The sequence below is a fragment of the Actinomycetospora corticicola genome (assembly GCF_013409505.1).
Classification (GTDB): domain Bacteria; phylum Actinomycetota; class Actinomycetes; order Mycobacteriales; family Pseudonocardiaceae; genus Actinomycetospora; species Actinomycetospora corticicola.
Genome location: NZ_JACCBN010000001.1, coordinates 5,547,835 through 5,604,246 on the forward strand (window position 1 = coordinate 5,547,835; position 56,412 = coordinate 5,604,246).

Sequence of the window (56,412 nt, forward strand, 5' to 3'; positions counted from 1 at the left end):
CACCTCACCTTCGAGCACTGCGAACGTGAGGACGGACATGCTGGGCAACGCCCTGATCGGGCTGCGTGAGGGCCTCGAGGCCTCGCTGGTGGTCAGCATCCTCGTGGCCTTCCTGGTGCAGACCGACCGTCGTCGTGAACTGCCCCGCGTGTGGCTCGGCGTCGGGGCCGCGATCGCGGTGAGCATCGGAGTCGTCCTCGTCCTCACGCTGACCGAGCAGGCCCTCACGTTCGAGGCCCAGGAGGCCTTCGGCGGCGGGCTCTCGATCATCGCGGTCGGCTTCGTCACCTGGATGATCTTCTGGATGCGCAAGGCCGCCCGGTCGATCTCGAGCGAGCTGCGGGGCGGCCTGGAGAAGGCCATCGCGATGGGCCCCGTGGCCGTCGTCGTGATGGCGGCCCTGGCGGTCGGCCGCGAGGGTCTCGAGACCGCGATCTTCTTCTTCGCCGCGGTCCAGGCCGCAGGCTCGACGACGGGCCCGCTGATCGGCTTCCTCATCGGGATCGCCGTGTCCGTCGTGATCGCCTACCTGATCTACCGCGGCGCGCTGAGCCTGAACATGGGCCGCTTCTTCTCCGTCACCGGCGTCCTGCTGGTGTTCGTGGCGGCGGGCATCCTCGCCTACGGGGTCCACGACCTGCAGGAGGCCGGCATCCTGCCCGGCCTCTACACGCTCGCGTTCGACGTGAGCGACGCCGTCCCGGCCGACTCCTGGTACGGGACCCTGCTCAAGGGCGTCTTCAACTTCTCCCCGCAGACCACCGTCCTCGAGGCGGTCGTCTGGGTCGCCTACGTGGCGGTCGTCCTCACCCTCTTCCTGCGCCCGGTGCGCCGCGCGGTGCCGCCGCGGTCCGACGCGCCCGCCGCCAGCGCGGTCTGAAACCCCTGCACACCCAGTACGACAGGAGAACCGTGTCCGCACGTCCCGTCCTCGCGGCGCTCGCCGCGAGCCTCGCCGCCGTCGTCGTCGTCGGCGGCTGCACCAGCACCGCGACCCCGCAGGGCGCGCCCGGGCAGCCCGGCCCCATCACGGTCTCCGCGAGCGACACGGCCTGCGACCTGTCCAGCGCGACCGCGCCCGCCGGCACGATCTCGTTCACGATCCGCAACGCCGGGTCGAAGGTGACCGAGTTCTACGTCTACGGCGCGGGCGACCGGATCATCGGCGAGGTCGAGAACATCGGGCCGGGCCTCACCCGCCCGCTCACCGTCGAGGTCCCGCAGGGCGGCACCTACACGACCGCCTGCAAGCCGGGCATGGTCGGCGACGGCATCCGCGCCCCGTTCACCGTCACCGGCAACGCCGCGGCGGCCGTCGAGGGCGACGCGGCGCTCGCGGCCGCGGTGCAGGGCTACCAGCGGTACACGACCTCGCAGACCGAGGCGCTGGTCGCGAAGACCGGCGAGTTCACCGAGGCGATCAAGCGCGGCGACGTCCCGGCCGCGCAGGCGCTCTACCCGGTCAGCCGCACCTACTGGGAGCGCATCGAGCCGGTCGCGGAGTCCTTCGGCGACATCGACCCGAAGATCGACGGCCGCGAGGACGACGAGCGCGACCCGGGCGTCGAGTTCACCGGCTACCACCGCCTGGAGAAGGACCTCTGGGTCACCGGGCTGCAGCCCGATTCGGCCGCCATGGCCGACCGTCTGATGGCCGACGTGCGCGACCTCCAGGGCCGGGTCGGCACCGTGTCGCTCACCCCGCTGCAGCTGGCCAACGGCGCGAAGGAGCTGCTCGACGAGGTGGCCACCGGCAAGGTCACGGGCGAGGAGGACCGGTACTCGCACACCGACCTCTGGGACTTCCGCGCCAACGTCGACGGCTCGCAGGCCGCGGTCGCCGCGCTGCGCCCGGTGATCGACCAGCGTGACCCCGTGCTCGGCCAGACCCTCGACCAGCGGTTCGCGGCGCTCGACGCGCTGCTGGAGAACTACCGCTCCGGCGACGGCTTCAAGCTCTACACCGAGCTCACGCCCGACGACACGAAGAAGATGACCGAGGCCGTGGACGGCGTCAGCGAGCCGGTCAGCCAGGTCGCGGGGATCATCGCGGCATGAGTCTGCGCGGTTTCACCCGGCGCCGGCTGCTCGGGGCGGCCGGCGCCGGGACCGCCCTCGTCGGCGCCGGGGTCGCCGGGGGCTACCTCGCCGGGAGCGCGGCGGAGCCCGACCCGCCGGCCCAGGCGATCGTGCCGTTCCGCGGGGTCCACCAGGCCGGGATCATCACCCCGGCCCAGGACCGGCTGCACTTCGTCGCCCTCGACGTCACCGCCACCGGTCCGATCCTGCGGCAGGCCGTCGTGGCCCTGCTCAAGCGCTGGACCACCGCGGCCGAGCGCATGACGGCGGGCGCCGAGGCCGCGCCCGGCGGCGCGGTCAACCGGAACCCGGCCGCGCCCCCGACCGACACCGGCGAGGCCCTCGACCTCCCGGCCGCGTCGCTCACGCTGACCTTCGGCGTCGGTGGTTCCCTGCTCGACAAGCTCGGCATCCCCCGCCCGGCCGCGCTCGCCGATCTGCCGCCGTTCCAGCGCGACCAGCTCGACCCGGCGCTGTCCGGCGGGGACCTCTGCATCCAGGCGTGCGCCGACGACCCGCAGGTCGCCGTGCACGCCGTGCGCAACCTCGTCCGGATGGGTTTCGGGACGACGGCGGTGCGCTGGTCCCAGCTCGGGTTCGGTCGCACCTCGTCGACCTCGACCACCCAGCAGACCCATCGGAACCTGTTCGGCTTCAAGGACGGCACCAACAACCTCAAGGCCGAGGACACCGCCGCGCTCGACGAGCACGTGTGGGCCGCCCCGACCGACGGTGCGGCCTGGATGGCGGGCGGCACCTACCTCGTCGCGCGCCGCATCCGGATGCACGTCGAGACCTGGGACCGGACCTCGCTCACCGAGCAGGAGTCGCTCACCGGCCGGACCAAGGGGACCGGCGCCCCGATGGGCGCCACCGACGAGTTCGCGCCGGTCGACCTCGGCTCCCCGCTGATCGCGGACGACGCGCACATCCGGCTCGCCTCCGCCTCCTCCCTCGGGGGCGTGCGGATCCTCCGCCGCGGCTACAACTTCGTCGACGGCAGCGACGGCGCGGGCCATCTCGACGCGGGCCTCTTCTTCCTCGCCTTCATGCGCGACCCGCAGCGGCAGTTCGTGCCCATGCAGAGCGCGCTGGCCCGGCACGACCGGATGATGGAGTACATCGAGCACACCGGGTCCGCGGTCTTCGCCTGCCCCGCGGGCCTGGGCGACGGCGCGTACTGGGGTCAGTCCCTGCTGGAGGCGTGACCTCACCCCTGTGGCAGGAAAGCGTCGTTGCTGTCATCCAGGGCCAGGGACGCCACATCGTCGGCCCGCGGACGGGCCGCGGTGACCGGGCCGTAACCTTCCCGTCGATGAGCACGAGCGTCGACTCCCACCGCGGAGCGGGCCCGTCCGACGAGGACGGCGAGCCCGACGACGTCACCGCGCCCCTGCGCCGTCCCTCCCCGGGCCCCCGGTTCGACGTGGACACCGAACGCCTCGCCCTTCCCGACGCCGGGTCGCGCGGCCCGGCGGGGTCGGCGGCGGTCGGGTGGTTCGACGCCGGTCCCGCGGACGCGCCCCTGCCGGCCGCGACCCCGGCGGCCGCGCTCGCCGCGACGGCGCCCGCGGAGGGCCCCGACGGAGTCGCTCCCGCCGGCCCGCCGCCCGGCCCGCCACCGGCGCCCGCGACCGTCGACGGCTCCCCGGCGGAGGCCCTCGCCGCCACCGCCCCGGACCAGGCGACCGACACCCGCCCACGCCGACGGTCCCGGGGGCTCCGGGTCCCGACGGCACCCGCCGCCGCGGCAGCCCCCGCCCGGAGCACCACGACTCCTCCGGACCCGGAGGCGTCACCGTGGCGTCCCGGCGACCAGCCCGACGCGGCCACCACGTCGGTCACCTCGCCGGCCGTCACGCCAGGCACCACGACGGGCCGCCCGCGGCCCACGCCCGGGCCCCGCCCGACCCCCACCCCGCGCCCGACGGGAACGCCCTCCCCGCCGTCGGGAGCCGATCTGCCGCCCCCCGTCGGCGGGCCACCAGCACCGAGCACGCCGAAGGAACCGCCGAAGAAACACACCGCCGCGCTCGGGCGGCTGGCGCTGGTGCTCGTGCTGGTGGCCGCGGTCGTCGGGACGGTGGTGGTGCTCCAGCAGCGCAGCCAGTTCGGCCGCACGGACGCCGCGTCCGAGGAGATCCCGGCGCTCGAGGTGGCGCCGGCGCAGGTCGACCTCAACACCGTCGGGCAGCCGAACGCGATCGCCCCGCCGTCGGCCCTGCTCCCCGGCACCGCGGGCGCAGCGGCGCCCGGACGGGCGCCGACCATCTCGGCCTGGGCGAACGGGCTGGCGCCGCGGACGAACATCCCGCCGATCGCCCTGCAGGCCTACGGCATGGCGGACCTGGCGATGCGCAAGCTCGACCCGGGCTGCCACCTGAGCTGGGTGACCCTCGCGGGGCTCGGCCGCATCGAGTCCAACCACGGTCGCTACCGGGGCGCCACGATCGCGCCGAACGGCTCGGTGTCGCCCCCGATCATCGGTGTCCCGCTCGACGGCACCAGCGGGAACCGGGCGATCGCCGGCAGCGACGGCACCTACGACCGCGCCGAGGGACCGATGCAGTTCATCGAGTCCACCTGGGCGCGGTGGGGCTCGGACGGCAACGGCGACGGCCTGGCCGATGCGAACAACATCTACGACGCCGCCTTCACCGCCGGCCGCTACCTCTGCGCCGGCAACCGTGACCTGGCCACGGGCGAGGGCTGGCGCGACGCGGTGCTCTCGTACAACTTCTCCGACGAGTACGGCCGCCGGGTCTACGCCGCGGCCCAGGCGTACGCCAACAGCACGTCGCCGTAGCCCCGCCGTCCGTCCCGACGATGTGGCGTTCCTGCCACTGGACGACAGCAACGACGCTTTCCTGCCACCGGGGGAGGGGCCACCGGGGGAGGGGCCACCGGGGGAGGGGAGGGCGCTACGCCCCGCGGCGCAGGGCGATGGAGGCGCTCACCTCGCCGAGGGCCTCCTGGTACTCCGGGCGCGGATCCATCGCGGCGGCCATCCGCAGCTGCGCCCGCGCCTCGGGGAGGCGGGACTGGCGCTGCAGGCACCGGCCGAGGGCGAAGCGCGCGTAGTGGTCGGCCGGGTCGAGCTCGAGGACCCGCAGGAACGCGGACTCGGCCCGCCACAGCTGGGCCGACGCGAGGTAGGCCCGCGCGGCGAGGAGCTGGACCGACGCGTTCTCGTCCTCGGTCTCGGGCAGCGTGCCGAGCGCCTTGAGCGCGTCGAGGGGGCGTCGGTCGTCGAGCAGCTGCTCCGCCCGCCGGAAGGCGGTGACACCGGATTGAAGGGAATCTCCCGCCCAGCGCTCCGTCGACATTCCCGCACGGTAGGACCCGAACGCCGTCGACGCGAGGGCTGAACCGGGGCCCCCCGAGGTGTGACGCTGCGTGGCGCACCTCGATCACGGACGAGGTGCGGTTAGAGTCGGCGCCCGGCCACCGATGTCGAACAGATCCTGGAGGCGGAACCCGTGGCGGTCATCGAGCAGGTCGGCGCGCGGGAGATCCTCGACTCCCGGGGAACCCCGACGGTCGAGGTCGAGGTCGCCCTCGACGACGGCACCCTCACGCGGGCGGCCGTGCCGAGCGGCGCGAGCACCGGCGAGCACGAGGCCGTGGAGCTCCGCGACGGCGACAAGGGCCGCTACCTCGGCAAGGGTGTCGAGAAGGCCGTGGCGGGCGTGCTGGACGAGATCGGCCCCGGCATCGTCGGGATGGACGCCACCGAGCAGCGGGTCGTCGACCAGAAGCTGATCGACCTCGACGGCACCCCCGACAAGTCCCGCCTCGGCGCGAACGCGCTGCTGGGCGTGTCCCTCGCGGTCGCCCGCGCGGCCGCGGAGTCCGCCGAGCTCGACCTGTTCCGCTACATCGGCGGGCCGAACGCCCACGTGCTGCCCGTACCGATGATGAACATCCTCAACGGCGGCGCCCACGCCGATTCCGGGGTGGACATCCAGGAGTTCATGGTCGCCCCGATCGGCGCCGAGACCTTCCGCGAGGCCCTGCGCTGGGGCGCCGAGGTCTACCAGGCGCTGAAGTCGGTGCTGAAGAAGAACGGTCTGTCGACCGGGCTCGGCGACGAGGGCGGCTTCGCGCCGGCCCTGTCCACCAACCGCGAGGCGCTCGACCTCATCGCGACCGCCGTCGGCCAGGCCGGCCTGACCCTCGGCCGCGACGTGGTCCTCGCCCTCGACGTCGCCGCGAGCGAGCTCTTCTCCGACGGCACCTACACCTTCGAGGGCCAGAAGCGCTCCGCGGCGCAGATGAGCTCCTACTACGCGGAGCTGATCGCCGCGTACCCGCTGGTGTCGATCGAGGACCCGCTCGACGAGAACGACTGGGAGGGCTGGGCGCGGATGACCGCCGACGTCGGCGACCGCGTCCAGATCGTCGGCGACGACCTCTTCGTCACCAACATCGAGCGCCTCGAGGAGGGCATCGAGCGCCGCGCCGCGAACGCGCTGCTGGTCAAGGTCAACCAGATCGGCACGCTGTCCGAGACGCTCGACGCGATGAGCCTCGCCGGCCAGTACGGCTACCGCTCGATGATGAGCCACCGCTCCGGCGAGACCGAGGACACCACGATCGCCGACCTGGCCGTCGCCACGAACTGCGGCCAGATCAAGACCGGTGCCCCGGCCCGCTCCGAGCGCGTCGCCAAGTACAACCAGCTGCTGCGCATCGAGGAGGCGCTCGGCGACGCGGCCCGCTACGCCGGCGACCTCGCCTTCCCGCGCTTCGACCCGGAGGCCTGAGGCCCCCGATGGCCGCCACCGCGCCCGACCACCCGTCGACGGGATCCGTCCCGACGACGGGGGCGGGTGCCGGTCGGTCGCGCGGGCGCCAGCGCGCCCGCCAGGGTCCGCGCCGGGACCCGCAGCGGGCGGCGCTGCGGCGGCACCCGCTCTCCGGGCGCGGGAAGAACACCCCGGCGGCGGCCCAGGCCGCGGCGCGGGCCGTCCACGCCACCCGCGGTGCCCTCGGCCTGTCGACGGCGCGGCGGGCGGCGCTGCTCGCGGTGGTGGTCTGTGCGCTCGCGCTGACCGTCGCCGTCCCGTTGCGCAACTACGTCTCGCAGCGCCACGAGCTCGCCGCGGTCGCCGCGCAGCAGCAGCGCCTCGACGAGCAGGCCGCGCAGCTGCGGGGCGAGCGGGCGGCGATGGACGACCCGGCCCACGTCGAGGCGCTCGCCCGCGCCCGGCTCGGCTACGCTCGGCCGGGGGAGACGCCCTACCGCGTGGAGCTGCCCGGCGACGCGGGGCGGACCGCCGACAGGGACGCCCCGATCGCACCGTCCGAGGCCGACCTGCCCTGGTACACCCGCGTGGCCCGGGGGACCCTCGGGACCTCCACCACCCAGCCCTGAGCCCGGCGTCGAGAAAGAGCATGGAACCCGTCGCAGAGGGCGACCGCGAGGCGGTCGCCGCCCAGATCGGTCGCGCCCCGCGCGGCCTGCGCGCCATCGCGCACCGCTGCCCGTGCGGGCTGCCCGACACGGTGGTCACCGCCCCCCGGCTCGAGGACGGCACGCCGTTCCCGACCCTCTACTACGCGACCTGCCCGCGCCTGACGTCGCGCATCGGGTCGCTGGAGGCCGAGGGACTGATGCGCGAGCAGCAGGACCGGCTCGCCACCGACCCGGAGTTCGCCGCCGCCTACCGGGCCGCGCACGAGACCTACCTCGCCGAGCGGGACGCGATCGAGCCGCTCGGCACCGACGTCAGCGCCGGCGGGATGCCGGAGCGGGTGAAGTGCCTGCACGTCCACGTCGCGCACACGCTGGCGGCCGGACCCGGGGTGAATCCGGCCGGGGACGAGGCGCTGGCGCTGCTGCCGGCGTGGTGGGCGCCCGGGCCCTGCGTGGCGGTCGACCCGGAGGGGTGACCGGGCGCGTCCACGGGACGGGATCTCCGGACACCTCGGGAGACGCCGGGCGGCACGCAGCGTCGTGCAGGACCAACGACACGGGTGATCCGCCGCCACGGGACGGTGTCGGAACCGGTTCCGGATTGCCGTGGGCGCATCCGACGCGCGACGATGGTGTCGTCGCCGACACGGCGACCCGGTTCTCCGGTGGTGCGGACGGCCCACCGGACCGCGGGGTTCTCCGCCGGACCCCGCGGGTGCCAGGACCGGCTGCCGGGAGGCGACACCCGCCGTCCGCCTCCCGGTAGCCGGTCCGCGCACCACCTCCCCCCGCGCGGGACCGCGGCGCGCCGTACCCTCACGCGCGACCATCCGCCGGAGGGAGCGCCCATGCCGCGCGTCGCGGCCATCGACTGCGGGACCAATTCGATCCGCCTGCTCGTCGCCGACGTGACCATCCGCGAGGACGGTTCACAGTGGCTCGTCGACGTGCACCGCGAGATGCGCGTCAACCGCCTCGGCCAGGGGGTGGACGCCACCCACCGGATCGCGTCCGAGTCGCTCGCCCGGACGAAGGAGGCGCTGCTCGCCTACGGCGAGATGCTGCGCCGCACCTCGACCACCACCGTGCGTCTCTGCGCCACCTCCGCCACGCGCGACGCCGAGAACCGCGACGAGTTCTTCACGATGGTGCGCGAGATCCTCGGGGTCGACGCCGAGGTGATCACCGGCGAGGAGGAGGCGCGGCTGTCGTTCGCCGGCGCCGTCGCCGACCTCGACCCCGACGAGGGCCCGGCCGTCGTCGCGGACGTCGGGGGCGGCTCGACCGAGCTGGTCGCCGGGACGTGGGACGCCGTCGCGGCCGAGGTGGCGGCGGCGTACTCGGCGAACGTCGGGTGCGTGCGGCTCACCGAGAAGGTCCTGCACGACGACCCGCCGTCGGCCGCGCAGGTCGCCGAGGCCGAGGCGTTCACCCGGGAGACCCTCGCCCCGGCGTTCGAGGCGGTCGACCTGGCCGACATCCAGACCTGGGTGGCCGTGGCGGGCACCGCGACGACGATCGCCGCCGTCGCGATGGGCCTGCGCAGCTACGCGCCGGAGAAGATCCACCTGGCGCGGCTCGGGCTCGACGAGGTCCGCGAGACCTGCCTGCGCCTGGAGTCGATGCCGCGCTCGGAGCGCGCCGCGCTCGGACCGATGCACCCGGGGCGGGTGGACGTCATCGGCGGCGGCTCGATCGTGGTGCGGGTGTTGGCCGAGGAACTGGCCGAGCGGGCCGGTGTCACCGAGCTCGTGGTCTCCGAGCACGACATCCTCGACGGCATCGCCCGGGAGTGTGCGCGGGCGAGCCGGGCCCAGTGACCACGCCGCTCGCGGTCCTCGACCGGGAGATCAGCGACTGCCGGGCCTGCCCCCGGCTCGTCGAGTGGCGGGAACGGGTCGCCCGCGAGAAGCGGGCGGCCTTCCGCGACCAGACCTACTGGGGCCGTCCGGTGCCCGGGTTCGGGCCGGCCGACGCCCGCCTCGCGATCGTGGGCCTCGCCCCCGCGGCGCACGGCGCCAACCGCACCGGCCGGATGTTCACCGGTGACCGCTCGGGCGACGTGCTCTACGCCGCACTGCACGCGGTCGGGCTCGCGTCCCAGCCGACCGCGACGTGGCCGGGCGACGGGCTGGAGCTCGACGGGGTCCGGATCGTCGCGCCGGTCCGCTGCGCCCCGCCGGAGAACAAGCCCACCCCGGCCGAGCGGGACACCTGCCGGCCGTTCCTCGAGCGCGAGCTCGCCCTGCTCACCGGGGTCCGCGCCGTCGTCGTCCTCGGCGGCTTCGGGTGGCAGGCCCTCCTGCCCGTGCTCGACGAGGGGTGGGTCGTCCCGCGGCCGCGCCCGCGGTTCGGGCACGCGGTGCGGGTCGAGCTCGCGTCCCGTCGTCCGGACCGCGACCCGCTGCAGCTGTTCGGCTGCTACCACGTGAGCCAGCAGAACACCTTCACGGGACGCCTCACCCCGGCGATGCTGGAGGAGGTCCTGGCCGGTGCCGCCCGGGCCGCGGGCCTGCGAGACTGAGCGCGGCACGGCCCCTGTAGCCCAATCGGCAGAGGCAGGCGACTTAAAATCGCCGCAGTGTGGGTTCGAACCCCACCGGGGGCACCGACACCGTCCGTTCACCGTCACGTGGCCCCGTGTCGGGCGAGTCGTCGTCACCTGATCACCGCGTGGTCGCTCCGGCGAGAGACGGTGGTCGACGGGAACTCACCCGGCTGCGGCATCGTCGTGGCGGCGGGGACCACGGCACACAGCACCGCGTGACCGCTCGCGTCCCGGCCCGGACCGCTCGGCGTTCCGGCCGTGTGTTGCTCCGAACGGGCGAGGTCCATGGGACAGACTTCCGGCGGGGAGGTGAGCAGGGTGGCTGACTTCGCAGAGGCCGACACGGCGTCGGGCACGGGTGTGCCCGGGATGCCGTCGGTCCGCGCGCCGTGGTCCGAGCTCGAGTCGCTCCGTCCGCTGACCCTCCGCTCGTGCCGCCGCATCGTCGTCGTGGCTCCGCACCCGCGCGATGAGATCCGCGCCGCCGGCGGCCTGCTGCGCCGCCTGGCCTCCCGGCACGCGGAGGTCGACGTCCTCAGCCTCACCGAGCGCCCGACCCTGAGCTGCCCGTCCACCCCGTTCGCGGCGGACGCGGTCCGCGAGAGCCGGCCGGTCGACGGGCCCGGCTCGGACCCGCTCACCCTCGACGACCTCGTCGCGGGCGCGCTCGACGACCTGCCCGACGAGCTCACCCTCGACGACGACGACCTGGACCCCGACGAGGCGGCGGCCGAGGCCGCCTACCGCGCCCTCGGGCTCACGGTCGTGCGGCGCCACCGGCTCGGCCTGCCCGATGGCGGGGTCGCCGCGGCCGAGTCCGACGTCGTCGCGGCGATCAGCGAGATCGTCGGGTTCTCCGACGACCCGGGCGGCCTGTGCGTGCTCGCCCCCTGGTCCGGGGACGGCGACGACGACCACGAGGCGGCCGGCCGGGCCGCCGAGGTGGTCACGGCCGCCTACCGGGTCCGTCTCGTGCGCTGGCTCGACCGCGCGTGGACGTGGGCCGGACCGGACTCGGCGGAGGTGCCGTGGCGCCGGGCGCGCCAGGTGCTGCTCACCGACACGCTGATCGCCCGCAAGCACGCCGCGAGCGCGGCCTTCACCGCGGCGCTGGGCGGTCCCGGCCACGACACCCACGACGCCGAGCACGACGCCGAGCTGCCCGACGGGTGGGCGCCGGGGCCGCGCGAGGTCTTCCTCGTCTAGGCCGCTCGGTCCGTGCTTCTTGTATCCCTGTCCGACGCATCACGGCGAGGACCCCGGTCCGGGTCGTTCCGCGCCTCCGTGTCGGGCCGACCCGGCCCCGGGTGGCTAGGCTGCCCGGGGTGACGGGCAGGTCGAACGGGGACGGGCACGCCGACGACGGCGCCGCCGTGACGTCCGGCCGTCACCGCAGGACCCACGACACGGTGGTGACAGGAGGAGTCGGGATCGAGCACGTGGAGACCGCAGACGGCGCGCAGTGGGGTCCGGCCGCGGACGCCCCCGACGACGTGCACCGGGGCGCCGACCCGGGCATGGCGCAGGAGGCCGCACGGGTCCGCGACAGCCTGGCGTCCGACGTCGACGGCGGCGGGGATCTGCCGCAGGTCCTGCACACCGCTCCGGCGGCGGTCGCCCTCATCGACCTCGACGCCGGCACGGTCACCTACGCCAACGGCTCCGCGCAGGACCTGACCGGCGGCAAGGCCCAGCTCCCGCTCGACATCGACGCCTGGAGCGAGGCGGCGGGCCTGACCGACCTGTCCGGTCGGCCGATGCGCGACACGGCGTCCCCGCTCTCCCGCGTGGCCCAGGGCATGCCGGTCTCCGGCGAGCCGGTCGCAGTCGCCGACGCCGCCCGGCGCGGGTCGGAGGCCACCCCCGAGGAGCGCGAGGAGGCCGAGGGCCGTCTGCTCTGGGTGACGGGGTTCCCCCTCTCCGAGGCCGAGGACGACGAACGCCGGCGGCTCGCCCTCGTGGTGTTCCTCCAGCTCTCCGGGGCGGGCGCCCAGCGCCACCTCGAGATGATGCGCGACCGCGCCGTCGTCGCCACTGAGCTCTCCTTCACGATCTCCGACCCGGACCGCCAGCAGAACCCGCTGGTCTGGGTCAACCCGGCGTTCACCCGGCTCACCGGGTACGACCTGGACGAGGTGCTCGGGCGCAACTGCCGCTTCCTGCAGGGCCCCAACACCGACCCGACGTCCATCTCGCGGATCCGCAGCGCCCTCGCCGACGAGCGGCCGATCACCGAGGTGCTCCTGAACTACCGGCGCGACGGCACCGCCTTCTGGAACCAGGTGTCGATCTCCCCGGTGTTCGACGGCGGCGGACGCGTCGTCAACTTCGTGGGGGTGCAGGCCGACGTCACCGAGCGGGTGATGGTCGAGAACGAGCGGCGCGCCGCGCTCGCCGCCGCCGAGGAGACCCGCGAGCAGCTCCGGCTGCTCACCGACTCCACCGCGGCGATGACGGCCTCGCTCGACTCGGGCGGTGCCGCCCGCGCGCTCGCCCGCATCGTCGTGCCCGCCCTCGCCGACTACTGCTGCGTCGACCTGCTCGACGAGGTGGGCGACCCGTCCTCCTCGACGCGGGTGGCGGTCAACCACCGCGACGACTCGAAGACCGCCACGGTCTCCGCGCTGGGCCGCTGGATCACCCCGACCGAGGACGGCGACGACCCGGTCGACCGCGTCCTCGCCGGGGGCGCGCCCTCGCTGCTGCCCGAGCTGCCGGTCCGCCCGGAGGGGCTGCGCGAGGACCCGTCGCTGCTGGCGCACTACGAGCAGCTGCGCCCGCGCTCGGCGATCGTCGTCCCGCTGCGCGCACGGGGCCAGGTCCTCGGGGCGCTGACGCTCGGCACCGAGCTGCCCTACGGCCGGCGCTACTCGCAGCGCGACCTCTACCTCGCGAGCGACCTCGCGGCGCGGGCCGGGCTCGCCGTCGACAACGCGCGTCTCTACGCCCGCGAGCACGGGGCGGCGGAGACCCTGCAGCGCAGCCTGCTGCCCGCGGTGCCGGACGTCCCCGGCCTCACCGTGGCGTCGCGCTACCTCGCGGCCACCGACGGCGCCCAGGTCGGCGGCGACTGGTACGACCTGCTGCCGCTGCCCGACGGGGCGGTCGGCATCGCGGTCGGCGACGTCGTCGGCCACGACCTGCGGGCGGCCGCCGCGATGGGCGAGCTGCGCGGGGTACTCCGCTCGTACGCGTGGGAGGGCCTCGGCCCCGACGCCGTCATCGACCGCTGCAACGACCTCGTGCAGGGCATGCACATGGCCGCGATGGCGACGGCCGTCTTCGGGCGCCTGGAGCGCCCGGAGGACGGCGAGGGCTGGGTCCTCGGCTACTGCAACGCCGGCCACCCGCCGCCGCTGCTGCGCCGGGTCGACGGCACCGTGGAACTCCTGACCGGCAACCTGTCCCCGCTGATCGGCGCCACCCGCGCGGCGGCGCGGGACTGCACCGAGGTGCACCTGCAGCCCGGCGACCTGCTGGTGCTGCACACCGACGGGCTGATCGAGGCCCCGGGCACTGACCCCGACGAGCGGACGGACCTGCTCGCGCGGACCCTCGCCGAGGCGCCCGACGTCGAGGACGTCGGCGCGATCTGCGACCGGGTGCTCGAGGTGCTCGGCGCCGAGGGCCTGCGCGACGACGCCGTGCTCCTCGCCGTCCGGCTCGGCTGACCCCCGTTCACGACGACGGCCGGTGTCCCTCCTGGGCGGAGGGGCACCGGCCGGTGTCGTGCTGCGGTGACCGCTACTGCTGCGGCGGGGGCTGCTCACCCGGGGGCGGAGCCTGACCGCCCTGCGGGCCGTGCAGGTAGTCCTTGGCCTTCTGCGAGGCCGAGTCGAACTGCTGGTCGTGACCGGCGAACTTGCCCTTGAGGGCGTCGCTCCCCTTGTCGACGAAGCCGTCCGCCTTGTCGGGGTTCTTCCCCGCCCATTCCTTGGCCTTGTTCACCATGTCGCCGAGGCCTGCCACGACGAACCTCCTGGTGCTCTCGGGTACACGTACTCCGGACACCCCGAGAGTGACCCGGTCCGCGGGGTTCCATGCCCGGGTGGACCCAGGTTTCCCCCGTACGCTGGACGTGGTCACGCACCGCGCTGTCCGGTCCGTCCGGATCGCCGTGTTCCGAGGCAAAAAATCTTTTACCCAGGCGGGAACCCGAGCCACGGGTCGCGCGTTGGGAGCAGTGAGAGCGGTCGCGGTGACCGTTCGGTGCACGTGGAGGAGGACGAGTGCGCACCAGCAGCAACCCGGCGTTCCGGAACCTGCCGACGTCACCCGGTGGGTACGCGCGGTTCGGTGACGCGCCGGCGGGCCTGGGCGGGGCCTTCGGGGGTGGCCCCGACGGTCCGATGGGCACGGCGGGGGTCGCGGACCGCCCGCTGACCGTCGACGACGTCGTCCAGAAGACCGCGCTCAACGCCGTCATCACGATCGGCGTCGGCGTCGCGGCCGCGATCCTGCTGAGCCCGATCCTCGGGATCCTGGGCTTCATCGTCGGCCTGGTCGTCTCGCTGATCATCATCTTCAAGCAGAGCACCAGCCCCGCGCTGGTCCTCACCTACTCGGTGTCGCAGGGTCTGGCCCTCGGCACGATCACCGGTTTCCTCGAGGCCTCGAGCAACAACTACGCGGGCATCGGCTTCCAGGCCATCGTCGGCGTGGTCGGCGTGTTCATCGGGATGCTGGTCGTCTACAAGACCGGCGCGATCCGGGTGACGCCCCGTCTCACCAAGATGGTCATCGGCGCCGCCATCGGCGTCGTCGTGCTCATGCTGGTCAACCTGGTGGTCTCGTTCTTCACCACCGGCGGCATCGGCCTCCGCGACGGCGGCCCGCTGGCGATCATCTTCTCGCTGGTCTGCATCGCGGTCGGCGCTTTCATGCTGCTGCTCGACTTCGACCAGGCCGACCAGGCGGTCAAGGCCGGCGTCCCGGCGAAGTTCGCCTGGTACCTGGCCTTCGGCTTCATGACGACGCTGGTCTGGCTCTACATCGAGATCCTGCGGCTGCTGAGCTACTTCCGCGGCGACTAGTCGCCACCGCCACGACGACGAAGGCCCGCCCCGGGTTCGCCCGGGGCGGGCCTTCGTCGTGGGCGGGGGGACCCGTCGTCAGGACAGCCGCTCGAGGATCATCGCCATGCCCTGGCCGCCGCCGACGCACATCGTCTCCAGCCCGATCGTCGCGTCCTTCGCGCGCAGGCCGTTGAGCAGCGTGGTGGCGATCCGGGCGCCGGTCATGCCGAACGGGTGGCCGACCGCGATCGAGCCGCCGTGCACGTTGAGCTTCGACTCCATGCCGGAGTCCGACAGCCCGAGGCCGCGGGCGGACGGGATGACCTGGGCGGCGAACGCCTCGTTGATCTCCACGAGGTCGACGTCGTCGATCGACAGGCCGGCGCGGCGCAGCGCCTGCTGCGAGGCCCCGATCGGGCCGAGGCCCATGATCTCCGGCGACAGACCGGTGACGCCGGTCGAGACGATCCGGGCCAGCGGCGTGATCCCGAGGTCGGCGGCGCGGGTCGAGGACATCACCACCACGGCGGCGGCCCCGTCGTTGAGCGGGCACGCGTTGCCCGCCGTGATGCGGCCGTCGGGGCGGAACACCGGCTTGAGGTCGGCGATGCCCTCGTAGGTGGTGCCCGCGCGCGGGGAGTCGTCGGCGCTGATCACCGAGCCGTCGGGGAGCGTCACCGGCGTGATCTCCCGGGCCCAGAAGCCGTCGGCGTGCGACTGCTCGGCGAGGTTCTGCGAGCGCACGGCGAAGCGGTCCATCTCCTCGCGGGAGACGTTCTCGAGCAGCGCGACGTTCTCCGCGGTCTGCCCCATGGCGATGTAGGCGTCGGGGAGGAGCCCGTCGGCGCGCGGGTCGTGCCACTCCGACGCACCGGCGGCGGCGGTCTCGGCGGTGCGCGCCTGCGCCTCGTCGAACAGCGGGTTCTGCGTGCCGGGCAGGCCGTCCGAGGAGCCCTTCTCGAACCGCGACACCGTCTCGACGCCGGCCGCGACGAAGACGTCGCCCTCGCCGGCGCGGATGGCGTGGGCGGCCATGCGGATGGTCTGCAGCGAGGAGGAGCAGTAGCGGGTGATGGTGGTGCCCGGGACGGTGTCCAGGCCGAGCTGGACCGCGACGACGCGGCCCATGTTGTAGCCCTGCTCGCCGCCGGGCAGACCGCAGCCGAGCATGAGGTCCTCGACCTCCTCGGGCGGCAGCGAGGGCACCTGGTCGAGGGCCGCGCGCACCATCTGCGCGGCGAGGTCGTCGGGGCGCATGCCGGCGAGCGTCCCCTTGCGGGCCCGACCGATGGGGGAGCGGGCGGCGGACACGATCACGGCGTCGGGAGTGGCCATGACCTGCACCTTAGGCGCGCGGTCCGGGAGACGGAGCGCAGCGGAGCTCGACCCCTCGATCCGCCCCGGTCGGCGGTGATTCGCCGCACAGCCACGCTCCCGTCGGCTGCGTTCGGCAGGATGGTGTCATGCAGTACGCCGAGCACATCGCCGACCTCGTCGGACACACCCCGCTGGTGAAGCTCAACAAGGTCGTGCCGACGGGGCCGGACGCGCCGTTGGTGCTGGCGAAGGTCGAGTACTTCAACCCCGGCGGCAGCGTGAAGGACCGCATCGCCGAGAAGATGATCGACGCGGCCGAGGCCTCCGGGGAGCTGAAGCCCGGCGGCACCATCGTCGAGCCGACCTCGGGCAACACCGGCATCGGGCTCGCCATCGTCGCCCAGCAGCGCGGTTACCACTGCATCTTCGTCTGCCCGGACAAGGTCTCGCCGGCCAAGCGCGACGCCCTGCGCGCCTACGGCGCCGAGGTGGTCGTGTGCCCGGCCGCCGTCGAGCCGGACCACCCCGAGTCCTACTACTCCGTCTCGGACCGGCTGGCCCGCGAGACCGAGGGCGGCTGGAAGCCGAACCAGTACGAGAACCCCGCCAACCCGGCGTCGCACGTGGAGTCCACCGGCCCCGAGATCTGGGAGCAGACCGAGGGCCGCATCACGCACTTCGTCGCGGGCGTCGGCACCGGCGGCACCATCTCGGGCACCGGGAAGTACCTCAAGGAGGTCTCCGAGGGGCGGGTGCAGATCATCGGCGCCGACCCGCTGGGCTCGGTGTACTCCGGCGGCGACGGCCGGCCCTACCTCGTCGAGGGCGTCGGCGAGGACTTCTGGCCGTCCACCTACGACCGCGGGATCGCCGACCGGATCCTCGCGGTCTCCGACGCCGACTCCTTCCACATGACCCGGCGCCTCGGCCGCGAGGAGGCGCTGCTCGTCGGAGGCTCCTGCGGGATGGCGACGGTCGCCGCCGCGCGGCTGGCCGAGGAGCTCGGGCCCGACGACGTCGTCGTCGTGCTCCTGCCCGACGGCGGGCGCGGGTACCTGAACACGGTCTTCAACGACCAGTGGATGCAGTCCTACGGCTTCCTGTCCGCCGACACCGCCGAGTACACGGTGGGGCACGTCCTGCGCGGCAAGGACGGCTCGATCCCCGACCTCGTGCACGGGCACCCGAACGAGACGGTCTCCGACATCGTCTCGATCATGCGGGAGTTCAGCGTCTCGCAGATGCCGATCGTCCAGGCCGAGCCGCCGGTGATGATGGCCGAGGTGCGTGGCGCCGTGACCGAGCGGGACCTGCTCGACAAGCTGTTCACCGGCAAGGCGCAGCTCACCGACAAGGTCGCCGACCACCTGGCGCCGGCGCTGCCGACGGTCGGGATCGCCGAGCCGCTGTCGGGGGCGATGGAGAAGCTGCAGGGCGGCGACGGTCTCCTCGTCATCTCCGACGGGCGCCCGGCCGGCATCGTCAGCCGCGCCGACGTGCTGGCCTTCCTCGCGGGGCGGTAGCGCAGGGGCCCGGGCGTCAGCGGTGGCACACGGCTGACGTCCGGTGTCAGCGGTGGCACACCGCTGACGACGGACCCGGCCCGACCCGCCGTCGGGAATCCGGGCAGACTGGACCGGGTGAGTCAGGACCACGGTTTCGCCACCCGCGCCATCCACGCCGGCCAGGAGCCGGACCCGACCACCGGTTCGGTCGTCGTCCCCGTCCACGCGACGTCGACGTTCGCCCAGGACGGGGTCGGCGGGCTGCGCTCGGGCTACGAGTACGCCCGCACCGGCAACCCGACGCGCACCGCGCTGGAGACGCAGCTGGCCGCGCTCGAGGGCGGGCGGTTCTGCCGCGCCTTCGCCTCGGGCATGGCCGCGGAGGACACGCTGTTCCGCGCCACGCTGCGCCCGGGGGACCACGTCGTCATCCCGATCGACGCCTACGGCGGGACGTTCCGGCTCGTCTCCACCGTGCTCGTCGACTGGGGCGTGCACTTCTCGGCGGTCGACCTCTCCGACCTCGACGCCGTCCGGGCCGCGATCCTGCCCGAGACGAAGCTGCTGTGGTGCGAGACCCCGACCAACCCGCTGCTCTCGATCGCCGACGTCACGGCGCTCGCGGGGATCGCCGACGCGGCGGGGGTCAAGCTCGTCGTCGACAACACCTTCGCCTCGCCCTACCTGCAGCAGCCGCTCGCGCTCGGCGCGCACGTGGTGCTGCACTCCACGACGAAGTATCTCGGCGGGCACTCCGACGTCGTCGGCGGCGCGGTGATCACGTCCGACGAGGCGCTCGCGGCCGACCTCGCGCGCCTGCAGAACGGCATGGGCGCGGTGCCCGGCCCGTTCGACTGCTTCCTCACCACCCGCGGCATCAAGACCCTCGCCGTGCGGATGGACCGGCACTGCGACAACGCCGAGCGCGTGGTCGAGGCGCTCGTCGCCCACGACGCGGTGTCCGCCGTGCTCTACCCCGGCCTCGACACGCACGCGAACCACGAGGTGGCCGCCAAGCAGATGCACCGGTTCGGCGGGATGGTCTCCATCCGCCTCGCCGGGGGCGAGCAGGCGGCGCGCGCCCTCTGCGCAGCGACGAAGGTCTTCACGTTGGCCGAGTCGCTCGGCGGGGTCGAGTCGCTCATCGAGCACCCGGGCGCCATGACCCACGCGTCCACGGCGGGCTCCCCGCTCGAGGTGCCGTCGGACCTGGTGCGCCTGTCGGTGGGCATCGAGGAGGCCGACGACCTCGTCGACGACCTGCTGACCGCACTCGGGCGGGTCTGAGGCGCTCGCGGGTCTTCGCGACGCCGGGGCGGGTCAGCCCCGGCGCGCGTCCGCCTGGTCCTCGGCGGAGCCGTGCGGCGCGGTGTGGCCCGGCGTCACGAGCGACGGCACGCTGCAGCCGCCCACGAGGACGGGACCGTGCTGCGTGCTCACCAGCGTGCCCGGGTCGTCGCACCCCGCCCGCTCGACGGTGAACACGGCCGCCCCGGTCAGGGCGGCGGCGGCGAGGAGCGGCGCGACCATTCCCACGCGGGCGACACGTCGACGCGTCTCCATCGGGCCCTCCCCTGGAATCTCACGCTCTCACCACAGGCTACCGACCACGTCCGATGCCCACGCCCGTTCGGTTCGGGTGGTCCGGTCGGCGTCCGCACCCACGCGGCGACCGGACCGTGGGACGGCCCGGACACGCCTCGGTTGCCCGTCCGTCGCGGGGTGGAACCGGTCGGCGACGTCACCACGACGCCGGGAACTTCCGCCCGTCCGGCCCTCTCCTCCCCGCGTGAGGGGAACCCTCATGCCACAAGAGCGCTCGATTCCTCCCCTCACGCAGGACGGGGGTTGCGGGGCGGAGGTCGGCGGTGGGGCACCATGCGGTCCGTGCCGACCCTCGTCACCCGCGCCGACGTCGAGGCCGCCCGCGCCGAGCAGCACGGCGTCGTGCGCCGGACCCCGGTCGAGCCGTCCCGGGTGCTGTCCGGGCCCGCCGGGGGCCCGGTGCTCCTCAAGTGCGAGAACCTGCAGCGCACCGGCAGCTTCAAGATCCGGGGCGCGTACCGGCGAATCCAGCGGCTCTCCGACGCCGAGCGGGCGCGGGGCGTGGTGGCGGCGAGCGCCGGAAACCACGCCCAGGGCGTCGCGCTCGCCGCGGGCCTGCTCGGGGCCGAGGCGACCGTGTTCATGCCTGCCGGTGCACCGCTGCCGAAGCTCGCGGCGACGCGGGGCTACGGGGCGCGGGTCGAGCTCGTCGACACCTTCGACGCCACCCTGCTCGAGGCGCAGGCGTTCGCCGACCGGACCGGGGCGGTGCTCATCCACCCCTTCGACCACCCCGACATCATCGCCGGGCAGGGCACCGCCGGGCTCGAGATCGCCGAGCAGGTGCCCGACGCCCGCACCGTGGTGGTCTGCACCGGGGGAGGCGGTCTCGTCGCCGGCATCGCGGCCGCCCTGCACGGGAGCGGGGTGCGGGTCGTCGGCGCCCAGGCCGAGGGGCTCGCCGCGTGGCCGCCGTCGCTGGCCGCCGGCGCCCCGACGTCCGTCGCGGGCGCCACCATCGCCGACGGCATCGCCGTGCCCCGCCCCGGCGACCTCACGTTCGCGCAGGTGGCCGCGCAGGTCGACGAGATGGTGACCGTGTCCGAGGAGGCCCTGAGCCGGGCCGTGCTCCAGTGCCTGGAGCGCAGCAAGCTGCTGGTGGAGCCGGCCGGCGCCGCGGCGGTGGCGGCGATCGCCGAGTACCCGGGCCGCTGGGAGCCGCCCGTCGTCGCGCTGCTCTCGGGCGGGAACGTCGACCCGCTGATGCTCGCGGAGTTCGTGCGGCGCGGCATGGTCGCGGCCGGGCGCTACGCCGGCCTACGGGTCCGCATCCCGGACCGGGCCGGCTACCTCGCCGACCTGCTCGCCCTCGTCGGACGGCTCGGGGGCAACGTGGTCGACGTCGAGCACCGTCGCCTCGGCGCGTCGGCCGACCTCGGCCCGCTGGCCCTGGGGACGGTCGAGGTGGCGCTGACGCTGGAGGCCCGCGGCCCCGAGCACCAGGACGCGATCCTCACGGCCCTCCGCGACGCGGCGTACGTCGTCGCGGAGGGTGCCGTGTGAGCGATCAGGGCGAGTACGGCTCCGCGGAGACCAGCGTGACCTCCATCGACCCGCCGTCGGGAAGGTCGTAGCTCACGGTGTCGCCGGCCTTGGCGCCGATCAGCGCCGAGCCCAGGGGGGAGTTCGGGGAGTAGACCTCGATCGACCCGGCCGAGCCCTCCTCGCGGGAGCCGAGCAGGAAGGTCTCGGTGTCGTCGTCGCCCTCGAAGCGCACGGTGAGCACGGTGCCCGGGACGGCGGTCCCCGACTCGGTGGGCGTCTCGCCGACCTTCGCGGTGTGCAGCAGCTCCTGGAGGTGGCGGATCCGCGCCTCCATGACGCCCTGCTCCTCGCGGGCGGCGTGGTAGCCGCCGTTCTCCTTGAGGTCGCCCTCCTCGCGCGCGGCGTTGATCTTCTGCGCGATCGCGGGACGCTGCCCCACCAGGTCGTCGAGCTCGGCCTTGAGGCGGTCGTGGGCGTCCTGGGTCAGCCAGGTCACCTGGGTCTGCGTCTCGGTCACGGCGATCAACTCCTCGGAGGTCCGGTCCCGCGGGCTGCGGGGCGGCGGCCTGCGCACGTCACGACCCGGGCGGGATGCCCGGACGGAAGGCGTCCACAGACGGAAAAACACGACCCGCGGCATGCGGGCCGTGTCGGTGGACACTAACACGGTCGGGGCCTCGGGGAGCCGGTACGAACTTCGCCGCCGGGAGGTTCCCGGATCTCCGGAGAAAGTCACAGGGCCCTGCTCACCTGCGACGATCCCCCTCGCGCGCCCCCGGGACCCGGTGGGCGCGGCAGACTGTCGGGGGGTCGGGGGATGATGGTGGGCGTGGGAGATCAGCTGCGTCTCATGACGGTGCACGCGCACCCCGACGACGAGTCGAGCAAGGGCGCCGCCACGTGCGCGCGCTACGTCGCCGAGGGTGCCGAGGTCATGGTCGTGACCTGTACCGGCGGGGAGGCCGGGAGCATCCTCAACCCGGCCATGGACCGGCCCGAGGTGCTGGCCGACATGGTGGGGGTGCGCCGCGAGGAGATGCGCCGCGCCGCCGAGATCCTCGGCGTCGAGCACCGGTGGCTCGGCTTCGTGGACTCCGGGCTGCCCGAGGGCGACCCGAAGCCCCCGCTGCCCGAGGGCTGCTTCGCCCTGGAGCCGCTCGAGGTGCCCACCGAGGCCCTCGTGCGGGTGATGCGCGAGTTCCGGCCGCACGTGGTGGTGACCTACGACGAGAACGGCGGCTACCCCCACCCGGACCACATCAGGTGCCACGAGGTGTCGATGGCGGCGTGGGAGGCCTGCGGGGACCCTGACCGGTTCCCGGAGGCGGGCGAGCCGTGGCAGCCGCTGAAGCTCTACTACTCGCACGGCTTCTCGAAGGCGCGCATCATCGCCTTCCACGAGGCGCTGATCGCCGCCGGCCTGGAGTCGCCGTGGGCGGAGTGGCTGGAGAACTGGAAGGACGACCGGCCCGACCCCGGGACCCGCGTCACCACCCGCGTGCGCTGCGCCGAGTACTTCCCGGTGCGCGACCGGGCGCTGCTGGCGCACGCCACCCAGATCGACCCCAACGGCCGCTGGTTCTCGATGCCGATCGAGATGCAGCAGCAGGTGTGGCCCACCGAGGAGTACGAGCTCGCCCGCTCCCTGGTGGGGGAGCAGGACGACACCGAGTCGCTCGTCGACGGCGACCTGTTCTCCGGGGTGCGCGAGCGGGTGCTGACGTCGTGATGCCCGCGAGCCTGGTCGTGCTGCTGGCCCAGGCCCAGCCGCCGGCCCCCGGTGCCGACCGCGGGGAGGAGTTCGGCAAGACCTCGCCGATCGCCCTCGTGGTCATCCTGCTGCTCGGCGTCGCCACCTTCCTGCTGATCCGCTCGATGACCAAGCGGCTGCGCAACGTCCCGGCGTCCTTCGACCCCCCGGGGTCGGACGACGAGGCGGACGCCGGGCCGGACGGCCGCGGGCCCGCGGGCCCGTCGTCGGGGCCGGTGGACTCCCCGTCACCGGGGAACCGGGCCGGCCCGGAGGGCTGACACCGACGGCTGAGGGGCCCGGTGACGCCGTGCGACCATCGTCGGCATGGCCAACCGGCTCGCCGACTCGACCAGCCCCTACCTGCGCCAGCACGCCGACAACCCGATCGACTGGCGGCCGTGGGAACCGGCCGCGTTCGCGGAGGCCCGCGAGCGCGGTGTCCCGGTCCTGCTCTCGGTCGGCTACTCCGCCTGCCACTGGTGCCACGTCATGGCGCACGAGTCGTTCTCCGACCCGCAGGTGGCCGCCTTCGTCAACGAGCGGTTCGTGTCGATCAAGGTGGACCGCGAGGAGCGGCCGGACGTCGACGCGGTCTACATGGAGGCCACCCAGGCGATGACCGGCCAGGGCGGCTGGCCGATGACCTGCTTCCTCACGCCCACCGGCGAGCCGTTCCACTGCGGCACCTACTACCCGGCCGAGCCCCGCGGCGGGATGCCGTCGTTCACCCAGCTCCTCGCCGCCGTGGCGAAGGCGTGGGAGACCGACAACGACACCGTGCGCTCCGCCGCCGCGGGGATCGCCGAACGCCTGGCCGGGGTGGCCCGCTCCCTGCCCGCGGCGCCGGTCGACGCGGAGGTGCTGGCGGGCGCGGCCACGTCCCTGGAGTCGGCGTTCGACGCGACCTCGGCCGGGTTCGGCGGGGCTCCGAAGTTCCCGCCGTCCTCGGTGTGCGAGTTCCTGCTGCGCCACCACGAGCGGACGCGCAGCGCCGCGGCGTGGCGGATGGTCACCGCCACCCACGAGCGGATGGCCCGTGGCGGCCTGCAGGACCAGCTCGCCGGCGGGTTCGCCCGCTACTCGGTCGACGCCCGGTGGGTGGTGCCGCACTTCGAGAAGATGCTCTACGACAACGCGCTCCTGCTGCGCAGCTACGCCCACGAGGCCCGGCTCGGGGGCGTGCTCGCCCGGCACGTGACCGAGCTGACCGCGGCCTTCCTGCTCCGCGACCTGCGCACCGCCGAGGGCGGTTTCGCGGCGGCGCTCGACGCGGACGCGGCGGGGGTGGAGGGCTCGACCTACGTCTGGTCGCCCGCCGAGCTGGTGGACGTCCTGGGCCCCGAGGAGGGCGCCTGGGCGGCGGAGCTGCTCGGCGTGACCGCGGAGGGGACCTTCGAGGAGGGCCGGTCGACGCTGCAGATGCCGGTCGACCCGGACGACCCGGCGCGGTGGCAGGCGGCCCGCCGGGCCCTGCTCGCGGCGCGGTCGCGGCGCCCGCAGCCGGCCCGCGACGACAAGATCGTGGCCGCGTGGAACGGGCTCGCGATCACCGGGCTCGTCGAGGCGGCCGGGGCCCTCGGCCGGTCCGACCTGCTGGCCGCGGCCCGGCGTGCGGGCGCCGTGCTGCTGCGCGTCCACGTGGTGGACGGGCGGCTGCGCCGGACGTCGCGGGACGGCGTGGTGGGCGATGCCCCCGGCGTCCTCGAGGACCACGCGGCGCTGGCGGAGGGGCTGCTCGCGCTGCACCAGGCGACCGGGGAGGCCCGGTGGCTCGACGAGGCGTGCCGGCTGCTCGACCTCGCCCTGACCCACTTCGCCGACGCCGACCCCGGCCTGTTCTGGGACACCGCCGACGACGCCGAGGCACTCGTCAGCCGCCCGCGGGAGATCACCGACGGCGCCACACCGTGCGGCTCGTCGGTGCTGACCGCCGCCCTGCTGACGGCGTCCGTGCTCGTCGGTCCGGAGCGCTCCGCCCGGTACCGCGAGGCCGCCGACGCGGCCCTCACGACGGCGGGCACCCTGCTCGCCCGCCACGCCCGGTTCGCGGGCGGGTGGGCCGCGGCCGCGGAGGCGTCCCTGACGGGCCCGCTGCAGGTCGCGGTGGTCGGTGCGAGCCCGGCGGACCGGGAGACCCTGCTGGTCGCCGCCCGTCGCCACGCCCCGGGCGGGACCGTCGTGATCGGCGGCGAGCCCGACGCCCCGGGCGTCCCGTTGCTGGCCGCCCGCCCCCTCGTCGACGGCGGGCCCGCCGCCTACGTGTGTCGCGGGTTCGTCTGCGAGCGGCCCGTGACCACGCCCGACGAGCTCGCCGGGGCCCTGCACGCGGGCTGACCGCCGCCCCGAGGTGCACACCAGGCAGCCCCGACGGCTCGGGAGCCTGCCTGACGTGGACCTCGCGGCGGGTCGCCCCACCCGAGGGGAGGGGCGTCCGCTCACCGCGAACCGGCTCGACCGCTGCACCCTCGTAATGCTGTAATCAATGCATCGCACGACGGCGACGCACGAAGGAGCCGATGATGATGGTGGGACGAGGACACCGGGGACGCCCGAGCGGCGGGGGACGGGTCGGTCGGGGCGGACGCCCCGCGAACGACCTCCCCGCGGTCGACGACCTCGAGGCCTGGCTGGCCGGGCGGCTACCCGACGGCTGGTTCGTGGGCACCCCCGAGGTGACCGTGGACCGCGAGGAGATCCTGATCGTCGGGCAGCTGGCCGCCCCCGAGGTCGAGGGCGACGCCGCCGCCCGGGCCGCGAGCGCGGTCGGACGGATCAGCCGGTTCCGCGAGGAGTCCCGCGAGGACCGGATGGAGATCGCACGGCAGGCCGAGCACCGCTACGGGCGCAAGGTCGCGTGGGGCGCGCGGATCGCGGACGGCGACGGCGGGGTGGAGGAGCTCTTCACCACGCTGTCGGTGCCGGTGATGACGCGGCTGCGCCAGCCGGAGCGTCGGGTGCTGGACACGCTGGTCGACGCCGGGGTGGCGCGCTCGCGCTCGGAGGCGCTGGCCTGGGCGGTCGCCCTGGTCGGGGAGCACACCGAGCCGTGGCTCGCGGAGCTCCGCGAGGCGATGAGCACGGTGGACGAGCTCCGCACCCGGGGGCCGCGCCTGGACCCCCTATCGGCGTCCTCGGATGCATTGTCGGGAGCTACGGCGGAGGAGATCCCGGAGGAGACGCCCGAGGAACAGGACGGGCCCGGCGGGGATCAGGCGTAGAGGATCAGCCAGATCGCGATGTGGTGACAGATCGCGGCGACGACGGTCGCCGCGTGGAAGAACTCGTGGTAGCCGAAGGTGTTCGGCCAGCCGCGCGGTCGCCGCAGGGCGAAGCCCACGGCGCCGAGGGTGTAGAACGCGCCGCCCACCACGAGCAGCACGAACGCGGCGACGCCGCCGCGGGCGAGCAGGTCGGGGAGCACGAACACCGCGACCCAGCCGAGGGCCAGGTAGATCGGGACGCCGATCCACCGCGACGTGTGCGGGCGCAGCAGCTTGAGGGCCGCGCCCGCGAGGGCGCCGACCCAGACGACGGCGAGGACGATCAGGCCGGTGGTCTCGGGCAGCGCCAGCACCGCGAAGGGCGTGTACGTCCCGGCGATGAACACGAAGATCATCGCGTGGTCGAGGCGCTTCATCGTGGTGCGGGCGCGGACCGAGGTCCACGACCTCCGGTGGTAGAGCGCGCTGACCCCGAAGACGCCGAGCACCGTCGCCGAGTACACGGCGACCGCAGCGGCGGCCTCGCCCGACACCGTGGCGCCGGCGAGGGCGATCAGCGTGGCCCCGGCGGCGATGCCCACGGCGAAGGACCACAGGTGCAGCCAGCCCCGCAGCCGCGGCTTGACGGGCGTCGTCCGGTGGGAGTCGACGATGGTCACGCCTGCAGAGAGTAGGACAACGGGCTGTGAATGCGGAGAACTCCCGTGGTCGAGTGGGTGACGAGGGGGTCCGGGCGGGGTGGGTGGCCGCGTAGCCTGGCCGCCCGTGAGCGTGCGCGACAACATCCGTGAGGTGGCCTACTCGCTCTACGAGCGACGGCTGCGTCGCAAGGTCGCCGCCAGCCACCCGCCCCGTCACGTCGGGGTGATCCTCGACGGCAACCGCCGCTGGGCGAAGGAGGTCGGCCTCACCGACCCCAGCGACGGGCACCGGGTCGGGGCCCGCAAGATCGTCGACATGCTCGACTGGGCCGACGAGGCCGGCGTCGAGGTCGTCACGCTCTTCATGCTCTCCACCGACAACGTCGGTCGGCCGCCGGCGGAGCTCGAGGCGCTGCTGGAGATCATCGCCACCGCCGTGGAGGGCCTCGCCGCGCCGGACCGGGACTGGCGGCTGCGCATCGTCGGTTCCCTGGACCTGGTGCCGGCCCCGACCGCCGCGCGGTTGACGGCGGCGGCGGACTCGACGCAGGGCCGCACGGGACTGCAGGTCAACGCGGCCGTCGGCTACGGCGGACGGCAGGAGATCGCGGACGCGGTGCGCAAGCTGCTGCTGCGCCACGCGGAGGCGGGGACGTCGATCGAGGAGCTCGCCGAGGTCCTCGACGTCGACCACATCGCGGAGAACCTCTACACGACGGGCCAGCCCGACCCGGACCTGGTGATCCGGACCTCGGGGGAGCAGCGGCTCTCGGGGTTCCTCATGTGGCAGTCGGTGTACTCGGAGTTCTATTTCACCGAGGCGTTCTGGCCGCAGTTCCGGCGCATCGATTTCCTGCGGGCGCTGCGGGACTATTCCGAACGCAATCGCCGGTACGGCGGATAGGGCGCACAGCACGACGCACCGGCGCACCCGTGCCATCCCCCGATGGGCACGGATACGCCGGTGCGTCGCCGTTCATGCATCAACTCTTCCCGACGGCGGGTGCGGGTCCGCTCCCACACTTTCCGCGTCCGTCGTCCGGGGAGATCAGGTCGTGCTCGTCGAACACACGTCGGCGGGTGCGGAGCCGCTCCCAGGGCTCCGGCACCCGCCGTCGTGGAGCGGATCAGCCGTTGACGGCGCCCAGGAGGCCGATCGCGGCGCTGATCGGGGCCTGGACGTTCGTGTTGCCCAGGTTCACGAGGCCGGTCTGGTCGCCGAAGAAGCCCTGCTCGTTGCTGGCCGACGGGCTGAAGTCGTCGTCGCTGAAGCGGATGTTGCCGCGGTCGTTGTCACGGTCACGGTCGCCGTGGTGGTGGCCGTGGTCGTGGCCGCGGTCCCAGCTGTGGTCGTGGCCGGTGGAGGAGGGCATGTCGCCCGCGAACGCGGTCCCGGAGAGCGCCGCCACGCCCGCCGCGGTACCCAGCACGATCATTCCCGCCTTCTTCAGCAGCATTCGAGATTCTCCTCAGGAGTGTGTGGTTCCCCGATTCGGTACCGGGGAGCCGCTTTCGTGTTTTCCGATCTCACGGACGGTGTGACCGGATGACATGAACTCTAACGGGGCGACCCCGACGAAGGATTCGCCGGTTACCCGATCGAGTGGCACCTACTTCACACTGCGACTTGAGTGCATTCTCCGGGTGAGACGTGCTGCAGAAGGCGGTCCGACCGGCGCCCGGTGAGCGCATTCAGCTGTCGCTGCGTGATCCACCTCGACACCCGACCGTCGTATTCAGCGACGCGGTGTCCGCTCCGAGGCCCGATCCGGCGACGACGGGTAACGTTCCCCGACGGTGGACGGAACGGACGACGACGGCCTCGACGGGGTCGCTCGGGCCTACGTGCGGCTCGGCCTGCGCCTCGGACGCGTGGTGCCCGGCCTCGTCGACGCCCACCTCGGTGACGCCGCCGAGGCGGAGCGTGCGGAGGCGGGCCCGCCCCCCGATCCGGTCGCCCTGGGCAGGGAGGCGGTCGCGCTGCGCCACCGGCTCGCGGGCCGGTCCGGACGGCGGGTGGAGTACCTCGACGCGCAGCTCGCGGCCTGCGAGGTCGTCGCACAGCGGGCGGCCGGCGGCGAGGCGGAGTTCTCCGCGGAGGTCCGCGGGTGTCTGGGCGTCACGATCGCGCCGGGCGACCAGGACCACTACCGCGCCGCCCACGACGACCTGGCCGCCCTGCTCGGCGTCCCGCTGCGTCGGTTGCCCGCCGCGATGGCCGCGTTCCGCGACGCCGACCGGGTGCCGGCCGCGGTCCTGCGTGAGGCGACCGCGGCGGTGCTGGCGGGGCTGCGGGAGGCGACCGCGGACGCCGTCGGGCTGCCGGCGGGGGAGCGGGTCGACCTCGAGGTGGTGGCGGGCGCGCCGTGGGCCGGGTTCACCCGGCGGACCGGACCGCGCCGCTCGGTCATGCAGGTCGCGGTGGACGCCGGGCACCGCTGGAGCCACCTGGCCCTGCTCGCCGCGCACGAGGCCTACCCGGGCCACCACACCGAGGCGGCCCGGACCGAGGGCACCCGCCTCCCCGAGCGCACGCTGCTGCTCGCGCGGACCCCGCAGAGCCTCGTCGCCGAGGGGGCGGCGGAGCTGGGGCTCGAGGCCGTCGTCGGGCCGGACTGGGGACGGTGGTCCGCGGAGCGCCTCGCCCACGTCGCCGGGGCGCCCGGGCCGGACCGGGCCGCGCTGGGGCAGGCCCTCGAGACCGCGAGCGAGCCGCTCGCGAGCGTCCGCCAGGACGCCGCGCTGCTCCTGCACGGTTCGTCGGCACCCGACCGGGAGCACCGGGCGCGGGCCCACCTGCGGCGCTGGCTGCTGGTCGACGACGACCGCGCCGGCCGCATGCTGGGGTTCCTGCTGCACCCGCGCTGGCGGGTCCACACCACCACCTACGTCGAGGGAGCCCGCCTGGTGCGGCCCTGGCTCGCGGCGCGGCCGCCCGGTACGAGCGCGGGGACGCGCTTCGCGCGCCTGCTCGACGAGTCCTGGACCCCGGCGATGCTCCGCCGCGAGATCGAGGTGGCGGCCCGCGGCGAGCGGTACCCCCGACACGTCGACGACACGCCGATGTCGCCCAGCGTGTGACCTCCGACCCGAAATTGTCACGCTCGGCGCGCGACAACGACCGGTCACCGGCTGTACCGTCCGCCTCGACGGCGCCGTAGCGGATGCGGACCGTCCGGGGAGGCCGGAGAACGTGACGGGTCGGTTCGGGACACGGTGCCGTGGCACCGCCGGAGCTGCGGGGTCCGCCCCCGGCCCGGCGGCCCGTGGTCCCGTCGAACGGGCCGACGCGGCGGGAGGGCCGGCACCCGGTCCTCGTGCACGGCGTCGGAGAGGGAGGTCCCCCGGCGGGGGCCCGCCTCGACGGCACCGCATCACGACCTAGGTCAACTCGTCCCAGCGAGGACTCCGGTCGTGGGTGTCGCGACCGGCACGAGGGAGTAGCCGTGAGCGCAGAGCACGTCGCACAGCCCCCGTCGGTCACCCCGATCACGTACGTCCTGGACACCTCGGTCCTGCTCAGCGACCCGTGGGCCCCCACCCGCTTCGCCGAGCACGAGGTGGTCGTGCCGCTGGTCGTCATCACCGAGCTGGAGGGCAAGCGCCACCACCCGGAGCTCGGGTGGTTCGCCCGGGAGGCCCTGCGCCTCCTCGACGACCTCCGCATCCGGCACGGCCGGTTGGACCAGCCGATCGCGGTCACGCCCGAGGGCGGATCCCTGCGCATCGAGCTGAACCACACCGACCCGTCGGTCCTGCCCGCGGGCTTCCGCACCGGGGAGAACGACGCGCGCATCCTCGCGTGCGCCGCGAACCTCGCGAAGGAGGGCGCCCGGGTCACCCTGGTCACCAAGGACATGCCGCTGCGCGTCAAGGCGGCGGCGGTCGGGTTGCCGGCCGACGAGTACCACGCCCAGGACGTCGTGACGTCGGGCTGGACCGGCATGGCCGAGGTGACCGCCGACCCGCGCGAGATCGCCGACCTGTTCGCCGAGGGCCTGACCGACGTCGAGGCGGCCCGCGACCTGCCCTGCCACACCGGGCTGCGGCTGCTCGCGGGCGGCTCCTCCGCCCTCGGGCGCGTCACCCCGGACAAGCAGGTGCGCCTCGTCCGTGGCGACCGTGACGTCTTCGGGCTGCACGGGCGCTCCGCCGAGCAGCGCATCGCGATCGACCTGCTGAGCGACCCCGACGTCGGGATCGTCTCGCTCGGCGGCCGCGCCGGGACGGGCAAGTCGGCCGTGGCCCTCTGCGCGGGCCTCGAGGCGGTGCTCGAGCGCCAGCAGCACCGCAAGATCATCGTGTTCCGCCCCGTCTATGCCGTCGGTGGGCAGGACCTCGGCTACCTGCCCGGGGGCGGCGACGAGAAGATGGCCCCCTGGGCGCAGGCGGTGTTCGACACCCTCGGCGCGATGGTCTCGACGAACGTCGTCGAGGAGGTCATCGAGCGCGGCATGCTCGAGGTGCTCCCGCTGACCCACATCCGCGGACGCTCGCTGCACGACGCGTTCGTGATCGTGGACGAGGCCCAGTCCCTGGAGCGCAACGTCCTGCTGACCGTGCTCTCGCGGCTCGGCACCAACTCGCGGGTCGTGCTCACCCACGACGTCGCCCAGCGCGACAACCTGCGCGTCGGTCGCCACGACGGCATCGCCGCGGTGATCGAGAAGCTCAAGGGCCACCCGCTGTTCGCCCACGTCACGCTCACCCGCTCCGAGCGCTCGCCGATCGCGGCGCTCGTGACGGAGATGCTGGAGGGTGAGGCGGGCGGCGCGTAGCCCGTGTCGGGCGGAGGGCCCCGTCGGTCGGACACGTCGACCGACGGGGCCCTTCGTTCACGACGGCGGGTCGCGCCTCACCAGCCGGTCGGCAGGGGGCGACCCTCCGCGAAGCCGGACGCCGACTGGATGCCGAGCACCGCGCGCTCGTGGAACTCCTCGAGCGTCGACGCGCCGGTGTAGGTGCAGGCCGACCGGACACCGGCGCAGATCGAGTCGAGCAGGTCCTCGACGCCGGGGCGTGCCGGGTCGAGCCGCATCCGCGAGGACGAGATGCCCTCCTCGAACAGCCCCTTGCGGGCCCGGTCGAACGCCGAGTCGGTGCGGGTCCGGGCGGACACGGCGCGCTTCGACGCCATGCCGAACGACTCCTTGTACGGCGCGCCGTGCTCGTCGCGCTGCAGGTCGCCGGGGGACTCGTAGGTGCCGGCGAACCAGGAGCCGACCATCACCGCGGAGGCGCCCGCCGCGAGGGCCAGCGCCACGTCGCGGGGATGGCGCACCCCGCCGTCGGCCCAGATGTGCTTCCCGCGGGCCCGGGCGGCCGCGGCGCACTCGGCGACGGCGGAGAACTGCGGGCGCCCGACCCCGGTCGCCATCCGGGTGGTGCACATGGCGCCGGGGCCGACCCCGACCTTGACCACGTCCGCGCCCGCCTCGATGAGGTCGACGGTGCCGGCGGCGGTCACGACGTTGCCCGCCACGACGACGGCGTCCGGCGCCGCCGCGCGGACGGTGCGCAGCGCGGAGATCGTCTTCTCCTGGTGGCCGTGCGCGGTGTCGACCACGAGGACGTCGACGCCGGCGGCGACGAGTTCCTTGGTGCGGGTGGCGACGTCGCCGTTCACGCCCAGCGCCGCCGCCACCCGCAGGCGGCCGTCGGCGTCGAGGGCGGGCGCGTAGACCTCCGCGCGCAGGGCGCCGGTACGCGTCAGCACGCCGGCGAGGCGCCCGTCGGCCTCGATGCCGAGCGCGAGGTCACCGGCGCCGGGGGCGGACAGCGCGTCGAACACCGCGCGCGGCTCGGTGCCCACCGGCACCGTCACGGCCGGCACGAGGACGTCGGCGAGCCGGGTGAAGCGGTCGACGCCGGCGCAGTCGGCCTCGCGCACGACGCCGAGCGGTCGCCCGCCCTCGTCGGCGACCACCACCGCGCCGTGGGCCCGCTTGCTCACCAGGTTCAGCGCGTCCGCGACCGCCTCGCCCGGGTTCAGGACGACGGGGGTGTCCCAGACGGTGTGCCGCGACTTCACCCCGGCGACGGTGTCGGCGACGGCGGCCGGGTCGACGTCCTGCGGGATGACGGCCATCCCGCCGCGGCGCGCGAGCGTCTCGGCCATCCGGCGCCCGGAGACCGCCGTCATGTTCGCCGCGACGATCGGGATCGTGGCCCCGCTCGGGTCGGCCACCGCGAGGTCGACGTCGAACCGGGACGCCACGTCGGACCGCTCGGGGACGAGGAAGACGTCGTCGTAGGTCAGGTCGTGGGCCGGGGTATGGCCGTCGATGAACCGCACGTGCGCACAGGTTACCCGGCGCGCGGGGGAGTCAGCGACGAGCTGCGTCGACCCGCTCCTCGGCCTCCGCGACGAGCACGTCCAGGTCGACCCCCACGAGCCGCTCGCCGAGGTGGGCCTCGACGAGCGCCTCCACCTCCGCGGCGACGGCCGGATCGACGATGCGGACGGCACGCGGCATCTCGTCGGCCCCGGGGGCCAGCGAGATCGCGACGAGTGAGGTGGGCTCGTAGCTCGCCAGGCGGATCTCCATACGTCCGAGTGTGCCCCGACGACGGTCACGATCACAGGTCGTGCCGGTCACGCTCGGACGAGGGACTCCGTGCGCTCCACGAAGGCGGTCACCGGCGGCAGGGCGAGCATGGCCCGCTGGGCGGCCCGGGCGCGGTCGCGCACCGACCCGTCGTCGAGGACCGCCGTCAGGTCGGCGGCGAGCGAGGAGCCGTCCGTCCGCCGCCCGAGGCCGAGGGCGGCGATCCGGCCCGCGCTCGCGAACTGGTCCCCGAACTGCGGGAACGCCACCATCGGCACCCCGTGCCGGACCGCCTCGCGCACCGTGTTGTAGCCGCCGTGGGTGACCATCGCGTCGGCGACCTGCAGCAGCAGCGGCTGCGGGACCCACCGCTCCAGGTGGACGTGCGGGGCGGGCTCGACCTCGCAGGCCAGGCCGCCGGTGGCCACCACCACCTCCGCGTCCACCTCGTTCGCCGCCGCCACGAGCGCCCGCAGCCCGGCCGCCGGATCGACGGGCGGACCGCCCGGCGCCGACCGTCCGGAGCTCGCCATCATCGGCAGGGCCGTCCCGAGCGAGGCGACCACGAGGCGTCGCCCGGCCGGGAGCGCCGCGACCCACTCCGACAGCCGCCGCCCGTCGCGGTCCACCTCGTCGTCCTGTCGGTAGGCGAAGGCGTCCGGCAGCCACGACGGTGCGAAGGAGAACGCCGCGGGCATGCAGTCGAGCCGACCGTACGGCGCGAGGGCGTGCGCGTCGGCCGGGGCCGGCAGCCCGAGCTCGGTGCGGCACGCCGTCAGCAGCGGACCGACGTGCAGCGGGTCGAGGACGTGGGCGGCCCCGGACGGCGCCGGCAGGTGCGGCACGCCCAGCTCCTCGGCCCGCAGCATCCCGGCGAACTCCCCGCCGTCGCGCAGCACCAGGTCGACCGGGCCGAGCTCGCGCAGCGCCCGGACCTCGTCGACGAGGTGCTCGCCGGCGAACACGCGGGCCACGACGGCCGCCGGGTCGGGGTCGTCCCCCAGGGCCTCGATGCGCGGGACGAACCGGGCCGCCGCCTCGGACATCGGGACCAGCACCGGCGCCACCGTCACCGGGGCGCCGTCGAACGCGGACGCCAGGTCCGGGGGACAGGCCACCACCACGTCGTGCCCGGCCGCGCCGACCGCACGGGCGAACGGCAGGACGGCCCGGGCGTGCGAGGGCGACGCGGTGACGGTGGTGAGCATGCGCACGGATCGGGGATGCCCCGTCGTCGGGACGATCAGCGGCGCAGCGCCCGAAGTGTGTCGAGGGTGTCGGTCTCGGCGAGCGGCTTGTCGTCGCGGTAGCGGACCACCCGGGCGAAGCGCAGCGCGACACCACCGGGGTAGCGGGTGGACGTCTGCACCCCGTCGAGCTCGATCTCCACGACGATCTCCGGCCGCAGGTACACGGTGGACGCGTCGCGCGACGTCTCGTACTGCGGAAACGTCTCGGTCTGCCAGCGCAGGGTCTCGTCGGTCATCCCCTTGAAGGTCTTGCCGACCATCACGAACCCGTCGTCGGTACGGGCGCCGAGGTGGATGTTCGACAGCCACCCCCGCCGCCGTCCGGACCCCCACTCGCACGCCAGGACCACGAGGTCGAAGGTGTGCGACGGCTTGATCTTCTGCCAGGCCTTCCCGCGTCGGCCTGCGGTGTAGGTCGAGTCGAGGGCCTTGACCATCGAGCCCTCCTGGCCCGCCGCCAGCGCCTCGCGGATCGCCTCGGCGGCCCGCTCCGGCGTCGGGCGGAGCACCGACGGGATCACCCGGTCCCCGACGATCTCCGCGAGTTCCCGACGACGGGTCTCCAGGGGTTCGTCGACCAGGTCCCGGCCGTCACGGTGCAGGCAGTCGAAGTACCAGGGCTGCATCGCCCCGTTGCCCAGGCCCTTCATCGACTCCTGGAACGCCCGCGGCCGCCCGTCCTCCGCGACCGCGAGCGTCTCGCCGTCCAGCACGACGGTGTCCACGGGCAGTTCGCGGGTGAGCGCGACGATCTCCGGGACGGCGTCGGTGATCTCGTGCAGCGTGCGCGACCAGACCCGCACCTCGTCGCCGCGGCGGTGGACCTGGATGCGGGCGCCGTCGAGCTTGTGCTCGACGACGATCTCGCTGCCCAGGTCGGCCAGGGTGTCCTCGAGGGAGTCGCCGGGGGAGGCGAGCATCGGACGGACCGGCCGCATCACCTCGAGCCCGACCGCCTCCAGGGCGGCCACCGGGTCCTCGCTGCCCAGCGCCGTCCACGCGGTCTCGGGCAGCTGCCCGGAGAGCATGAACGCCCGGCGCACCACGTCGGCGGGCACCTCCGCAGCGGCGGCCACGGCCTCGACCATGAGCCCCTCGAGCGCGCCCTGACGCAGTTCGCCGCCGAGCAGCCGGACGAGGAAGCGGCCCTCGTCGGCGGTGGCGGCGCCGAGCAGCGCCGACAGCTCCGCCGACCGCCGGGCGCCCACCCCGGTCCCCGACCCGGCGAGCGCCGCCAGGCGGTCCAGCGCCGCCTCGACGTCGGGAACGGACAGCGACGGCTCGTCGGCCGGGGAGACCTCGACCCCGGACAGCGTCCGCCAGCCGATCCCGGTGCGGCCCTGCCGCATGAACCCGGCGAGCCACGCCGTCACCGGCGCCACCTCGCCGGGCGCCGCGTCGGCCAGGACCGCCGCGAGCGCGGCGGTCTTGGCCTTGCGGGACCGGGTCGCCCCGACCTCGGCGGAGGTCGCGACGACCCGGGCGAACAACACGGTCAGCTGTCCACCCGCGTCATGGCGAGCACGTCGAGCGCGGTGTCGAGCTGCTCCTGGGTGAGCTTGCCGTCGCGGACGTAGCCGTCGGCCTCGATGACCTCGCGGATCGTCCTGCGCTCCTTCATCGCCTTCTTCGCGATCTTCGCCGCCTCCTCGTAGCCGATGAGGCGGTTGAGCGGCGTGACGATCGCCGAGGACGACTCGGCGTAGCGGCGGCAGGCCTCCTCGTCGGCCTCGGTGCCCTCGAGGACGCGGTCGGCGAGCAGGCGGGCGGCGTTCGCGAGCAGGCGGGCCGACTCGAGGATGTTGCGCGCCATCACCGGCATCATGACGTTGAGCTCGAGGTTGCCCTGGGTGCCGGAGAAGGCGACCGTCGCGTCGTTCCCGATGACCTGGGCGCAGACCATCATCGTGGCCTCGCAGATCACCGGGTTGACCTTGCCCGGCATGATCGAGCTGCCCGGCTGCAGGTCGGGGATGCGGATCTCGGCGAGCCCGGTCGACGGGCCCGAGGACATCCAGCGGATGTCGTTGGCGATCTTGTACAGGCTCACCGCGACGGTGCGCAGCGCGCCGGAGACCTCGACGAGGCCGTCGCGGGCGCCCTGGGCCTCGATGTGGTCGCGGGCCTCGGTGAGCTCGGGAATCCCGGTGGACTGGCGCAGCTGCTCGACGACCTTGCCGCCGAAGCCCTCCGGGGTGTTGATCCCGGTGCCGACCGCGGTGCCGCCGATCGGCAGCTCGCCGAGGCGGGGGAGGGTCGCGCGGAGCCGCTCGCCGCCGTGGGTGCACTGCGTGGCCCAGCCGCCGGCCTCCTGGCCGAGCGTGATCGGCACGGCGTCCATGAGGTGCGTACGGCCGGACTTGACCACGTGCTTCCAGTCCTGCGCCTTGCGGTTGAGCACCGAGGCGAGGTGGTCGAGGCCCGGGATGGTGTCGCGGACGACGGCCTCGGTGGCCGCGAGGTGGATCGTCGTCGGGAAGACGTCGTTCGAGCTCTGCGAGGCGTTGACGTGGTCGTTCGGGTGGACCTTCTCGCCGCTCGCCCGCGAGGCGAGGGTGGCGATGACCTCGTTGGCGTTCATGTTCGAGCTGGTGCCCGAGCCGGTCTGGAACACGTCGATGGGGAACTCGCCGTCGTGCGCGCCCGAGGCGACCTCGTCGGCGGCGGCCGCGACGGCGTCCGCGATCCCGGCGTCGAGCACCCCCAGGTCCTTGTTCACCCGGGCGCACGCGCCCTTGACCAGGCCGAGGGCGCGGATCTGGGCCGGCTCGATCGGGCGGCCGGAGATCGGGAAGTTCTCCACCGCGCGCTGCGTCTGCGCCGCGTAGAGCGCCTGGGCCGGTACCTGGACCTCGCCCATGGTGTCGTGCTCGGTCCGGTACTCCTGCGCGCCGTTGCTGCTCATGGTCGTCATTGTGCCGCTCACTGCCAGGGGGACTCCTGCACGCCCTCGTCGTCGTCCCCGAGCTCGAAGCTGGAGTACTCCCGCAGCTTCGAGAGGCGGTGGTAGCCGTCGATGAGGCGCACGGTGCCGGACTTCGAGCGCATCACCAGCGACTGCGTCGTGGCCCCGCCGGCGCGGTAGTGCACGCCGCGCAGCAGGTCGCCGTCGGTGACCCCGGTGGCGCAGAAGAAGATGTTCTCCCCACGGACCAGGTCCCCGGTGTGCAGGACGCGCTCGAGGTCGTGCCCCGCGGCGACCGCCTTCTCGCGCTCCTCGTCGTCCTTCGGCCACAGCCGGCCCTGGAAGGAACCGCCCAGGCAGGTGATCGCGGAGGCGGCGATGATCCCCTCGGGCGTCCCGCCGATGCCCAGCAGGATGTCGACGCCGCTCTCGTTGCGGGCCGCGGCGATGGCCCCGGCGACGTCGCCGTCGGAGATGAAGCGGATGCGGGCCCCGGCGTCGCGGATCTCCTGGACGAGCTGGTCGTGGCGGGGGCGGTCGAGGACGCAGACCGTGACGTCGCGGACACCGCCGCCCTTGCGCTTCGCGATCGCGCGCAGGTTGTCCTTGACCGACCGCGTGATGTCCACGACGTCGGCGTACTCGGGCCCCACCGCGAGCTTCTCCATGTAGAAGACGGCCGACGGGTCGAACATCGCGCCGCGCTCGGCGACGGCGAGCACGGCGAGCGCGTTCGGCATGCCCTTGGCCATCAGGGTGGTGCCGTCGACCGGGTCCACGGCGACGTCGCACTCCGGGCCCTCCCCGTTGCCGACCTCCTCGCCGTTGAACAGCATCGGCGCCTCGTCCTTCTCGCCCTCCCCGATGACGACGACGCCGCGCATGGTCACCGAGCCGATGAGCTTGCGCATCGCGTCGACGGCCGCGCCGTCGCCGCCGTTCTTGTCCCCGCGCCCGACGAAGCGGCCGGCGGCCATCGCGGCCGCCTCCGTGACCCGGACGAGTTCGAGGGCCAGGTTCCGGTCCGGGGCCTCGGGACGACGGCGGGCGGGAGAGGTCACCGGGTGCGCTCCTTCTTACAGCTGGCGAGGGGTCGCCATCCTCCCAGATCAGGGCCTCGTCCGGCGCCGCGTCGAGCGCCACTGGAACGATGGAGCCCATGAGTTCGCCCAAGGCCGACCGCACCGGCGGCATCGGCCCGTTCGCGTTGGGCACGATCGTGCTCGCGGTCATCGTCCTGGCCCTCACCGGACTCACGCGGGCCTGCTCGGTCTCCTCGCCGGGCACGGTCGACCGCGGATCGGTGCAGCGCATCGACGTGGCCGACGCGACGCGGTCGGCGGCGGCCACCCTCCCGTTCCCGGTGCGCGGCCCCGCGATGCCGGCCGACTGGATCCCGCAGTCGACCGACATCCGGGACGTCGCGGGCGGCCGGGCGTTCCGGCTCGGCTGGCTCACCCCGGACAACACCTTCGTCCGCCTCGTGCAGTCGAACGGCACCGCCGAGGGCCTCGTCGCCTCGGAGCAGGGCGAGCCACAGGCCGGGGCGCCGGTGAGCGTCGACGGGCTGACCTGGGCGACCTACCGGGGGCTGCGCAGCGAGGCGATCTGGGTGAGCGACGTCGGCGGCGTGCGCTGGCTCGTCACCGGCGACGCGACCCCGGCCCGGTTCGTGCAGCTGATCACCGTGGCCCGCGGGTCGCCCTAGGCAGCACGTCAGCGGTGGCACACGGCTGACGTCCGGTATCAGCGGTGGCACACGGCTGGCCCTCGAGGGTCAGCGCGGGGGTGGGCCCCAGCCGGAGTCGTCGCGGGTCACGTACTCGCGCTCCTCCTGCTGCGCCCAGTCCGCCGTCGGGTCGGCGGCGGGGGCGGAGCGCGGCAGCCCTTCCTGCGGTCGTTCCCGACGCCGGGGCGGGTCGGCCTCCGTGGGCGGGTTCGCCCCGCCGGTGGCCGCGGCCGGCGGCCCCGGCTGCTCGACCCGTCGTCGGGAAGGGTCGGCGGCCCGGTCGGCGGCCCGGTCGGCCCAGGCGGCGGCCGCGACCCCCTCGCGGGCGAGCGAGTGGACGCTCTCGCGCATGGCGCGGGTCGAGGCGGCCCGCAGCTCCGCGGAGAAGACGGGCAGCGGGGCGAAGCGGCCGAAGGTGTCGCGCAGGAAGTGGGCGAGCAGCGTGGCCGTCGAGCGGGACCGCCACATCGTCCAGCCGACGTAGAGGTCCTGGCCGTAGGGCTGGACCAGCAGCATCGCGCGCTCCGCCCGCTGCCGGAACAGCAGCACCGGGACGCCCGCGACCGTGCTCGGCGCGACCTCGGCCGGGGTGCGGCGGGCGCGGGCGGCGCGGGTGACCCAGTCGTAGGCGCCGCGGGCGGCCCCGGCCCGGTTCTCCAGGAGCCGCGAGTACTCCGCGATCGGTTCCTTCGCGGGCGCGAAGAACGCCGCGACCCCGGCGAGGTAGAGCACCACGATCACGGCGAGCAGCACGTTCATCACGAGACGCCCGGTGATCGACGGCCCGGAGGTCGACGCGAGGTAGTCCAGCAGCAGGTAGATCACCAGCAGCACGGTCGGCGCGACGAGGAACGCGAGCGCCCGCATCAGGTGCGGCGAGAGCATCCGCCAGGAGACGACGTCCTCGACGAGCACGTCGGGATCGCGGTGGAGCCGGGTCTCGTCGTGGTAGCCGTCGTGCGCCTCGGCGATCGCGCGCTCCCAGGCCTCCTCCGGCGGGCTGCTCATGGGTCGTCAGTGTGGCGCACCCACCTACTCCTGCGACTCCGCCTCCCGGAGCACCGCGTCGACCTTCGCGCGGGCGCCCGCGAGGTGCCGTTCGCACACCCGGGCCAGCTCCTCGCCCCGTTCCCAGAGCGCGAGCGAGTCCTCCAGCGACAACCCGCCGGCCTCGAGCTTCGCCACGACCTGCGCGAGCTCGTCGCGGGCCTGTTCGTAGCCGGGCTCCTCGTCAGCCATGGTGCGTGCTCCGTTCCGTTGCCGTTCCCGGTCGTGTGCCGTCCCTGACGTCCAGTGTCAGCGGTGGGCCACGGCTGACCGGCGACGGCCGGTCATCCGTCGGCCTCGACCCGGGCGGTCACGGCGCCGTCGGCCAGCCGGACCCGCAGCAGGTCGCCCGGCTGCGCGTCGGCGGCGGCCCGCAGGACCGGGGAGCCGACGTCGCCACCACGCTGCACGATCGCGTAGCCGCGGGTGAGGGTGGCGGCGGGCCCGAGTGCCGTCAACGACGCGCGGCGGTGCCGGATGTCGGCCTCCCGCTCCCGCAGCGCGCGGTCCACGGTGCGGCGGGCACGATCGGTGAGGGCCGCGATCTCGCCGGCGCGGGCGTCGACGACGCGCAGCGGGTCCGCGAGGACGGGCCGCGCCCGCAGCCGGGCGATCAGGGCGTCCTCGCGGTCGACCCAGGCGTGCAGGGCGCGGCGGGCGCGGGTGCGCAGGGCGGCGAGGTGGGCGGTCTCCTCGGCGAGGTCGGGCACGATCCGTTTCGCGGCGTCGGTGGGCGTGGCGGCGCGGACGTCGGCGACGTGGTCGACCAGCGGGGTGTCCGGCTCGTGCCCGATCGCCGTGACGACGGGCGTGCGGCAGCGGGCGATGCCGCGGCAGAGGGCCTCGTCGGAGAACGGCAGCAGGTCCTCGACGCTACCGCCGCCGCGGGCGATGACGATGACCTCGACGGCGGGGTCGCGGTCGAGCGCCTCGAGGGCGTCGAGGATCTGGGGGACCGCCTGGACGCCCTGGGTCGCGGTGTTCTCCACGCGGAAGTGCACGGCCGGCCATCGCGTCGTCGCGACCGTGACGACGTCGTGCTCGGCCGCGCTCGCCCGGCCGGTGATGAGCCCGACGCAGGACGGCAGGCGGGGGAGCCGCCGCTTGCGGGCGACGTCGAACAGCCCCTCGGCGGCCAGGAGGGCGCGGAGCCGCTCGATGCGGGCGAGGAGCTCACCGACGCCGACCGCGCGCACCTCGTCGACCCGCAGCGAGAGCGTGCCGCGGCCGAAGAAGAACGAGAACTTGCCGTGGACCACCACGCGCTGGCCCTCGGTCAGGGCCTTCTCGCGGACGAGCGGGGTCGGCGCGGTCAGCGACAGCGAGACGTCCGCGGCGGGGTCCCGCAGCGTCAGGAAGGCCGTGCCGGTGCGCGCCGAGAGCTGCGTGAGCTGGCCCTCGACCCATACCGGCCCGAGCCGGTCGATCCACTTCGAGACCTTGAGCGCGACCGTGCGCACCGGCCACGGCGCGTCGGCGCTCGTGGCCGGTTCGGTCACTGCCCGGTCACTGCTCCGCGGTGAGCGTGGCGATGCGGTTGGTCAGCATCGTCACGAACGGCGGCCGGTCGGCGTGCGAGGACTCCCAGGCCAGGAGCTCGGTGAGGTCGTCGACCGAGAGGGTCCGCAGGCGGGCACGCAGCTGCGCGATGGTCATCGACTCGTAGCCGGGCAGCGCGTCGGGCGTGACGCTCGGCGTGTCCTCCGCGATCCCGACGGCGGGTGCGCCGGCGCCGCGCGGCCGGGCGTGGCCGTTGGTGGCGGCCTGCTCCAGCGAGGGGCGGGACGGGGCCTTGACGGCGCGGCCGGTGTCCACGTCGTCGTCGAACCGGGCCCACGAGGGCGCGTCCTCGACGGGGCGCCCGCCCTCGAGCGCGGTGTCGCCCTTGATGGCGAGCTCGGTGACGACCTGCTGCGCCCGCATGGACAGCTGCAGCACGGTGCTCACGGCGGTGATCGGCAGGCCGACGATCGTCCGCGGGAGGGCCTGGACCTCCTCGACCGCGGTGACGACCAAGCCGGCGGCGACGCGCACCGGGTACGGGAGGGAACTCATGACACCAGCCTGCCAGCACCTCCCGGTGGTGTGCGAATCGCCACGGGGGCACTGGTCACAGGTCACGTGGCCGTTCGCGCCGTGATCCACCGCCGGTGAATCCGTACCCTCGGGGACATGTCCGTCACCTCGGGACCTCCGACCACCACGCCGCGGGTGCTGCTGGCCAAGCCCCGCGGCTACTGCGCGGGGGTCGACCGTGCCGTCGTCGCCGTGGAGAAGGCCCTCGAGACCTACGGGCCGCCGGTGTACGTGCGGAAGGAGATCGTCCACAACCGCCACGTCGTGAACACGCTCGCCGCGCGTGGCGCCGTGTTCGTCGAGGACACCGCGCAGGTGCCCGAGGGCGCCACCGTCGTGTTCTCCGCGCACGGGGTCTCGCCGGCGGTGCACGCCGAGGCGGCGCAGCGCGAGCTGAAGACGATCGACGCCACCTGCCCGCTGGTGACGAAGGTCCACCAGGAGGCGAAGCGGTTCGCCCGCGAGGACTACGACATCCTGCTGATCGGGCACGAGGGCCACGAGGAGGTCGAGGGCACCTCCGGGGAGGCCCCCGAGCACATCCAGGTCGTCGACGGCCCCGCGGCGGTGTCCTCGGTCGAGGTGCGCGACCCGGAGAAGGTGATCTGGCTCTCGCAGACCACCCTGTCGGTCGACGAGACGATGCAGACCGTCTCCGCGCTGCGCGAGCGGTTCCCGGCGCTGTCCGACCCGCCCTCGGACGACATCTGCTACGCCACGCAGAACCGTCAGGTCGCGGTGAAGGCGATGGCGCCCCAGTGCGAGCTGGTCATCGTCGTCGGGTCGCAGAACTCCTCGAACTCGGTGCGCCTCGTCGAGGTGGCGTTGCAGGCCGGGGCGAAGGACTCGCATCTGGTCGACCACGCCGGCGAGATCGACGAGTCGTGGTTGGACGGGGTGTCGACCGTCGGCGTCACCAGCGGGGCCTCGGTGCCGGAGATCCTCGTCGGCGAGGTGCTGCACTGGCTCGCCGACCGTGGGTTCGGTGAGGTCGAGGAGATCACGACCGCCAACGAGAAGCTCACCTTCTCGCTCCCGCGCGAGCTCAAGCGGGACATGCGCCCCGACGCGGTGCGCTGAGGGTCCGCTCGGCGCCTGATACCGCGAGGTTCACACAGGGCAGGTTCGGGAGTGCTCCGGCCTGCCTGATGTGCCTCTCGCGCGCGGGCGGTCGGCTCCCCGTTCCGCGAGGTTCACGTGGTGCAGGTTGCGGAGTGCTCCGGCCTGCCTGATGTGACTCTCGCGCGCCGCGGCGACCTCAGCGGGGCGGGCGCTCCGGCGGGCGCTCACGTACCGGGTGCACCCCGGGCGGACGTGGCCCGCCGCGCTCCTCGCGCAGCCGCTCCTCGCGCATCCGCTCCTCGCGGCTCCGGGCGTCCCGGGTCGGGGGCTGGTCGCGCACGGGCTTGTCGCGGGGCGGCACGTCCCGGGGCGGCGGGACCTTCTCGCGCGCGGGCGCCTCGTCCCGGCCGGCCCCCTTCAGCGGCGAGCGACGCGGGGTCGGACCCGGCGGGACCTCCGCCCGAGCCAGACGTTCGCGATCGCCCTCGGGACGGCCCCGGTCGTCGGCGTGGTCCTCGTCCCGCTTCTTCGGGCGCTTCTTCGCGGGACGGTCGCGGCGGGCACGCTCCCGTTCGGCGAGCTCCTGCTCCCGACGCTCGCGCTTCTCGCGGTCCCGCTCGGCCATTTCGCGGTCCCGCTCGGCCCGGGCGCGCTCCTGCGCGCGCCGCCGTTCCCGCTCGTCCTGCTCGCGCCGGTCGCGATCACGGCGGTCGCGCTCGAGCTGCTCGCGCGCCCGGTCGTCGCGCGCCTCGTCCTCGCGGCTCCGGGTCTCCCGCGGCCGGTCCTCCCGCGGCCGGTCCTTCCGCGGCCGGTCGTCCCGGGCCCGGTCGTCCCGCGGTCGCGCGGGGCGTGCGGGCTCCCGATCCCGCGCCGGAGCACCTGCGGGCCCGGAGCGGGTCGGTTCACGGCGCTCCTCGACCTCCGCGGGCCGCCACCGCTGGACCCGCATGCGGACGAAGCCGATCAGCGCGCACACGATCGTGGTCGCGGCCATGGCCGGAAAGCCGTTGATGAGCGGGGCGCCGATGGCGAGGGCCGTCGACACCATCCCGCCCGATGCCGGAAGCGTCCCGGTGGCCGCGATCGCCACCGGCACCGAGACGGCCAGCAACAGCGGGGGCTGCACCATCGGCACGAAGATGTCGCGACGCTGGGCGAGCACGGCGGCCAGCACGCACCCGCCCGGGTAGGCGGCGAGGAAGACGACCCCGAGCGTCCCGCTGCGCAGGACGTCGACCGCGACCCCGCCGGCGGTGAGGACCAGGGCCAGCAGCAGGACCGCCCACCAGCGCATTCCCCGGACCCCCGGGAAAGCGGACGCCTCGCCCACCTCGGCAGGACTCGCCGACGTCGCAGCGTCGTCCCGCGTCGTGGTCACACGATCACGGTAGCGGGCGCACCGACGTCCTTCGGCCCCCCTCGCGCCCTGGCCGTACCACGGCGACCCCCGGTCCGCCGACCACGAACGATCGGGAGACTGCTCATCCGGTCAACCGATGCACCCCGCCTCCGTCCGCAACGCCGTCGGGAACCCCGTCCGTGGGCGGATCGACGTCGGCGGTGAGCTCCGGCGCCCCCGGCACCCGGGTCCGTCGGTCGACCTGCTCGACCTCGTCGAGCGCTCCCCGGGTGACCGCCAGCTCCGAGAACCGCCGCGCCGTGACCAGCACCCGCGACTCCAGCGACCCCACCGTCTCGTTGTAGGCCCGCACCCCCGCGTCCAGGGATCGGCCGAGCTTGCCGAGGTGTCCGCCGAGCGTGCCGAGCCGGGCGTGCAGCTCGCGGCCCAGCGCGTGGATCTCGGCGGCGTCGCGCGCGAGCGACTCCTGGCGCCACGCGTAGCCCACCGTGCGGAGCAGGGCGATGAGGGTCGTCGGCGTCGCGACCACCACGTCGGCGCCGAACGCGTGCTCCAGCAACCCCGGGTCGGCCTCGAGGGCCGCCGACAGGAACACCTCGCCCGGCACGAACATCACCACGAACTCCGGGGTCGGGTCGAAGCTGCGCCAGTAGGCCTTGGCCGACAACCCGTCGACGTGGGCCCGCAGCTGCCGGGCGTGCGCGGTCGCCCGCTCGCGCCGGGCCCCGTCGTCGGGAGCCTCGAGGGACTCCAGGTAGGCCGCGCACGGGACCTTGGCGTCGACCACGACCTGCTTGCCGCCCGCGAGCCGCACGACCATGTCGGGGCGCTGCGCCGTGCCCTCCGACCCCGCCGTCGACTGCCGGGTGAAGTCGCAGTGCTCGACCATGCCCGCGAGGTGCACCACCCGCTCCAGCTGCATCTCGCCCCAGCGCCCCCGCACGTGCGGCGTGCGCAGCGCCGTGGCCAGGGCCCGCGTCTCCCCGGCGACGCCCCTCGCCGACGCCGCCACCGCACCGACCTGCTCGCGCAGGCCCGCGAACGCGGCCTCCCGCTCGGACTCCGCGCTGCGCATCTGACCCTCGAGCCGCTGCAGGGTGGACGCCACGGGGTCGAGCAGCGAGGAGACGGCGCGCTCCCGCTCGCGCATCCGGGAATCGGCCAGCGCCGAGAACTGCTCGGAGTTCGCCGCGAGCGCCTCCGCGGACAGCGCGGCGAACGACTCGCGCGCCGCCGCCCCGGACCGCCGCTCGGCCTCGAGCTCGGCCCGGGCCGCGGACGCCGCCGCCCCGGACCGCCGGGTGGCCTCCGCGATCGCCGCCTCCTGCCGGGCGACGGCCAGCCGGGAGGCGACCAGCGCCCCGCCGAGCGCGCCCAGGAGCAGCCCGAGGAGCAGGCCCACCAGGACGCCGGTGATCGTCATGCCGCGCAGGCTGGCACAGGGGTCCGACAGTCACGGATCTCCGCTGCTCACGGCCAGTTCGCCTCCATCTCGAGCAGCTTCGCCTTCACCTCGATGCCCCACCGGTAGCCGCCGAGCGAGCCGTCGCCCTTCCGCACGCGGTGATCCGGCACGAAGAGCCCGATCGCGTTCGTCTGGCACGCCTGCCCGGCGCCGCGCGGGGCGAGGGGCCGGCCGGCCAGCGTCGCGAGCTCGGCGTAGGAGACCGGCGAGCCGGCCGGGATCTCCCGCATCCGGGCCCAGAGCTCCTGCATGAACACCCCGCCGTGCTGCCGGACCGGCACCGTGGCGGCGGCCGCGGCATCGCCCGCCAGCCAGGTCCGCACGGCCGCCGTGACCGCCCCGAGGTCGTCGCGTTCGACGACCTCCGCCGGCATCAGCGAGGCGTGGATCAGGGGCAGGAGCCGCACCTCGGGCTCGGTGGTCCAGCCGGCGGCGAGGACGACACCGTCGGCGTCCACGACCGTGGTGAACGGGCCGAAGGGGGTGTCGAGGGTGGAACGTGAGCCGATCACGGGAGTCTCCGCATCCGTCGTCGGGAAAGGGCCTTCACCCGCTCCGACGCACGCCCGACCGTCCCGGATCCACCTTTCCCTAGACTGGACCCCCGTGAGCTTGACCCTCGGCATCGTCGGCCTCCCCAACGTGGGCAAGTCGACGATGTTCAACGCCCTGACCAACAACGACGTCCTCGCCGCGAACTACCCGTTCGCCACGATCGAGCCGAACGTCGGTGTCGTCCCGCTGCGCGACCCGCGGCTCGACCGGCTGTCCGCGATGTTCTCCTCGGAGAAGGTCGTGCCGGCCACGGTGAGCTTCGTCGACATCGCCGGCATCGTCGCGGGTGCGTCCGAGGGCGCGGGGCTGGGCAACAAGTTCCTCGCCAACATCCGCGAGGCCGACGCGATCTGCCAGGTCGTGCGGGTTTTCACCGACGACGACGTGGTGCACGTCGACGGCCGGGTCGACGCCGCCGCCGACATCGAGACGATCGCGACGGAGCTCGTCCTCGCCGACCTGCAGACCGTCGAGAAGGCGGTGCCGCGCCTCGAGAAGGAGTCGCGGATGCAGAAGGACCGGCGGGCGGTGCTCGAGGAGGTCCAGAAGGCGGCGACGATCCTCAACGAGGGCCGCACCCTGTTCTCCGCCGGGATGAACTCGCCCGCGCTGCGCGAGCTGAACCTGCTCACCGTCAAGCCGTTCCTCTACGTCTTCAACGCCGACGAGGGCGTGCTCACCGACGACGCGCGGCGCAAGGAGCTCGCCGAGCTCGTCGCGCCCGCCGAGGCCGTGTTCCTCGACGCGAAGGTCGAGCAGGAGCTGCTCGAGATCGACGACGAGTCGGCCGCGGAGCTCCTCGAGTCGATCGGCCAGACCGAGCCGGGGCTCGACGCCCTGGCCCGTGCGGGCTTCCGCACGCTGGGCCTGCAGACCTACCTGACGGCGGGTCCGAAGGAGTCGCGCGCCTGGACGATCCCGGTCGGGGCCACCGCGCCCGAGGCCGCCGGCGTCATCCACACCGACTTCCAGCGCGGCTTCATCAAGGCCGAGATCGTCTCCTACGACGACCTGGTCGCCGCGGGCTCCATGAACGCCGCCAAGAACGCGGGCAAGGTCCGCATGGAGGGCAAGGAGTACGTGATGCAGGACGGCGACGTCGTCGAGTTCCGCTTCAACGTCTGAGCCTTCCCGACGACGGGTCGCGGGTCGCTGTCGGACCCCTCGCCTAGCATCCGCCCCCAGCCGGGACGAGGGGGCGCGGATGAGCGGGACCAGGGTGTTGGTGGCGGGGGCGAGCATCGCGGGGCCGGCGCTGGCCCACTGGCTGCGGCGGCGGGGCGCCGAGGCCACGGTGGTGGAGCGGGCCCCGGACCTGCGCCGCGGTGGTCAGGCGGTCGACGCCCGTGGGGTGACCCGTGAGGTCGTCCGTCGGATGGGGCTGGACGCGGCGGTGCGCGCGGCCCGGACCGACACCGCCGGCGTGCACACGGTGGACGCGGACGGGACGGTGCTGGAGACCCAGCGGGCGGAGGACCACGGCGGCGACGGGTACATCGCCGAGATCGAGATCCTGCGCGGGGACCTGTCGCGGGTGCTGTACGACGACACGCGCGACGACGTCGAGTACGTGTTCGGCGACCGGATCGCGGAGCTCACCCAGGACGCGGACGGGGTCGACGTCACCTTCGCGGGCGGCGATCGGCGGCGCTTCGACCTGGTGATCGGGGCGGACGGGCTGCACTCGGCGGTGCGTTCGACGGTGTTCGGCCCGCACGAGCGGTTCGTCCACCACCTCGGCCTCGTGCTGGCCTTCTACAGCGTGCCCAACGAGTTCGGGCTGGACCGGTGGCTCCTCGAGTACCAGGAGCGCGAGACCGGTCGTTCCGCACTCCTGCGTCCCATCCGGGACGCGACCCGGGCGATGGCGATGTTCTCGTTCCCGGCGGCCGACTTCGACGTCGACCACCGCGACGTCGAGGCGCAGAAGCGGCTGCTGCGGGAGCGGACGGCGGACCTGGGCTGGCAGACGCCGCGCCTGCTCGCGCACCTGGACGACACCCCGGACTTCTATCTCGACCAGGTCGCCCAGGTGGTCATGGACCGCTGGTCGAGCGGGCGCGTCGGGCTGCTCGGCGACGCGGCGTGCAGCGCGTCACCGATGTCCGGGCAGGGGACCGGGATCGCCCTGGTCGGCGCCTACCTGCTGGCCGGGGAGCTCGCCGCGGCCGACTGGGACCCGGAGGTCGGGTTCGCCCGGTACGAGGAGCGGATGCGGCCGTACGTCGAGGCGAACCAGGAGATCGGCCGGATGCACGTCGAGAGCCTCCAGGCGCCCGATCCGGACGCCGGGCCGCCCCCGGAACCCGACATGGAGGCGCTCATGGCGTTGGTCGAGCGCGCGATCAACGGGGTGGAGCTCCCCGAGTACGTCGGCGTGGCGGACAGGGCTCCGCTGGTCTCCTGACCCTGTGATCGGGAACACTGCCGACATGGACAAGTACCGGGTCCTCCTGATGACCGACCTGACCCGCCTCGACGACGACGGGCTCGCCGATCTCTACGAGCGGCTCACCGAGATCGGCGGCGTCCCGACGGTCCCGTCGGGCGTCCTGGAGGTCACGGGCACCACGAAGGCCACGGACGCGCGGGAGGCGGTCGCCGAGGTGGGCCGGGTGCTGGAGAACGCGCTGACGGCGATGAACCGCCCGTGCCGCGTGATCGGGGTGCAGGCCGGCGAGGTCCCGACTCCCCGCGCCTGACGACACCCGACGACGGAGCCGGACCCGGCCCCGTCGTCGGGAAGGATCAGCGCCAGCCGAGCTCGGGAGCGAGGTGGGTGAGCACGCTCTCGATGACGTGGGCGTTGTAGTCCACGCCGAGCTGGTTCGGCACGGTGAGCAGCAGGGTGTCCGCGGCGGCGATCGCCTCGTCCTCGGCGAGCTCGGCGATCAGCTTGTCGGGCTCCCCGGCGTAGGTCTTGCCGAAGCGGGCGTTGCCGCCGTCGAGGTGGCCGACCTGGTCGGTCGAGTGGCGCTCGCGCCAGAACAGCTGCTTGTCGATCTCGGAGACGATCGGGAAGACGCTGCGGCTGACCGAGACCCGGGGCTCGCCCTCGTGGCCGGCGGCGTCCCACGCGTCGCGGAAGCGCTGGATCTGCTCGGCCTGCAGGCGGTGGAACGGCACGCCGGTGTCCTCGGTGAGCAGCGTCGAGCTCATGAGGTTCATCCCCTGCTCGCCGGCCCACTCGGCGGTCGCGCGACTGCCGGCGCCCCACCAGATGCGCTCGCGCAGGCCCTCGGCGTACGGCTCGATCCGCAGCAGCCCGGGCGGGTTGGCGAACATCGGCCGCGGATTGGGCTGCGCGAAGCCCTCGCCCTTCAGGGCGTCGAGGAAGATGCGCGTGTGCTCGCGGGCCATGTCCGCGTCGGACTGCCCCTCGGCGGGCGCGTAGCCGAAATAGCGCCACCCGTCGATGACCTGCTCGGGGGAGCCGCGGCTGATGCCGAGCTGCAGTCGGCCGCCGGAGATGAGGTCGGCCGCGCCGGCGTCCTCCGCCATGTAGAGCGGGTTCTCGTAGCGCATGTCGATGATCCCGGTGCCCAGCTCGATGCGGCTGGTCTTCGCGCCGGCGGCCGCGAGCAGCGGGAACGGCGACGCGAGCTGCTGGGCGAAGTGGTGCACCCGGAAGTAGGCCCCGTCGGCGCCGAGCTCCTCGGCGGCGACCGCGAGGTCGATCGACTGCAGCAGGGAGTCCCGCGCCGATCGCACCATCGAGTGCGACGACGGCGACCAGTGCCCGAACGAGAGGAACCCGATCTTCTTCACGCTTGAAGCAACAACTTTCTGCTGTGGCTGATTCCCGACGACGGGACCGATGATTCCCGACGCCGGGTCCGGTCCCACCAGCATGACGCGTGTGGCGATGCTCGACGACGTGGCGGCCGAACGGGTCGCCCTGGCCGACGACCTCGAGGACCTGACCGACGAGCAGTGGGCGACGCCGTCGCTGTGTGCCGGGTGGACGGTGCGGGACGTCGCGGCGCACCTGACGCTCTCCACCCGGACGACCGTCCCGCGCTTCGTGTGGGCGGCCCTGCGGGCCCGGGGGGACGTGGACCGGGCGTTCGCCGACGAGGCGCGGAACCGAGCGGCGCGGTTCACCCCCGCCGAGCTGATCGAGCAGCTGCGCGGGATGGCGCACGTCGACCGGCGGCTGCGGTTGTCCGGGCCGCTCGACCCGCTGAACGACCTGCTCGTGCACCGGCAGGACATCGCGATCCCGCTCGGGCACGCCGTCGACGCGCCGGTCGAGCGCGTGGCGCCGTGCCTGCCGTTCGTCTGGTCGGCGCCGTTCGTCGGCGCCGCGAAGCGGTTCGCGGGCCTGCGACTCGTGGCGACCGACTGCGGGTGGACCGAGGGCGAGGGACCCGAGCTGCGCGGCCCGGCGTCGGGACTGCTCCTGGCCCTGAACGGCCGCCCGGCCGGGCTGGACCGACTCGAGGGACCTGGCCTCGAGATCGCCCGGAGCCGACACTGACCGGCGTGTTCACGGAGATCCATCACGTGCAGCTCGCCATGCCGGCGGGGCGGGAGGACGAGGCCCGGGCGTTCTTCGTCGACCGGCTCGGGATGAGTGAGGTCGAGAAGCCGCCGGTGCTCGCCGCCCGCGGCGGGGCGTGGTTCCGCGGCGGGGGCGTGGAGCTGCACCTCGGGGTGGAGGAGCCGTACGCCCCCGCCCGCAAGGCCCACCCCGGCCTGGTCGTGGACGACATCGAGGAGGCAGCGCGCCGCGTCGGGCAGGACGTCACGTGGGACACCGACTTCCCGGGCTTCCGTCGCTTCTACGCCCACGACCCGTTCGGCAACCGGCTCGAGTTCCTCCAGCCGCGGTGACGGCGGACCTGCGAGCCCTCCCCAAGGACCCGGACCTCGTCCGTGAACTCGCGGACCGGCAGATCACGCTCGACGTCGGGATCAGCTCCAACGTCGCGCTCGGGGTGACGCCCGATCTCGCGTTGCATCCGCTCGCCGCCCTGGTCCGCGCGAGCGTCCCGTGTTCGGTGAACGCCGACGACACGTTGCTGTTCGGGACCGGACTCGGCCGCGAGTACGAACTCGCGCGTGGGGTCGGACTGACCGACGACGAGCTCGTGGCCGTCGCGCGGGCGTCCCTCCTCGGCTCCGGGGCGCCCGACCCCGTGCAGGACGCGGCGCTCGCGGAGCTCGGGGGCTGACCGGTCGGGCGGCTCATGGTCCGGCCCGGCTGGTGTAGGTGTGGCCGGTCGGGGTGGTGGTCTCGACGGTGTGCGGGTGGTCGCCGAGCCCGTCGTGGACGACCCGGTGACGCCAGCCGGGCAGTTCCTTGTCCTGGTTGTGGCGCACGCAGCCGCCGCGGCCGTTCCCGAAACTGGTCGGGCCGCCGGCTTTGGAGCCCGTGATGTGGTCGAGGTGGCGGATCGGGGCGCCGCAGAACGCCTCACGGCACCAGCCGTGGTCGCGCCAGGTGATGAGCTTGGTGAGGAACCCGTCGAACAGGCGCCGTTGGGTCTCCCCGCCGATCAGGGCGCCGTGGGCGGGGTGGGCGAACAGCCGCCGCCACCACCGCCGGCCCTTCGACGAGCCGAGGATGTCCCGGACGATGCCGGCGGGGAGCGGCCCGTGCCCGACCAACTCTCCGGTGCCCGCGTCCTGGAAGTCGGTGAGCGTGTCGAGGGGCAGGACGATCCCGACCTCGACGTTCACATCCTCCGCGCGGGCCTGTCCCGTCAATCGCTCCACCAAGGCGTCGGCGACGATCTGATCCCGGCTGCGGCCGTCGGTGTCGCCGGTGGCGATCAACGAGTCGGCGTGCTTGCGCAGGGCGGCCAGGCAGGCGACGCCCTGTTCGACCGGCAACAGCCCGGAGAGCACGCTCATGGTGTCCGGCGCCGGCCGCAGCGTGACCCGCCGATCCTTCCGCGCTGTGCGCGCTCGGGCGACGAACCCGGCCGGGTCGGCCTCGTAGGCCACCTTCTTGATCGCCGCTACCGCTTGCTTGCGGCTCATCTCCTCGAGCCCGGCCTCGGCGCACTGCTTGTCCACGAGAGCGCGGAGTTCCGGGTCGAGGTGCTCGGTCAGCGACACGATCTGCTCGGCGAGGTACTCGCTGATCCGCCCGGCCACCAACGCGGCCCGGGTGCAGGGCAGGTCGGTCGCCAGCGCCCGCGCGACGGACAGGCGTCGGTCGGCGACGTGCGGGGAGACGTGCGCGGCGAGGGCGATCTGGTCGGCGATACCGCGGCCGAGTTTCTCCGGGTCCAGCGAGCCGTCGTGGATGTGGGCGATCTGTGCTTCGACCTGGGCGCGGCCGAAGGTGACCATCGCGGTGTGCTGGGCGGCGGCGACGGTGGAGCGCAGCTGTTCGAGGACCGCGATCCGATCCACGCACCCGGCGCCCTGATCGCCAAGAGCGGGCTCGGTGGGCAGCGAGGCGAGCTCGACCAGGCGGGCGTGGATCGCGGTCAGCTCGGCGCTGACCGCGTCCACCACCCGGTTCGAACTCATGTTCGCATGCTAGCAGCGACCCCCGACAATCACGGCTGCTTCGAGGCTCCCACCTGCGACGATGCGGCGAACCTGTCACTGGATGACAGCAACGACGCTCCGCTGCCACGTGGGCGGGGGTCTCTGGCTCAGGGAGCGCAGCCACCGGCGCGGGTGAACGTGTACCGGAAGGTGCCGCCGGGCTCGGCCGTGCGACGCAGGTCGGCGATCCCGGCGTCGAAGGCCTCGGGCGTGGTGAGCCCGGCGGCGACGGCGGGTTCGCGGACCCCGGCGATCATCGCGGTGAAGGTGCGCAGCACGAACGCGTCGGCCGCGCCGGCGTCGTCGACGCGGACCTCGCGCGGCGACGTGGTCACGTCGGCGAAGCCCGCCGCGGAGAGCAGTTCGCCCAGCCGACCGCCGATCATCGGGTCGCCACCGGCCTGACGTTGCAGGACGACCTGGCAGTCGATCGCCGTCCGGGCGGCGGCGCTGTCGGGCGTGAAGTCGGTGCTGGCGTGGTCGCCCTCGATCACGGTGATCGTCCCGCCCGGGCGGAGGGCGGCCCGCAGGGTGCGCAGCACGTCGAGCGGGTCCGACAGGTGCTCGAGCACGAAGCAGACGACGACGTGGTCGACCGGGCCGAGCCCGTCGTCGGGAAGGTCGTGGACGTCGAGGCGGCGGAAGGTGACGCCGGCGGCGAGACCGGCCGCGCGGACCCGCCGTCGGGCCTGGGCGAGCGAATCGGCCGAGATGTCGATCGCGGTGATGTGGGCACCGGGACTGCGGCGGGCGATGACGGTCGTCTGGGCCCCCACCCCGCAGCCGACCTCGAGCACGTGGCTCCCGGTGGGGAAGGCGGTGTCCCGGTGGAGGAGGGCCTCGAGCGCCTCGGCCTGGTCGGCGAGCCGGGCGCCCTCCTCGGCGCGGTAGCCGTGGACGTAGCCGTCCACCATGGTCATCGCCGAGATCACCGACATGACCGAGCCGTCGCCGTCGAGTGCGGCCCGGAGCCGGTCGCGCAGGCGGACCGACCGCTCGATCTCGGTCTCGAGCCGCTCGAGGTGGTCCTGCAGCACGGCCGTCGCGTCGGGACTTCGCTCGTCCAGGGCGGCGCCGATCGCCTCGAGGCCCAGTCCGGTGCGCCGCAGCGCGAGGGCTCGGTAGAGCCGGGTGATGTCCGGGCCGCCGTAGCGGCGGTGCCCGCTCGTCGTCCGCCCGGGCCGCACGATCCCGACCTCGTCCCAGTGCCGCAGCACCCGCACCGAGAGGCCCGACGCCGCCGCGAGTTCGCCGACCGTCCACGTCCGTTCGTCCACGCGACGGACGCTAGGTCCTCACACCGTGAGAGGTGCCAGCCCTTCTCCGCGGGGACGCGGAGAAGGACCGGACCGGCGCTCAGTTCAGCTTGCGCACGCCCTCGGCGAGCCCGCCGCCGTCGTAGGCGCGCTCGGCCAGCTCCGCGAGGGCGGTGAGCGCCGTGTTCTGCGACCAGGGGCCGAAGGAGATGCGGGCGAGGCCGATGCGCTGCGCCGCCTCCTGCGAGATCGACCCGGGGATGCCGATCATGTTGACCTTGCGCTCACCCAGGGCGGAGACCAGCTCGCCCCACTGCGACTCGTCGAGCTTGCCGGGCACGAAGAAGTTCGAGGCGCCGGCGTCGAGGTAGGCGCGGCCGCGCTCGATGGCCTCCTCGAGGGCCTCGGACGGGTCGCTCACCTTGAGGAAGGCGTCGGTGCGGGCGTTGAGGACGAAGTCCACACCCTCCTTCTGCGCCGCGGCGACGGCGGCCTCGACGGCCTTGACGGCGTCGGCCAGCGGCTTCATCTGGTCCTCGAGGTTCGCCCCGACGATCCCGACGCCGATCGCGCGCGCCACCGTGCCGCCCGGGTCGCCGTAGCCGGCCTCGAGGTCGGCGGAGACCGGCAGCGAGGTCTGGCGGGCGATCAGGCCGACCTCGGCGATCATCTCGTCGCGGGGGATGTTCTCCCCGTCCTCGTAGCCCCGGGAGGCCGCGATGCCGTGGCTGGCGGTCGCGAGGGCCTTCGTGCCCGGGATGTCGGAGACGACCTTGGCGGTGATCGCGTCCCAGACGTTCACGACGCGCAGCAGCTCCGGCGCGGCGTGCAGCGCCTGGAGGTCCGTGGCCTTGTCAGCGGTGCTCATGGCGGGACAACCCCGATTGCGCACAACCGATTCCACCTGTGCGCTCAGTCACCCAGACGGAGGGCGGTGACCGCGAGCCGGGCGACCTCACCGATCGCCGCGTCCACCCGGGGAAGCACCCGCTCCGGACGCGCGGCGAGCGTGAACACCGCGACCGCCACGGGCGCCTCGCCGGGGAACTCCACCACCCCGACCTCGTTGCGCAGCGCTCCGAGCGTGCCGGTCTTCCCCGAGCAGCGGACCTCGTCGAACGGGAAGCCCGAGGCGATCCGGGCACGCGAGACCTGCAGGCCCAGGAGGCGACGGACGAACGCGCAGCCGGTCGGTGACGCCGCCGTGTCCCGCCAGACCGCCGCGAGCAGCGTGGTCATGTCCCGGGCCGTCGTCGCGCTGCCGAGGACGGGGTCGTAGGCGGACGGTGGCGGGGGATCGTCCGGATCGGCCAGCCGCGCCGCGGCTGCGGTCGGATCGCGGACCCCCAGTTCGGCGGCCAGGGCGGCGAACGTCGCGTCCGCCCGTTCCACGCGGGTGTGGGCGAGGCCGAGCTCGGCCATCGCCGTACGGACCCGCGCCGGCCCGAGCACGTCCAGCAGGACGTCCGCCGCCGCGTTGTCCGACACGGTGGTCATGGACGTCGCCAGGTCGCGCAGCGACATCGTGACGGGGTCCGAGAGCACCGACAGTCCGGTCGGACCGTGGGTTCGCGACGACGGGTCGACGGTCACCGTGGCGCGCGGGTCCAGGTCCCCGGCGTCGACGGCGCGCACGAGCGCCACCAGCACCGGCAGCTTGAAGACCGAGGCCATCGTCACCGGCTCGTCGGGTCGCACCCCGAGCTCCGCGCCACCGTCGCCGACCATCCGCGCGTGCACCCAGCCGCGGACCCCGGCGTCGGCGAGGACCGCCCGGATCTCGGCGGTGGCCTCCGTCGCGAGGCTCATCCGACGTCCTCCGCGAGTCGCCCGTCCTCCGCGAGTCGCCCGTCCTCCGCGAGCCGCCCGCCCTCCGCGAGCCGTCCGCCCTCCGCGCGCAGCACGGCGACGACGGCGTCCCGGACGGCCTCCTCGGGCGGCGACGCCGGGCGCCACACGGGACGGACCCGCACCGGGATCGGGTCCGCCGGGTCGAGCGCCACGATGTCGGCCACGCGCGGAGCGACGTGCGGTCCGACGGTGAAGGCCCGGTCGGCGGCCACC

Annotated in this window: 55 protein-coding genes, 1 tRNA gene and 1 pseudogene (1 of these 57 only partly in view); 31 read left to right on the forward strand and 26 right to left on the reverse strand. The window is 74.2% G+C overall.

The features are described 5' to 3' along the window. Positions 1–37 precede the first annotated feature (37 nt). The 4 genes from efeU to BJ983_RS31290 all read left to right on the forward strand — a co-directional run bounded on the left by efeU (position 38) and on the right by BJ983_RS31290 (position 4,885). Complete coding sequence (gene efeU / locus BJ983_RS27005; protein ID WP_179796640.1) at positions 38–880, forward strand: iron uptake transporter permease EfeU; 843 nt, start codon at positions 38–40, stop codon at positions 878–880. A 32-nt stretch (positions 881–912) separates the two neighbouring features. Beyond that, positions 913–2,058, forward strand: a complete 1,146-nt coding sequence (gene efeO, locus BJ983_RS27010; RefSeq protein ID WP_179796641.1) for an iron uptake system protein EfeO — start codon at positions 913–915, stop codon at positions 2,056–2,058. Beyond that, the gene (gene efeB / locus BJ983_RS27015) at positions 2,055–3,287 is read left to right on the forward strand and encodes an iron uptake transporter deferrochelatase/peroxidase subunit (RefSeq protein ID WP_179796642.1); all 1,233 of its coding nucleotides are present in this window, start codon (positions 2,055–2,057) and stop codon (positions 3,285–3,287) included. Before efeO ends, efeB begins: the two co-directional genes overlap by 4 nt. Positions 3,288–3,394: 107 nt before the next feature. Next, positions 3,395–4,885 (forward strand): lytic transglycosylase domain-containing protein, encoded by a 1,491-nt coding sequence (locus tag BJ983_RS31290; protein WP_246325666.1) that lies wholly within the window; start codon positions 3,395–3,397, stop codon positions 4,883–4,885. Positions 4,886–5,000: 115 nt separating this feature from the next. Here the strand turns inward: BJ983_RS31290 and BJ983_RS27025 are convergent, their stop codons facing one another. Continuing rightward, the gene (locus tag BJ983_RS27025; protein ID WP_179796643.1) at positions 5,001–5,405 is read right to left on the reverse strand and encodes a tetratricopeptide repeat protein; all 405 of its coding nucleotides are present in this window, start codon (positions 5,403–5,405) and stop codon (positions 5,001–5,003) included. Between the two features lie 153 nt (positions 5,406–5,558). Between BJ983_RS27025 and eno the strand changes: the two genes are divergently transcribed. The 8 genes from eno to BJ983_RS27065 all read left to right on the forward strand — a co-directional run bounded on the left by eno (position 5,559) and on the right by BJ983_RS27065 (position 13,717). Further along, a complete protein-coding gene (gene eno, locus BJ983_RS27030) occupies positions 5,559–6,845 on the forward strand; it encodes a phosphopyruvate hydratase (RefSeq protein ID WP_179796644.1) in 1,287 nt (428 codons plus the stop codon). Positions 6,846–6,853: 8 nt separating this feature from the next. Beyond that, positions 6,854–7,456: an FtsB family cell division protein gene (locus tag BJ983_RS31295; protein WP_246325667.1), complete on the forward strand. Its 603-nt coding sequence runs from the start codon at positions 6,854–6,856 to the stop codon at positions 7,454–7,456. 20 nt (positions 7,457–7,476) lie between these two features. Further along, positions 7,477–7,974 (forward strand): DUF501 domain-containing protein, encoded by a 498-nt coding sequence (locus tag BJ983_RS27040; protein WP_179796645.1) that lies wholly within the window; start codon positions 7,477–7,479, stop codon positions 7,972–7,974. A gap of 372 nt (positions 7,975–8,346) precedes the next feature. After that, positions 8,347–9,318 (forward strand): Ppx/GppA phosphatase family protein, encoded by a 972-nt coding sequence (locus tag BJ983_RS27045; RefSeq protein ID WP_179796646.1) that lies wholly within the window; start codon positions 8,347–8,349, stop codon positions 9,316–9,318. Further along, positions 9,315–10,022: a uracil-DNA glycosylase family protein gene (locus BJ983_RS27050; protein WP_179796647.1), complete on the forward strand. Its 708-nt coding sequence runs from the start codon at positions 9,315–9,317 to the stop codon at positions 10,020–10,022. The genes BJ983_RS27045 and BJ983_RS27050 overlap by 4 nt, the downstream gene beginning before the upstream one ends. A gap of 10 nt (positions 10,023–10,032) precedes the next feature. After that, positions 10,033–10,106: transfer RNA gene (locus tag BJ983_RS27055), tRNA-Leu, on the forward strand. A gap of 258 nt (positions 10,107–10,364) precedes the next feature. Then, the gene (locus tag BJ983_RS27060) at positions 10,365–11,252 is read left to right on the forward strand and encodes a PIG-L deacetylase family protein (protein ID WP_179796648.1); all 888 of its coding nucleotides are present in this window, start codon (positions 10,365–10,367) and stop codon (positions 11,250–11,252) included. Between the two features lie 119 nt (positions 11,253–11,371). Then, positions 11,372–13,717 (forward strand): SpoIIE family protein phosphatase, encoded by a 2,346-nt coding sequence (locus tag BJ983_RS27065; RefSeq protein ID WP_179796649.1) that lies wholly within the window; start codon positions 11,372–11,374, stop codon positions 13,715–13,717. Positions 13,718–13,790: 73 nt separating this feature from the next. Here BJ983_RS27065 and BJ983_RS27070 read toward each other — a convergent pair whose 3' ends face one another. After that, positions 13,791–14,015, reverse strand: a complete 225-nt coding sequence (locus tag BJ983_RS27070; protein WP_343054376.1) for an antitoxin — start codon at positions 14,013–14,015, stop codon at positions 13,791–13,793. A 260-nt stretch (positions 14,016–14,275) separates the two neighbouring features. On the opposite strand from BJ983_RS27070, the gene BJ983_RS27075 reads away from it, so the two are divergent. Then, the gene (locus BJ983_RS27075) at positions 14,276–15,079 is read left to right on the forward strand and encodes a Bax inhibitor-1/YccA family membrane protein (RefSeq protein WP_179796650.1); all 804 of its coding nucleotides are present in this window, start codon (positions 14,276–14,278) and stop codon (positions 15,077–15,079) included. Positions 15,080–15,157: 78 nt separating this feature from the next. On the opposite strand, the gene BJ983_RS27080 is transcribed toward BJ983_RS27075, so the two are convergent. Then, entirely contained in the window at positions 15,158–16,396 is a 1,239-nt protein-coding gene (locus tag BJ983_RS27080) for an acetyl-CoA C-acetyltransferase (RefSeq protein ID WP_179796651.1), read from the reverse strand. Between the two features lie 128 nt (positions 16,397–16,524). Here BJ983_RS27080 and BJ983_RS27085 point away from each other — a divergent pair, with 128 nt between their 5' ends. Next, positions 16,525–17,901 carry a cystathionine beta-synthase gene (locus BJ983_RS27085; protein WP_179796652.1) on the forward strand — a complete coding sequence of 459 codons (1,377 nt, stop codon included), beginning with the start codon at positions 16,525–16,527 and terminating at the stop codon, positions 17,899–17,901. Between the two features lie 117 nt (positions 17,902–18,018). Then, entirely contained in the window at positions 18,019–19,170 is a 1,152-nt protein-coding gene (locus BJ983_RS27090; protein WP_179796653.1) for a cystathionine gamma-synthase, read from the forward strand. A 33-nt stretch (positions 19,171–19,203) separates the two neighbouring features. Here the strand turns inward: BJ983_RS27090 and BJ983_RS27095 are convergent, their stop codons facing one another. Next, positions 19,204–19,446: a hypothetical protein gene (locus tag BJ983_RS27095; protein WP_179796654.1), complete on the reverse strand. Its 243-nt coding sequence runs from the start codon at positions 19,444–19,446 to the stop codon at positions 19,204–19,206. Between the two features lie 315 nt (positions 19,447–19,761). On the opposite strand from BJ983_RS27095, the gene BJ983_RS27100 reads away from it, so the two are divergent. Continuing rightward, entirely contained in the window at positions 19,762–20,991 is a 1,230-nt protein-coding gene (locus BJ983_RS27100; protein WP_218890496.1) for a threonine ammonia-lyase, read from the forward strand. A 4-nt stretch (positions 20,992–20,995) separates the two neighbouring features. On the opposite strand, the gene greA is transcribed toward BJ983_RS27100, so the two are convergent. After that, positions 20,996–21,490 carry a transcription elongation factor GreA gene (greA, locus tag BJ983_RS27105; RefSeq protein ID WP_179796656.1) on the reverse strand — a complete coding sequence of 165 codons (495 nt, stop codon included), beginning with the start codon at positions 21,488–21,490 and terminating at the stop codon, positions 20,996–20,998. Positions 21,491–21,793: 303 nt separating this feature from the next. Between greA and mca the strand changes: the two genes are divergently transcribed. From mca to BJ983_RS27125, 4 genes and pseudogenes are all read left to right on the forward strand, one after another. After that, positions 21,794–22,702, forward strand: coding sequence for a mycothiol conjugate amidase Mca (gene mca / locus BJ983_RS27110; protein WP_246326626.1), 909 nt, complete (start codon positions 21,794–21,796; stop codon positions 22,700–22,702). Then, positions 22,702–23,004, forward strand: a complete 303-nt coding sequence (locus tag BJ983_RS27115) for a hypothetical protein (protein WP_179796657.1) — start codon at positions 22,702–22,704, stop codon at positions 23,002–23,004. Before mca ends, BJ983_RS27115 begins: the two co-directional genes overlap by 1 nt. A 46-nt stretch (positions 23,005–23,050) precedes the next feature. Further along, a complete protein-coding gene (locus tag BJ983_RS27120) occupies positions 23,051–25,060 on the forward strand; it encodes a thioredoxin domain-containing protein (RefSeq protein WP_179796658.1) in 2,010 nt (669 codons plus the stop codon). Positions 25,061–25,248: 188 nt separating this feature from the next. After that, positions 25,249–25,839: pseudogene (locus BJ983_RS27125) on the forward strand (hypothetical protein); the annotation flags it as partial. A 95-nt stretch (positions 25,840–25,934) separates the two neighbouring features. Here the strand turns inward: BJ983_RS27125 and trhA are convergent. After that, entirely contained in the window at positions 25,935–26,606 is a 672-nt protein-coding gene (gene trhA, locus BJ983_RS27130; protein WP_179796659.1) for a PAQR family membrane homeostasis protein TrhA, read from the reverse strand. A gap of 106 nt (positions 26,607–26,712) precedes the next feature. Between trhA and BJ983_RS27135 the strand changes: the two genes are divergently transcribed. Beyond that, complete coding sequence (locus tag BJ983_RS27135) at positions 26,713–27,492, forward strand: isoprenyl transferase (protein ID WP_179796660.1); 780 nt, start codon at positions 26,713–26,715, stop codon at positions 27,490–27,492. Between the two features lie 223 nt (positions 27,493–27,715). Here BJ983_RS27135 and BJ983_RS27140 read toward each other — a convergent pair whose 3' ends face one another. Beyond that, positions 27,716–28,045, reverse strand: coding sequence for a hypothetical protein (locus BJ983_RS27140; protein ID WP_179796661.1), 330 nt, complete (start codon positions 28,043–28,045; stop codon positions 27,716–27,718). Between the two features lie 340 nt (positions 28,046–28,385). On the opposite strand from BJ983_RS27140, the gene BJ983_RS27145 reads away from it, so the two are divergent. Both BJ983_RS27145 and phoH2 read left to right on the forward strand, forming a co-directional pair. Then, positions 28,386–29,669 carry a DUF885 domain-containing protein gene (locus BJ983_RS27145; protein ID WP_179796662.1) on the forward strand — a complete coding sequence of 428 codons (1,284 nt, stop codon included), beginning with the start codon at positions 28,386–28,388 and terminating at the stop codon, positions 29,667–29,669. A gap of 365 nt (positions 29,670–30,034) precedes the next feature. Beyond that, positions 30,035–31,366, forward strand: coding sequence for an RNA 5'-3' helicase PhoH2 (gene phoH2 / locus BJ983_RS27150; protein WP_179796663.1), 1,332 nt, complete (start codon positions 30,035–30,037; stop codon positions 31,364–31,366). Positions 31,367–31,443: 77 nt separating this feature from the next. On the opposite strand, the gene BJ983_RS27155 is transcribed toward phoH2, so the two are convergent. The 6 genes from BJ983_RS27155 to glpX are packed head-to-tail and all read right to left on the reverse strand — an operon-like array spanning position 31,444 to position 38,352. Continuing rightward, a complete protein-coding gene (locus BJ983_RS27155) occupies positions 31,444–32,883 on the reverse strand; it encodes a GuaB1 family IMP dehydrogenase-related protein (RefSeq protein ID WP_179796664.1) in 1,440 nt (479 codons plus the stop codon). 31 nt (positions 32,884–32,914) lie between these two features. Next, positions 32,915–33,136, reverse strand: a complete 222-nt coding sequence (locus BJ983_RS27160) for a hypothetical protein (protein WP_179796665.1) — start codon at positions 33,134–33,136, stop codon at positions 32,915–32,917. A gap of 47 nt (positions 33,137–33,183) precedes the next feature. Next, positions 33,184–34,344: a glycosyltransferase gene (locus BJ983_RS27165; RefSeq protein WP_179796666.1), complete on the reverse strand. Its 1,161-nt coding sequence runs from the start codon at positions 34,342–34,344 to the stop codon at positions 33,184–33,186. A 35-nt stretch (positions 34,345–34,379) separates the two neighbouring features. Then, positions 34,380–35,879, reverse strand: a complete 1,500-nt coding sequence (locus tag BJ983_RS27170; RefSeq protein ID WP_179796667.1) for an ATP-dependent DNA ligase — start codon at positions 35,877–35,879, stop codon at positions 34,380–34,382. Between the two features lie 2 nt (positions 35,880–35,881). Next, positions 35,882–37,291 carry a class II fumarate hydratase gene (locus tag BJ983_RS27175; protein WP_179796668.1) on the reverse strand — a complete coding sequence of 470 codons (1,410 nt, stop codon included), beginning with the start codon at positions 37,289–37,291 and terminating at the stop codon, positions 35,882–35,884. A 17-nt stretch (positions 37,292–37,308) separates the two neighbouring features. Then, the gene (gene glpX / locus BJ983_RS27180; RefSeq protein ID WP_179796669.1) at positions 37,309–38,352 is read right to left on the reverse strand and encodes a class II fructose-bisphosphatase; all 1,044 of its coding nucleotides are present in this window, start codon (positions 38,350–38,352) and stop codon (positions 37,309–37,311) included. 98 nt (positions 38,353–38,450) lie between these two features. On the opposite strand from glpX, the gene BJ983_RS27185 reads away from it, so the two are divergent. Next, positions 38,451–38,999, forward strand: coding sequence for a DUF4245 domain-containing protein (locus BJ983_RS27185; protein WP_179796670.1), 549 nt, complete (start codon positions 38,451–38,453; stop codon positions 38,997–38,999). A 69-nt stretch (positions 39,000–39,068) separates the two neighbouring features. On the opposite strand, the gene BJ983_RS27190 is transcribed toward BJ983_RS27185, so the two are convergent. The 4 genes from BJ983_RS27190 to BJ983_RS27205 form a co-directional block, all read right to left on the reverse strand. Then, positions 39,069–40,028, reverse strand: a complete 960-nt coding sequence (locus BJ983_RS27190; RefSeq protein ID WP_179796671.1) for a hypothetical protein — start codon at positions 40,026–40,028, stop codon at positions 39,069–39,071. A gap of 24 nt (positions 40,029–40,052) precedes the next feature. Next, on the reverse strand, positions 40,053–40,259 hold the full coding sequence (locus BJ983_RS27195; protein ID WP_179796672.1) for an exodeoxyribonuclease VII small subunit: 207 nt from the start codon (positions 40,257–40,259) through the stop codon (positions 40,053–40,055). Between the two features lie 92 nt (positions 40,260–40,351). After that, positions 40,352–41,566 carry an exodeoxyribonuclease VII large subunit gene (xseA, locus tag BJ983_RS27200; RefSeq protein WP_179796673.1) on the reverse strand — a complete coding sequence of 405 codons (1,215 nt, stop codon included), beginning with the start codon at positions 41,564–41,566 and terminating at the stop codon, positions 40,352–40,354. A gap of 7 nt (positions 41,567–41,573) precedes the next feature. Continuing rightward, entirely contained in the window at positions 41,574–42,122 is a 549-nt protein-coding gene (locus tag BJ983_RS27205) for a lipid droplet-associated protein (RefSeq protein ID WP_179796674.1), read from the reverse strand. A gap of 117 nt (positions 42,123–42,239) precedes the next feature. Here BJ983_RS27205 and BJ983_RS27210 point away from each other — a divergent pair, with 117 nt between their 5' ends. Beyond that, entirely contained in the window at positions 42,240–43,223 is a 984-nt protein-coding gene (locus tag BJ983_RS27210) for a 4-hydroxy-3-methylbut-2-enyl diphosphate reductase (protein WP_179796675.1), read from the forward strand. Positions 43,224–43,401: 178 nt separating this feature from the next. Here the strand turns inward: BJ983_RS27210 and BJ983_RS27215 are convergent, their stop codons facing one another. The 3 genes from BJ983_RS27215 to BJ983_RS27225 all read right to left on the reverse strand — a co-directional run bounded on the left by BJ983_RS27215 (position 43,402) and on the right by BJ983_RS27225 (position 46,542). After that, positions 43,402–44,583: a DUF6542 domain-containing protein gene (locus BJ983_RS27215; RefSeq protein WP_179796676.1), complete on the reverse strand. Its 1,182-nt coding sequence runs from the start codon at positions 44,581–44,583 to the stop codon at positions 43,402–43,404. Between the two features lie 103 nt (positions 44,584–44,686). Then, positions 44,687–45,988: a DNA recombination protein RmuC gene (locus BJ983_RS27220; protein WP_179796677.1), complete on the reverse strand. Its 1,302-nt coding sequence runs from the start codon at positions 45,986–45,988 to the stop codon at positions 44,687–44,689. A gap of 47 nt (positions 45,989–46,035) precedes the next feature. After that, positions 46,036–46,542 carry a methylated-DNA--[protein]-cysteine S-methyltransferase gene (locus tag BJ983_RS27225; protein ID WP_179796678.1) on the reverse strand — a complete coding sequence of 169 codons (507 nt, stop codon included), beginning with the start codon at positions 46,540–46,542 and terminating at the stop codon, positions 46,036–46,038. A gap of 94 nt (positions 46,543–46,636) precedes the next feature. Here BJ983_RS27225 and ychF point away from each other — a divergent pair, with 94 nt between their 5' ends. The 3 genes from ychF (at position 46,637) to BJ983_RS27240 (ending at position 49,287) form a co-directional block, all read left to right on the forward strand. Then, a complete protein-coding gene (gene ychF / locus BJ983_RS27230) occupies positions 46,637–47,710 on the forward strand; it encodes a redox-regulated ATPase YchF (protein WP_179796679.1) in 1,074 nt (357 codons plus the stop codon). Between the two features lie 79 nt (positions 47,711–47,789). Next, entirely contained in the window at positions 47,790–48,992 is a 1,203-nt protein-coding gene (locus tag BJ983_RS27235; protein ID WP_179796680.1) for an FAD-dependent monooxygenase, read from the forward strand. Positions 48,993–49,017: 25 nt separating this feature from the next. After that, positions 49,018–49,287 carry a hypothetical protein gene (locus tag BJ983_RS27240; protein WP_179796681.1) on the forward strand — a complete coding sequence of 90 codons (270 nt, stop codon included), beginning with the start codon at positions 49,018–49,020 and terminating at the stop codon, positions 49,285–49,287. Between the two features lie 46 nt (positions 49,288–49,333). Here the strand turns inward: BJ983_RS27240 and BJ983_RS27245 are convergent, their stop codons facing one another. Beyond that, entirely contained in the window at positions 49,334–50,353 is a 1,020-nt protein-coding gene (locus BJ983_RS27245) for an LLM class flavin-dependent oxidoreductase (RefSeq protein WP_179796682.1), read from the reverse strand. A 97-nt stretch (positions 50,354–50,450) separates the two neighbouring features. Between BJ983_RS27245 and BJ983_RS27250 the strand changes: the two genes are divergently transcribed. From BJ983_RS27250 to BJ983_RS27260, 3 genes are read left to right on the forward strand one after another with little or no spacing between them, the layout of a single operon-like run. Then, positions 50,451–51,065, forward strand: coding sequence for a maleylpyruvate isomerase family mycothiol-dependent enzyme (locus BJ983_RS27250; protein ID WP_246326629.1), 615 nt, complete (start codon positions 50,451–50,453; stop codon positions 51,063–51,065). 5 nt (positions 51,066–51,070) lie between these two features. Beyond that, positions 51,071–51,421 (forward strand): VOC family protein, encoded by a 351-nt coding sequence (locus BJ983_RS27255; RefSeq protein WP_179796684.1) that lies wholly within the window; start codon positions 51,071–51,073, stop codon positions 51,419–51,421. Further along, entirely contained in the window at positions 51,418–51,762 is a 345-nt protein-coding gene (locus BJ983_RS27260; RefSeq protein WP_179796685.1) for an amidohydrolase family protein, read from the forward strand. The genes BJ983_RS27255 and BJ983_RS27260 overlap by 4 nt, the downstream gene beginning before the upstream one ends. A gap of 13 nt (positions 51,763–51,775) precedes the next feature. On the opposite strand, the gene BJ983_RS27265 is transcribed toward BJ983_RS27260, so the two are convergent. From BJ983_RS27265 to BJ983_RS27285, 5 genes are all read right to left on the reverse strand, one after another. Beyond that, entirely contained in the window at positions 51,776–53,071 is a 1,296-nt protein-coding gene (locus BJ983_RS27265) for a DUF222 domain-containing protein (protein WP_218890498.1), read from the reverse strand. 128 nt (positions 53,072–53,199) lie between these two features. Next, positions 53,200–54,369 (reverse strand): methyltransferase, encoded by a 1,170-nt coding sequence (locus BJ983_RS27270; RefSeq protein WP_179796686.1) that lies wholly within the window; start codon positions 54,367–54,369, stop codon positions 53,200–53,202. Between the two features lie 79 nt (positions 54,370–54,448). Then, positions 54,449–55,216, reverse strand: a complete 768-nt coding sequence (locus BJ983_RS27275) for an isocitrate lyase/PEP mutase family protein (protein ID WP_179796687.1) — start codon at positions 55,214–55,216, stop codon at positions 54,449–54,451. Between the two features lie 44 nt (positions 55,217–55,260). After that, a complete protein-coding gene (locus BJ983_RS27280) occupies positions 55,261–56,157 on the reverse strand; it encodes a serine hydrolase (protein WP_179796688.1) in 897 nt (298 codons plus the stop codon). Continuing rightward, a protein-coding gene (locus BJ983_RS27285) for a LysR family transcriptional regulator (protein WP_179796689.1) crosses the window boundary here: on the reverse strand, positions 56,154–56,412 show its 3' end. It continues 683 nt past the right edge of the window; only the last 259 of its 942 coding nucleotides appear in the window; its start codon lies off the right edge, out of view; it ends in the stop codon at positions 56,154–56,156. The genes BJ983_RS27280 and BJ983_RS27285 overlap by 4 nt, the downstream gene beginning before the upstream one ends.

Bases quoted from the DNA above. Each gene is read 5' to 3' on its own strand.
- efeU (WP_179796640.1), top strand. From the start codon at position 38: ATGCTGGGCAACGCCCTGATCGGGCTGCGTGAGGGCCTCGAGGCCTCG.
- efeB (WP_179796642.1), top strand. From the start codon at position 2,055: ATGAGTCTGCGCGGTTTCACCCGGCGCCGGCTGCTCGGGGCGGCCGGC.
- BJ983_RS31290 (WP_246325666.1), top strand. From the start codon at position 3,395: ATGAGCACGAGCGTCGACTCCCACCGCGGAGCGGGCCCGTCCGACGAG.
- BJ983_RS27025 (WP_179796643.1), bottom strand. From the start codon at position 5,405: ATGTCGACGGAGCGCTGGGCGGGAGATTCCCTTCAATCCGGTGTCACC.
- BJ983_RS31295 (WP_246325667.1), top strand. From the start codon at position 6,854: ATGGCCGCCACCGCGCCCGACCACCCGTCGACGGGATCCGTCCCGACG.
- BJ983_RS27040 (WP_179796645.1), top strand. From the start codon at position 7,477: ATGGAACCCGTCGCAGAGGGCGACCGCGAGGCGGTCGCCGCCCAGATC.
- BJ983_RS27045 (WP_179796646.1), top strand. From the start codon at position 8,347: ATGCCGCGCGTCGCGGCCATCGACTGCGGGACCAATTCGATCCGCCTG.
- BJ983_RS27080 (WP_179796651.1), bottom strand. From the start codon at position 16,396: ATGGCCACTCCCGACGCCGTGATCGTGTCCGCCGCCCGCTCCCCCATC.
- BJ983_RS27085 (WP_179796652.1), top strand. From the start codon at position 16,525: ATGCAGTACGCCGAGCACATCGCCGACCTCGTCGGACACACCCCGCTG.
- BJ983_RS27095 (WP_179796654.1), bottom strand. From the start codon at position 19,446: ATGGAGACGCGTCGACGTGTCGCCCGCGTGGGAATGGTCGCGCCGCTC.
- BJ983_RS27100 (WP_218890496.1), top strand. From the start codon at position 19,762: ATGCGGTCCGTGCCGACCCTCGTCACCCGCGCCGACGTCGAGGCCGCC.
- mca (WP_246326626.1), top strand. From the start codon at position 21,794: ATGGTGGGCGTGGGAGATCAGCTGCGTCTCATGACGGTGCACGCGCAC.
- BJ983_RS27115 (WP_179796657.1), top strand. From the start codon at position 22,702: ATGCCCGCGAGCCTGGTCGTGCTGCTGGCCCAGGCCCAGCCGCCGGCC.
- BJ983_RS27120 (WP_179796658.1), top strand. From the start codon at position 23,051: ATGGCCAACCGGCTCGCCGACTCGACCAGCCCCTACCTGCGCCAGCAC.
- BJ983_RS27140 (WP_179796661.1), bottom strand. From the start codon at position 28,045: ATGCTGCTGAAGAAGGCGGGAATGATCGTGCTGGGTACCGCGGCGGGC.
- BJ983_RS27160 (WP_179796665.1), bottom strand. From the start codon at position 33,136: ATGGAGATCCGCCTGGCGAGCTACGAGCCCACCTCACTCGTCGCGATC.
- BJ983_RS27165 (WP_179796666.1), bottom strand. From the start codon at position 34,344: ATGCTCACCACCGTCACCGCGTCGCCCTCGCACGCCCGGGCCGTCCTG.
- BJ983_RS27175 (WP_179796668.1), bottom strand. From the start codon at position 37,291: ATGAGCAGCAACGGCGCGCAGGAGTACCGGACCGAGCACGACACCATG.
- BJ983_RS27185 (WP_179796670.1), top strand. From the start codon at position 38,451: ATGAGTTCGCCCAAGGCCGACCGCACCGGCGGCATCGGCCCGTTCGCG.
- BJ983_RS27190 (WP_179796671.1), bottom strand. From the start codon at position 40,028: ATGAGCAGCCCGCCGGAGGAGGCCTGGGAGCGCGCGATCGCCGAGGCG.
- BJ983_RS27195 (WP_179796672.1), bottom strand. From the start codon at position 40,259: ATGGCTGACGAGGAGCCCGGCTACGAACAGGCCCGCGACGAGCTCGCG.
- BJ983_RS27205 (WP_179796674.1), bottom strand. From the start codon at position 42,122: ATGAGTTCCCTCCCGTACCCGGTGCGCGTCGCCGCCGGCTTGGTCGTC.
- BJ983_RS27210 (WP_179796675.1), top strand. From the start codon at position 42,240: ATGTCCGTCACCTCGGGACCTCCGACCACCACGCCGCGGGTGCTGCTG.
- BJ983_RS27220 (WP_179796677.1), bottom strand. From the start codon at position 45,988: ATGACGATCACCGGCGTCCTGGTGGGCCTGCTCCTCGGGCTGCTCCTG.
- BJ983_RS27235 (WP_179796680.1), top strand. From the start codon at position 47,790: ATGAGCGGGACCAGGGTGTTGGTGGCGGGGGCGAGCATCGCGGGGCCG.
- BJ983_RS27240 (WP_179796681.1), top strand. From the start codon at position 49,018: ATGGACAAGTACCGGGTCCTCCTGATGACCGACCTGACCCGCCTCGAC.
- BJ983_RS27250 (WP_246326629.1), top strand. From the start codon at position 50,451: ATGCTCGACGACGTGGCGGCCGAACGGGTCGCCCTGGCCGACGACCTC.
- BJ983_RS27265 (WP_218890498.1), bottom strand. From the start codon at position 53,071: ATGAGTTCGAACCGGGTGGTGGACGCGGTCAGCGCCGAGCTGACCGCG.
- BJ983_RS27275 (WP_179796687.1), bottom strand. From the start codon at position 55,216: ATGAGCACCGCTGACAAGGCCACGGACCTCCAGGCGCTGCACGCCGCG.
- BJ983_RS27280 (WP_179796688.1), bottom strand. From the start codon at position 56,157: ATGAGCCTCGCGACGGAGGCCACCGCCGAGATCCGGGCGGTCCTCGCC.